The sequence below is a fragment of the Curtobacterium sp. NPDC087082 genome (assembly GCF_044745045.1).
Taxonomy (GTDB): Bacteria; Actinomycetota; Actinomycetes; order Actinomycetales; family Microbacteriaceae; genus Curtobacterium.
The window spans coordinates 380,765-437,297 of sequence record NZ_JBIUZN010000004.1 but is presented as its reverse complement, the minus strand read 5'-3'; the positions used below and the strand labels follow the sequence as shown (position 1 = coordinate 437,297).

The 56,533-nt window shown below is 71.2% G+C and carries 53 protein-coding genes and 1 pseudogene (1 of these 54 only partly in view); 24 read left to right on the top strand and 30 right to left on the bottom strand.

Going from position 1 to position 56,533, the window contains the following annotated elements; all coding sequences use genetic code 11:
• The 4 genes in view from secD to ACIPEP_RS13300 are tightly spaced (at most 57 nt apart) and all read left to right on the top strand, a layout consistent with a single transcriptional unit that may run on beyond the window.
• A protein-coding gene (secD, locus tag ACIPEP_RS13315) for a protein translocase subunit SecD (protein ID WP_071294679.1) crosses the window boundary here: on the top strand, window positions 1–712 show its end. Its footprint begins 1,040 nt before the window's first position; only the last 712 of its 1,752 coding nucleotides appear in the window; its start codon lies off the left edge, out of view; its stop codon occupies window positions 710–712.
• Window positions 712–1,713: a protein translocase subunit SecF gene (secF, locus tag ACIPEP_RS13310; protein ID WP_070418977.1), complete on the top strand. Its 1,002-nt coding sequence runs from the start codon at window positions 712–714 to the stop codon at window positions 1,711–1,713. Before secD ends, secF begins: the two co-directional genes overlap by 1 nt.
• On the top strand, window positions 1,713–2,060 hold the full coding sequence (locus ACIPEP_RS13305) for a rhodanese-like domain-containing protein (RefSeq protein WP_092387135.1): 348 nt from the start codon (window positions 1,713–1,715) through the stop codon (window positions 2,058–2,060). The genes secF and ACIPEP_RS13305 overlap by 1 nt, the downstream gene beginning before the upstream one ends.
• A 57-nt stretch (window positions 2,061–2,117) precedes the next feature.
• Window positions 2,118–4,478, top strand: a complete 2,361-nt coding sequence (locus ACIPEP_RS13300; protein ID WP_229085942.1) for a bifunctional (p)ppGpp synthetase/guanosine-3',5'-bis(diphosphate) 3'-pyrophosphohydrolase — start codon at window positions 2,118–2,120, stop codon at window positions 4,476–4,478.
• Window positions 4,479–4,504: 26 nt separating this feature from the next.
• Here ACIPEP_RS13300 and ACIPEP_RS13295 read toward each other — a convergent pair whose 3' ends face one another.
• From ACIPEP_RS13295 to deoC, 3 genes are all read right to left on the bottom strand, one after another.
• On the bottom strand, window positions 4,505–5,083 hold the full coding sequence (locus ACIPEP_RS13295) for a type IV toxin-antitoxin system AbiEi family antitoxin (protein ID WP_402717509.1): 579 nt from the start codon (window positions 5,081–5,083) through the stop codon (window positions 4,505–4,507).
• Window positions 5,084–5,239: 156 nt separating this feature from the next.
• A complete protein-coding gene (locus ACIPEP_RS13290; RefSeq protein ID WP_070419594.1) occupies window positions 5,240–6,187 on the bottom strand; it encodes an ROK family protein in 948 nt (315 codons plus the stop codon).
• A 129-nt stretch (window positions 6,188–6,316) separates the two neighbouring features.
• Window positions 6,317–7,048 carry a deoxyribose-phosphate aldolase gene (deoC, locus tag ACIPEP_RS13285; protein ID WP_402717508.1) on the bottom strand — a complete coding sequence of 244 codons (732 nt, stop codon included), beginning with the start codon at window positions 7,046–7,048 and terminating at the stop codon, window positions 6,317–6,319.
• 42 nt (window positions 7,049–7,090) lie between these two features.
• Between deoC and ACIPEP_RS13280 the strand changes: the two genes are divergently transcribed.
• The 4 genes from ACIPEP_RS13280 to ACIPEP_RS13265 all read left to right on the top strand — a co-directional run bounded on the left by ACIPEP_RS13280 (window position 7,091) and on the right by ACIPEP_RS13265 (window position 11,306).
• Window positions 7,091–8,623 carry an SDR family oxidoreductase gene (locus ACIPEP_RS13280; RefSeq protein WP_070418981.1) on the top strand — a complete coding sequence of 511 codons (1,533 nt, stop codon included), beginning with the start codon at window positions 7,091–7,093 and terminating at the stop codon, window positions 8,621–8,623.
• A complete protein-coding gene (locus tag ACIPEP_RS13275) occupies window positions 8,620–9,204 on the top strand; it encodes a GDSL-type esterase/lipase family protein (RefSeq protein WP_071294684.1) in 585 nt (194 codons plus the stop codon). Before ACIPEP_RS13280 ends, ACIPEP_RS13275 begins: the two co-directional genes overlap by 4 nt.
• A complete protein-coding gene (locus ACIPEP_RS13270) occupies window positions 9,204–9,659 on the top strand; it encodes a DUF6804 family protein (protein ID WP_402717507.1) in 456 nt (151 codons plus the stop codon). Before ACIPEP_RS13275 ends, ACIPEP_RS13270 begins: the two co-directional genes overlap by 1 nt.
• Before the next feature lie 93 nt (window positions 9,660–9,752).
• Window positions 9,753–11,306 (top strand): stealth conserved region 3 domain-containing protein, encoded by a 1,554-nt coding sequence (locus ACIPEP_RS13265; protein WP_071294685.1) that lies wholly within the window; start codon window positions 9,753–9,755, stop codon window positions 11,304–11,306.
• 113 nt (window positions 11,307–11,419) lie between these two features.
• On the opposite strand, the gene ACIPEP_RS13260 is transcribed toward ACIPEP_RS13265, so the two are convergent.
• The 5 genes from ACIPEP_RS13260 to ACIPEP_RS13240 all read right to left on the bottom strand — a co-directional run bounded on the left by ACIPEP_RS13260 (window position 11,420) and on the right by ACIPEP_RS13240 (window position 16,803).
• Window positions 11,420–12,379 carry a phosphodiesterase gene (locus ACIPEP_RS13260; protein WP_071294686.1) on the bottom strand — a complete coding sequence of 320 codons (960 nt, stop codon included), beginning with the start codon at window positions 12,377–12,379 and terminating at the stop codon, window positions 11,420–11,422.
• A gap of 168 nt (window positions 12,380–12,547) precedes the next feature.
• Window positions 12,548–14,233: a cytochrome bc complex cytochrome b subunit gene (locus ACIPEP_RS13255; RefSeq protein ID WP_070418986.1), complete on the bottom strand. Its 1,686-nt coding sequence runs from the start codon at window positions 14,231–14,233 to the stop codon at window positions 12,548–12,550.
• Window positions 14,233–15,300 carry a ubiquinol-cytochrome c reductase iron-sulfur subunit gene (locus ACIPEP_RS13250; protein WP_070418987.1) on the bottom strand — a complete coding sequence of 356 codons (1,068 nt, stop codon included), beginning with the start codon at window positions 15,298–15,300 and terminating at the stop codon, window positions 14,233–14,235. Before ACIPEP_RS13250 ends, ACIPEP_RS13255 begins: the two co-directional genes overlap by 1 nt.
• A 33-nt stretch (window positions 15,301–15,333) precedes the next feature.
• Complete coding sequence (locus ACIPEP_RS13245) at window positions 15,334–16,143, bottom strand: cytochrome c (RefSeq protein WP_071294687.1); 810 nt, start codon at window positions 16,141–16,143, stop codon at window positions 15,334–15,336.
• A gap of 21 nt (window positions 16,144–16,164) precedes the next feature.
• On the bottom strand, window positions 16,165–16,803 hold the full coding sequence (locus ACIPEP_RS13240; RefSeq protein ID WP_031260857.1) for a heme-copper oxidase subunit III: 639 nt from the start codon (window positions 16,801–16,803) through the stop codon (window positions 16,165–16,167).
• Window positions 16,804–16,873: 70 nt separating this feature from the next.
• On the opposite strand from ACIPEP_RS13240, the gene trpD reads away from it, so the two are divergent.
• A complete protein-coding gene (trpD, locus tag ACIPEP_RS13235; protein ID WP_070418989.1) occupies window positions 16,874–17,929 on the top strand; it encodes an anthranilate phosphoribosyltransferase in 1,056 nt (351 codons plus the stop codon).
• Between the two features lie 81 nt (window positions 17,930–18,010).
• Here the strand turns inward: trpD and glpK are convergent, their stop codons facing one another.
• Window positions 18,011–19,522 carry a glycerol kinase GlpK gene (gene glpK / locus ACIPEP_RS13230; RefSeq protein WP_070418990.1) on the bottom strand — a complete coding sequence of 504 codons (1,512 nt, stop codon included), beginning with the start codon at window positions 19,520–19,522 and terminating at the stop codon, window positions 18,011–18,013.
• Between the two features lie 44 nt (window positions 19,523–19,566).
• Window positions 19,567–20,292 carry an MIP/aquaporin family protein gene (locus tag ACIPEP_RS13225; protein ID WP_336696462.1) on the bottom strand — a complete coding sequence of 242 codons (726 nt, stop codon included), beginning with the start codon at window positions 20,290–20,292 and terminating at the stop codon, window positions 19,567–19,569.
• Between the two features lie 312 nt (window positions 20,293–20,604).
• On the opposite strand from ACIPEP_RS13225, the gene dhaK reads away from it, so the two are divergent.
• From dhaK to dhaM, 3 genes are read left to right on the top strand one after another with little or no spacing between them, the layout of a single operon-like run.
• Entirely contained in the window at window positions 20,605–21,606 is a 1,002-nt protein-coding gene (dhaK, locus tag ACIPEP_RS13220) for a dihydroxyacetone kinase subunit DhaK (RefSeq protein ID WP_092387327.1), read from the top strand.
• A gap of 57 nt (window positions 21,607–21,663) precedes the next feature.
• Window positions 21,664–22,290, top strand: a complete 627-nt coding sequence (dhaL, locus tag ACIPEP_RS13215) for a dihydroxyacetone kinase subunit DhaL (protein WP_070418992.1) — start codon at window positions 21,664–21,666, stop codon at window positions 22,288–22,290.
• Window positions 22,287–23,009, top strand: coding sequence for a dihydroxyacetone kinase phosphoryl donor subunit DhaM (gene dhaM / locus ACIPEP_RS13210; RefSeq protein WP_402717506.1), 723 nt, complete (start codon window positions 22,287–22,289; stop codon window positions 23,007–23,009). Before dhaL ends, dhaM begins: the two co-directional genes overlap by 4 nt.
• A 20-nt stretch (window positions 23,010–23,029) precedes the next feature.
• Here dhaM and ACIPEP_RS13205 read toward each other — a convergent pair whose 3' ends face one another.
• Window positions 23,030–23,623: a TetR/AcrR family transcriptional regulator C-terminal domain-containing protein gene (locus ACIPEP_RS13205; RefSeq protein ID WP_402717505.1), complete on the bottom strand. Its 594-nt coding sequence runs from the start codon at window positions 23,621–23,623 to the stop codon at window positions 23,030–23,032.
• A gap of 56 nt (window positions 23,624–23,679) precedes the next feature.
• Between ACIPEP_RS13205 and ACIPEP_RS13200 the strand changes: the two genes are divergently transcribed.
• Window positions 23,680–24,900 (top strand): beta-ketoacyl-[acyl-carrier-protein] synthase family protein, encoded by a 1,221-nt coding sequence (locus tag ACIPEP_RS13200; RefSeq protein WP_402717504.1) that lies wholly within the window; start codon window positions 23,680–23,682, stop codon window positions 24,898–24,900.
• On the opposite strand, the gene ACIPEP_RS13195 is transcribed toward ACIPEP_RS13200, so the two are convergent.
• The gene (locus tag ACIPEP_RS13195) at window positions 24,887–25,390 is read right to left on the bottom strand and encodes a GNAT family N-acetyltransferase (protein ID WP_402717503.1); all 504 of its coding nucleotides are present in this window, start codon (window positions 25,388–25,390) and stop codon (window positions 24,887–24,889) included. The genes ACIPEP_RS13200 and ACIPEP_RS13195 overlap by 14 nt on opposite strands.
• A 195-nt stretch (window positions 25,391–25,585) precedes the next feature.
• On the opposite strand from ACIPEP_RS13195, the gene ACIPEP_RS13190 reads away from it, so the two are divergent.
• From ACIPEP_RS13190 to helR, 3 genes and pseudogenes are all read left to right on the top strand, one after another.
• The gene (locus ACIPEP_RS13190; protein ID WP_402717502.1) at window positions 25,586–26,092 is read left to right on the top strand and encodes a hypothetical protein; all 507 of its coding nucleotides are present in this window, start codon (window positions 25,586–25,588) and stop codon (window positions 26,090–26,092) included.
• A 37-nt stretch (window positions 26,093–26,129) separates the two neighbouring features.
• Window positions 26,130–26,644 (top strand): annotated as a pseudogene (locus ACIPEP_RS13185) (AAA family ATPase).
• A 103-nt stretch (window positions 26,645–26,747) separates the two neighbouring features.
• Window positions 26,748–28,877 carry an RNA polymerase recycling motor ATPase HelR gene (gene helR / locus ACIPEP_RS13180; RefSeq protein WP_402717501.1) on the top strand — a complete coding sequence of 710 codons (2,130 nt, stop codon included), beginning with the start codon at window positions 26,748–26,750 and terminating at the stop codon, window positions 28,875–28,877.
• On the opposite strand, the gene ACIPEP_RS13175 is transcribed toward helR, so the two are convergent.
• The gene (locus tag ACIPEP_RS13175) at window positions 28,864–29,697 is read right to left on the bottom strand and encodes a helix-turn-helix transcriptional regulator (RefSeq protein ID WP_261646924.1); all 834 of its coding nucleotides are present in this window, start codon (window positions 29,695–29,697) and stop codon (window positions 28,864–28,866) included. The two genes, helR and ACIPEP_RS13175, sit on opposite strands and share 14 nt — an antisense overlap.
• Window positions 29,698–29,799: 102 nt before the next feature.
• On the opposite strand from ACIPEP_RS13175, the gene ACIPEP_RS13170 reads away from it, so the two are divergent.
• Window positions 29,800–30,480 carry an SDR family NAD(P)-dependent oxidoreductase gene (locus ACIPEP_RS13170; RefSeq protein WP_402717500.1) on the top strand — a complete coding sequence of 227 codons (681 nt, stop codon included), beginning with the start codon at window positions 29,800–29,802 and terminating at the stop codon, window positions 30,478–30,480.
• Window positions 30,481–30,682: 202 nt separating this feature from the next.
• On the opposite strand, the gene ACIPEP_RS13165 is transcribed toward ACIPEP_RS13170, so the two are convergent.
• Window positions 30,683–31,123, bottom strand: coding sequence for a GNAT family N-acetyltransferase (locus tag ACIPEP_RS13165; protein WP_402717499.1), 441 nt, complete (start codon window positions 31,121–31,123; stop codon window positions 30,683–30,685).
• Window positions 31,124–31,219: 96 nt separating this feature from the next.
• Between ACIPEP_RS13165 and ACIPEP_RS13160 the strand changes: the two genes are divergently transcribed.
• A complete protein-coding gene (locus ACIPEP_RS13160; protein ID WP_402717498.1) occupies window positions 31,220–32,251 on the top strand; it encodes an alcohol dehydrogenase catalytic domain-containing protein in 1,032 nt (343 codons plus the stop codon).
• Between the two features lie 33 nt (window positions 32,252–32,284).
• Here the strand turns inward: ACIPEP_RS13160 and ACIPEP_RS13155 are convergent, their stop codons facing one another.
• Window positions 32,285–33,001, bottom strand: a complete 717-nt coding sequence (locus ACIPEP_RS13155; protein ID WP_402717497.1) for a hypothetical protein — start codon at window positions 32,999–33,001, stop codon at window positions 32,285–32,287.
• A gap of 10 nt (window positions 33,002–33,011) precedes the next feature.
• Window positions 33,012–33,605, bottom strand: a complete 594-nt coding sequence (locus ACIPEP_RS13150) for a dihydrofolate reductase family protein (RefSeq protein WP_402717496.1) — start codon at window positions 33,603–33,605, stop codon at window positions 33,012–33,014.
• A 355-nt stretch (window positions 33,606–33,960) separates the two neighbouring features.
• Between ACIPEP_RS13150 and alr the strand changes: the two genes are divergently transcribed.
• From alr to ACIPEP_RS13135, 3 genes are read left to right on the top strand one after another with little or no spacing between them, the layout of a single operon-like run.
• A complete protein-coding gene (gene alr / locus ACIPEP_RS13145) occupies window positions 33,961–35,091 on the top strand; it encodes an alanine racemase (protein WP_402717495.1) in 1,131 nt (376 codons plus the stop codon).
• Window positions 35,084–36,085, top strand: coding sequence for an ATP-grasp domain-containing protein (locus ACIPEP_RS13140; RefSeq protein ID WP_402717494.1), 1,002 nt, complete (start codon window positions 35,084–35,086; stop codon window positions 36,083–36,085). Before alr ends, ACIPEP_RS13140 begins: the two co-directional genes overlap by 8 nt.
• Window positions 36,082–38,226: a CapA family protein gene (locus ACIPEP_RS13135; RefSeq protein WP_402717493.1), complete on the top strand. Its 2,145-nt coding sequence runs from the start codon at window positions 36,082–36,084 to the stop codon at window positions 38,224–38,226. The genes ACIPEP_RS13140 and ACIPEP_RS13135 overlap by 4 nt, the downstream gene beginning before the upstream one ends.
• A gap of 41 nt (window positions 38,227–38,267) precedes the next feature.
• On the opposite strand, the gene ACIPEP_RS13130 is transcribed toward ACIPEP_RS13135, so the two are convergent.
• The 5 genes from ACIPEP_RS13130 to ACIPEP_RS13110 form a co-directional block, all read right to left on the bottom strand.
• Window positions 38,268–38,441 (bottom strand): hypothetical protein, encoded by a 174-nt coding sequence (locus ACIPEP_RS13130; protein ID WP_336696479.1) that lies wholly within the window; start codon window positions 38,439–38,441, stop codon window positions 38,268–38,270.
• A gap of 252 nt (window positions 38,442–38,693) precedes the next feature.
• Window positions 38,694–38,999: a hypothetical protein gene (locus ACIPEP_RS13125; RefSeq protein WP_070419002.1), complete on the bottom strand. Its 306-nt coding sequence runs from the start codon at window positions 38,997–38,999 to the stop codon at window positions 38,694–38,696.
• Window positions 39,000–39,137: 138 nt separating this feature from the next.
• A complete protein-coding gene (locus tag ACIPEP_RS13120) occupies window positions 39,138–41,504 on the bottom strand; it encodes an excinuclease ABC subunit UvrA (protein ID WP_070419003.1) in 2,367 nt (788 codons plus the stop codon).
• A 66-nt stretch (window positions 41,505–41,570) separates the two neighbouring features.
• Window positions 41,571–42,026 (bottom strand): NUDIX hydrolase, encoded by a 456-nt coding sequence (locus tag ACIPEP_RS13115; protein WP_402717492.1) that lies wholly within the window; start codon window positions 42,024–42,026, stop codon window positions 41,571–41,573.
• 10 nt (window positions 42,027–42,036) lie between these two features.
• The gene (locus ACIPEP_RS13110) at window positions 42,037–42,798 is read right to left on the bottom strand and encodes an SDR family oxidoreductase (RefSeq protein WP_071294704.1); all 762 of its coding nucleotides are present in this window, start codon (window positions 42,796–42,798) and stop codon (window positions 42,037–42,039) included.
• A gap of 153 nt (window positions 42,799–42,951) precedes the next feature.
• Here ACIPEP_RS13110 and ACIPEP_RS13105 point away from each other — a divergent pair, with 153 nt between their 5' ends.
• Window positions 42,952–43,425, top strand: a complete 474-nt coding sequence (locus ACIPEP_RS13105) for an NfeD family protein (protein ID WP_254789583.1) — start codon at window positions 42,952–42,954, stop codon at window positions 43,423–43,425.
• Window positions 43,422–44,651: an SPFH domain-containing protein gene (locus ACIPEP_RS13100; protein ID WP_402717491.1), complete on the top strand. Its 1,230-nt coding sequence runs from the start codon at window positions 43,422–43,424 to the stop codon at window positions 44,649–44,651. The genes ACIPEP_RS13105 and ACIPEP_RS13100 overlap by 4 nt, the downstream gene beginning before the upstream one ends.
• Before the next feature lie 63 nt (window positions 44,652–44,714).
• Here ACIPEP_RS13100 and ACIPEP_RS13095 read toward each other — a convergent pair whose 3' ends face one another.
• From ACIPEP_RS13095 to ACIPEP_RS13055, 9 genes are all read right to left on the bottom strand, one after another.
• Window positions 44,715–45,065 (bottom strand): RNA polymerase-binding protein RbpA, encoded by a 351-nt coding sequence (locus tag ACIPEP_RS13095; RefSeq protein ID WP_070419007.1) that lies wholly within the window; start codon window positions 45,063–45,065, stop codon window positions 44,715–44,717.
• Window positions 45,066–45,175: 110 nt separating this feature from the next.
• Window positions 45,176–46,735 carry an apolipoprotein N-acyltransferase gene (lnt, locus tag ACIPEP_RS13090; protein WP_402717490.1) on the bottom strand — a complete coding sequence of 520 codons (1,560 nt, stop codon included), beginning with the start codon at window positions 46,733–46,735 and terminating at the stop codon, window positions 45,176–45,178.
• A gap of 128 nt (window positions 46,736–46,863) precedes the next feature.
• The gene (locus ACIPEP_RS13085; RefSeq protein ID WP_402717489.1) at window positions 46,864–49,308 is read right to left on the bottom strand and encodes a DEAD/DEAH box helicase; all 2,445 of its coding nucleotides are present in this window, start codon (window positions 49,306–49,308) and stop codon (window positions 46,864–46,866) included.
• Complete coding sequence (gene tatC, locus ACIPEP_RS13080) at window positions 49,305–50,057, bottom strand: twin-arginine translocase subunit TatC (RefSeq protein WP_070419009.1); 753 nt, start codon at window positions 50,055–50,057, stop codon at window positions 49,305–49,307. The genes ACIPEP_RS13085 and tatC overlap by 4 nt, the downstream gene beginning before the upstream one ends.
• Window positions 50,058–50,415: 358 nt before the next feature.
• Window positions 50,416–51,387, bottom strand: a complete 972-nt coding sequence (locus ACIPEP_RS13075) for a YafY family protein (protein ID WP_071301561.1) — start codon at window positions 51,385–51,387, stop codon at window positions 50,416–50,418.
• A complete protein-coding gene (locus ACIPEP_RS13070) occupies window positions 51,380–52,474 on the bottom strand; it encodes a helix-turn-helix transcriptional regulator (RefSeq protein ID WP_402717488.1) in 1,095 nt (364 codons plus the stop codon). The genes ACIPEP_RS13075 and ACIPEP_RS13070 overlap by 8 nt, the downstream gene beginning before the upstream one ends.
• A 71-nt stretch (window positions 52,475–52,545) precedes the next feature.
• The gene (locus tag ACIPEP_RS13065; protein WP_402717487.1) at window positions 52,546–53,475 is read right to left on the bottom strand and encodes an FKBP-type peptidyl-prolyl cis-trans isomerase; all 930 of its coding nucleotides are present in this window, start codon (window positions 53,473–53,475) and stop codon (window positions 52,546–52,548) included.
• 43 nt (window positions 53,476–53,518) lie between these two features.
• On the bottom strand, window positions 53,519–54,601 hold the full coding sequence (locus tag ACIPEP_RS13060; protein ID WP_402717486.1) for a tRNA (adenine-N1)-methyltransferase: 1,083 nt from the start codon (window positions 54,599–54,601) through the stop codon (window positions 53,519–53,521).
• Entirely contained in the window at window positions 54,598–55,308 is a 711-nt protein-coding gene (locus ACIPEP_RS13055; RefSeq protein WP_402717485.1) for an HAD family hydrolase, read from the bottom strand. The genes ACIPEP_RS13060 and ACIPEP_RS13055 overlap by 4 nt, the downstream gene beginning before the upstream one ends.
• A gap of 158 nt (window positions 55,309–55,466) precedes the next feature.
• Here ACIPEP_RS13055 and ACIPEP_RS13050 point away from each other — a divergent pair, with 158 nt between their 5' ends.
• Window positions 55,467–56,396: a proteasome assembly chaperone family protein gene (locus tag ACIPEP_RS13050; protein WP_070419012.1), complete on the top strand. Its 930-nt coding sequence runs from the start codon at window positions 55,467–55,469 to the stop codon at window positions 56,394–56,396.
• Window positions 56,397–56,533: the final 137 nt, after the last annotated feature.

The window sequence follows — 56,533 nt, the reverse complement described above, 5'->3', positions numbered from 1 at the left end:
GCTCGGTACCGCGCAGCTCGTCGGTGGCCTCGTGGCGGGTCTGATCGGTCTGATCCTGGTCATCATCTACTCGGTCATCCAGTACCGGGCGCTCGCGTTCGTCACGGTCCTCTCGCTCGGTGTGGCCGCGGCGCTGACGTACCTCGTGATCGCGATCATGTCCTGGCGCGTCGACTACCGCCTGTCGTTGGCGGGTGTGGCGGGTCTGATCGTCGCGATCGGCATCACGGCGGACTCGTTCATCGTGTACTTCGAACGCATCAGGGACGAACTCCGCGACGGCCGGGGCCTCGAGAGTGCCGTCGAGTCCGGGTGGAAGCGTGCACTGCGCACGATCCTGGCGTCCGACTCGATCAACTTCCTCGCCGCCGTGGTGCTCTACATCCTCGCGGTGAGCGACGTGAAGGGCTTCGCGTTCACGCTGCTCCTCACCACCCTGATCGACGTCGTCGTGGTCGTGATGTTCACGCACCCGATGATGCAGCTCATCGCCCGCAGCCGCTTCTTCGGCGAGGGACACCGGTTCAGCGGGCTCGATCCCGCGGCCCTCGGTGCCGTCTACCGCGGTCGCGCGCAGTTCCGCGCGCCGGTCGTCGACGGCAGGCGTCAGCGCAGCGCCGGTGAGGCGCAGCGTCGACAGACGATCGCAGAGCGGAAGGCCGCGCAGGCCTCCGGCGAGAACGGCACGACGCCGGACGGGAAGGACGACTGATGGCCAGCTTCAGCCAGTTCGGCAGCGACCTCTACACGGGGAAGCGTTCGTACGACATCGTCGGCCGACGCAAGACCTGGTACGTCATCGCGATCATCGCGATCGTGGTCTCGCTCGCGGTCCCGTGGCTGCGTGGCGGGTACCAGCTCGGCATCGAGTTCACCGGCGGGTCCGAGTTCACGCTCTCCGACGTGAAGACGCTCGACCAGAACCTCGCCACCGAGACCGTCGAGTCGATCGTCCCCGACGGCGTCCCGCGTGTCTCGCAGCTCGGTACGCACGGCATCCGCGTGCAGACCGGCCAGCTCACCGACCGTGAGACCTCCGAGGTCCAGGACGCCCTGGCGAAGGCCTACGACGTCCCGGACAGCCAGGTCGCCGCGACCTTCATCGGTGCGACCTGGGGTGCCGACGTGCTCAACCAGGCGATCCGCGGCCTCGTGATCTTCCTCGCCCTCGCGGCGGTGTTCATGGCGCTGTACTTCCGCACCTGGAAGATGTCGGTGTCCGCGATGGTGGCGCTCCTCCACGACCTCCTCATCACGGCGGGCGTGTACGGCATCGTCGGGCTCGAGGTCACGCCCGCGGCGGTGATCGGCTTCCTGACCATCCTCGGCTACTCGCTGTACGACACCGTCGTGGTGTTCGACAAGGTCCGCGAGAACACGAGCCAGGAGTCCCACCGCACCTTCGTGCAGTCGGTGAACCTCGCGGTCAACCAAACGCTCGTGCGGTCGATCAACACCTCGGTCGTCGCTCTGCTGCCGGTCGGCGCGATCCTCTTCATCGGGTCGTACATCCTGGGCGCCGGAACGCTCCGCGACATCTCGCTCGCGCTGTTCATCGGCATCATCGTCGGCACCTACTCGACGATCTTCATCGCGTCGCCGATGTACGCGCACCTGCGAGAGAACGAGCCGAAGATCAAGCAGGCCGACGCCAAGAAGCAGGCCGCTGCCGCCAAGCGTCAGCGCGAGGTCGACGCGACGGCGGGCGTCTGATGCCGGCGGAGATCGTCGACATCGACGTGGCCGAGGCCCGTCGGCGGATCGACGCCGGCGCGCGCCTGTTCGACGTGCGCGAGCAGGGGGAGTGGGACGAGGTCCACGCTCCCGAGGCGACCCTCGTGCCGATGTCCGAGTTGGTCGCGCGGTGGAAGGAGATCGACGGCGGCGACGAGCCCGCGATCATCGTCTGCCACTCCGGCGGACGCTCCGCGCGGGTCGTGGCGGCACTCGAGCAGTCCGGGGTCCCCGCGGTGAACCTCGTCGGCGGCATGGTCGCGTGGGAGCAGTCGGGCGCCCCCGTGGTGCGCGACGCCCAGGGCGAACCGCGTCACGAGCACTGACCGGACACGCGTAGTCTTGTCGGATCGAGCTCGGACGGGCATCCCGGGAGGCGCAGCATGACGGACACGCGTGAGTCCACGCCGCAGGACGCCTCTGCGCCGCGGGCAGGGCAGGACACCGGCTCCGCGAGCCGCCCCGGCTCCGCACCCCGGCCGACGAGTCCGCTCGGGCCGAACACGACCGGCAACCTCGGTTCGCTCCGGTCGCTGCTGCCGCGGCTGTTCTCGCGCGCCCAGCCCGCCGGTGCCGTCGACACCCTGATCCGTACCGTCCGGTCGCACCACCCCAAGGCCGACGTGACGCTCATCGAGCGCGCCTACTCGGTGGCGGAACGCGCGCACGACGGGCAGAAGCGCAAGTCGGGCGAGCCCTACATCACGCACCCGGTCGCGGTGGCGCAGATCCTCGCCGACCTCGGGATCGGGCCGATCACCATCGCCGCGGCGCTCCTGCACGACACCGTCGAGGACACCGACTACCAGCTCGACCAGCTGCGCGAGGACTTCGGCGACGAGATCGCCATGCTCGTCGACGGCGTCACGAAGCTCGACAAGGTCAAGTACGGCGACAGCGCCCAGGCCGAGACCGTCCGCAAGATGGTCATCGCGATGTCGAAGGACATCCGCGTCCTGGTCATCAAGCTCGCCGACCGGCTGCACAACGCCCGCACGTGGGGCTTCGTCGAGTCGACCTCCGCCACGCGCAAGGCGAAGGAGACCCTCGAGATCTACGCGCCGCTCGCGCACCGGCTCGGCATCCAGATGATCAAGCTGGAGCTCGAGGACCTCTCGTTCGCGGTGCTCCACCCCAAGCTGTACGTCGAGATCGACAGCCTGGTGAAGGAACGCCAGCCGAAGCGCGAGCAGTTCGTCCAGAACGTCATCGGCACGCTCAAGAAGGACCTCAAGGCCGCCAAGGTCCGCGGCGAGGTCATGGGCCGCCCGAAGCAGTACTACTCGATCTACCAGAAGATGATCGTCCGCGGGCGCGAGTTCGACGAGATCTACGACCTGGTCGGCATCCGCGTCCTCGTCCCGACCGTGCGCGACTGCTACGCGATGCTCGGTTCCGTGCACGCGCGGTGGACGCCGCTGCCGGGTCGGTTCAAGGACTACATCGCGACGCCGAAGTTCAACCTGTACCAGTCGCTGCACACCACCGTCCTGGGGCCGCAGGGCCGTGCGGTCGAGATCCAGATCCGCACCCACGAGATGCACCAGCGGGCCGAGTTCGGTGTCGCCGCCCACTGGAAGTACAAGCAGCGCGCGGCCGGCCGTGACGTCGACTCCTCGTCGGCGACCGACCAGGACATGGCGTGGCTGGCGCACATCACCGACTGGCAGGCCGAGACGAGCGACCCGGGGGAGTTCCTCGACTCGCTCCGGTACGAGATCGGTGCGAAGGAGACCTACGTCTTCACGCCCCAGGGCAAGGTCATCGGGCTGCCGTCCGGTGCGACCCCCGTCGACTTCGCGTACGCCGTGCACACCGAGATCGGCCACCGCACGATGGGCGCCAAGGTCAACGGGCGTCTCGTGCCCCTCGAGAGCGCCCTGTCGAGTGGCGACGTCGTCGAGATCTTCACCTCGAAGAACCCCGACTCCGGCCCCAGCCAGGACTGGCTGACCTTCGTCCGGAGCCCCCGCGCCCGGAACAAGATCAAGCAGTGGTTCACCAAGGAACGCCGTGAAGAGGCGATCGAGCAGGGCCGCGACGCGATCGCGCGGGCCATGCGGAAGCAGAACCTGCCGCTCCAGCGCATCATGAGCCAGGACTCGATCTCCGAGGTCGCGTCGTCGATGCGCTACGACGACATCTCCGCGCTGTACGCGGCCGTCGGCGAGGGGCACGTCTCCACGCAGTCGGTGATCGAGAAGGTCCTCGGGAACGTCCAGACCGAGACCGAGACGGAAGAGCCGGAGCTCAGCTTCCCCCGCCAGGTCACGAGCCGGCAGCTGCGCAACAGCGACAGCGGCGTCCTCGTGCGTGGCGCGCCGGACATCCTCGTCAAGCTCGCGAAGTGCTGCACGCCGGTCCCGGGCGACCAGATCGTCGGGTTCATCACCCGCGGCCAGGGCGTCTCGGTGCACCAGGCCTCGTGCACGAACGTCAAGTCGCTCATGAACGAGCCCGACCGGATGATCGAGGTGGAGTGGGCGCCGTCCTCGAAGTCGGTGTTCCTCGTGCAGATCCAGATCGAGGCGCTCGATCGGTCGGGGCTCCTCAGCGACGTGACCCGGGTGCTGACGGACCACCACGTGAACATCCTGTCCGCGACGGTCTCGACGTCGTCCGACCGGCTCGCGCTGAGCCGCTTCGTGTTCGAGATGGGCGACACGACCCACCTCGACCGTGTGCTCAACGCCGTGCGACGGATCGACGCGGTCTACGACGTCTACCGGGTCAGCGCGGGCTGACCCGAGACCCGGTCGACCAGACCGGGTCAGCGCGGGCCGACCGAGTCCCCGGCCGCGTCGAGCACGGCCCGCAACCGCCGCTCCGCCTGCCGGGCCATCGGGATCGTCCCGAGCGTCGCGAGGGACCCGGTGACCGCGTCGACCGACACCGCACCGATCGCCAAGAGCCCGGCAACGGCCGCGGCGTCCGACGGGTCGAACCCACCGGGCCGGTCCCCGGGGCTGCGCAGCAGGTCGACGACCGTGCGCAGCGGCGTGGTGACGCGGAGGCCACCGAGCACGACGACGTCCTCGTCCGTGATCACGACCTCGCGGACGCGCAGCGCGCCGTCGACGTGCACGCGGACCCGGAGCGGGACACAGGCCTCGAGCGGGGTCGGTGCACGCGAGACGGCACCCCAGACCCACGCGGCAGTCCGGGTGCTCGCGATGAGGCGGGCGTCACGGAGTGCCCACGCCGCGGCTGCCGCCCGGAGCGCCGGGGTCTGCGGTTCGGCGGGGGAGGCCCAGCACGCCCCGACGGCCACGAGCTCGCCGGCGAGGACCGCTGCGCGCAGCTCGGCCTCGGGCCAGTCGTCACTCGTCAGCAGCCGGGTTCGGGACACCCGGACATCCTGCCCGACGCGCACGGCGCGTCGACGCGCCCTGTGGAGAGCGACGGACGTGCGGCCGCGACGCGACCACCTGTGGGCCAGGAGGTACGGGTCGGCCCCGCACCGCGCCTCCTGTCCGTCAGCACGTGCCGTCGAGCGCCGACGTCGTCAGCGCAGCACGTCGGCCCGGTGCACGAGCGCCGCGGCGCCGATCAGGGGACCGTCCTGCGACAGCCCCGTCGGGACGATCCGCACCTTGGTCACGAAGCCGAACTCGACGCGCTCCGCCACCGCCTCGCGCGCGTACTCGAAGAGGTCGGGCGTGACGTGCGAGAACCCGCCGCCGATGGCCACGACCTCGAGGTCGACGAGGCTCGTGGCCGCCGCGATGGCCTGTCCGAGGGCGCGACCGCTGCGCTTGACGGCCGCGACGGCGATCTCGTCGCCCGCCGCGTAGGCCGCCGAGAGTTCCTCGCCGGTGCTGCCCGTGAACCCCTGCCGCTGCGCCCACGCGACGGTCTTCGGGCCGCTGGCGATCGCCTCGAGGCAGCCGGTGCCGCCGCACGCGCAGTGGTCGTCGAAGCCGCCGCACTCGACGTGGCCGATGTGCCCGGCGTTGCCCGTCGGGCCGCTGACGGTCCGGCCGTGCAGGATCAGGCCGCCGCCGACGCCGGTGGACACGATCATGCCCATCACGTGGTCGGAGCCCTGGGCCGCACCGACCCAGTGCTCGGCGAGCGTGATCGCCAGGCCGTCCATGCGGAGCGTCACCGGGACGCCGGCGGGGACGTGCGCGGCGACGCGGTCCCGGAGCGGGTACCCGCGCCAGACCGGCATGTTGAGCGGGGACACGAGTCCGTGCTCCTCGTCGACCGGACCGGCCGAGCCGATGCCGACACCGACGAGCGTGGCGTCCGTCGGCAGCGCGGCGAGGGCGGCCGTCACGACCTCGTCGACCGCGGCCTGCAGCTCGTCGGACGTCCGGCCGGGCCCGGTCGGGCTGCGGAACCGCGTGGCGGGGAGGACGACGCCGGCGTCGGTGACGAGGGCCGCCTCGACCTTCGTACCGCCGAGGTCGACGGCGAGGGCGAGGGGGGTGGACTGGGTCGTGGACATGCGCGCTCCGATGCGGCGGTCTGGAGGCGCGGTGCCGGTCCCGCACGCGTCGTCGCGTCCGGTGGGGCGCCGGCCCCTGGTGGTGGGTCGGGTGGTGCTGGAGGTCGCGGGGGCTCGCGCCCCGGACCGTCAGTAGGACGTGGTGTCGTCGCCGACGGCCGACGCGGTGCCGGTCTCGGCGCGGTGCGCGACCTCGTCGAGGATGCGTGCCGAGGCGCTCGTGCCGATGCGGTCCGCGCCGGCCTCGACCATCTCGAGCAGCGTGTCGAGCCCGCGGACGCCGCCGGAGGCCTTCACGCCGGTGTCGGGGCCGACCGTGGCGCGCATGAGGGCGATGTGCTCCGCGGTGGCGCCGCCGCCGGCGAACCCGGTGGAGGTCTTCACGAAGGCGGCACCGGCGGACCGTGCGGCACGCGACGCGGCGACGATCTCGTCGTCGGTGAGGAAGGCGGTCTCGAGGATGACCTTGACGACGGTGGTGCCCGCGGCGTCGACCACGGCGCGGACGTCGGCCTCGACGCGCTCCCAGTCGCCGGACTTCGCGGCGCCGATGTTCTGCACCATGTCGAGCTCGAACGCACCGTCGGCGAGGGCCTGCAGCGACTCGGCGACCTTGGCCGCGGTGGACGTGGTGCCGTGCGGGAACCCGATGACCGTGCCGACGCCGACCCCGGTGCCGGTCAGGCGCTCGACGGCGTGCGCGACGTCGCTCGGGCGGACGCACACGCTGAACACGCGGTACGCGGCGGCCTCGTCGAGCTGGGCGTCGACGTCCGAACGCGTGAGTTCGGGCTTGAGGATCGCGTGGTCGATGAGACCACGGACGGCATCGGCGGTGACGGAGAACGCTGCTTTGTCCACCCGGCAAGCCTACCCGGAGCCGAGCCGCGTACCGTGCCCCGCATGCGCGTCCTCGTCACCGGGGCCACCGGCTACATCGGCGGTCGTCTCGTCCCACGTCTCCTCGAAGCCGGTCACACCGTCCGCGTCTTCGTCCGCACGCCCCGGAAGCTGCAGGACGTCCCCTGGCACGACGACGTCGAGATCACCGCCGGCGACCTGCAGGACGCCGACGCGGTGCGCCGGGCCGTCGCCGACATCGAGGCCGTCTACTACCTCGCCCACGCGATGGGGGCGGACGGCGACTTCGAGCGGGCCGAGCGGGACGCCGCCGAGACCATGGCGCGCGAGGCATCGGCCGCCGGCGTGCGGCGGTTCGTGTACCTCGGCGGCCTGCACCCCGACGGCGAGCTCTCGAAGCACCTCCGCAGCCGCAAGGAGGTCGGGGACGTCCTGCTCCACTCCGGCGTCCCGACGATCGCGTACCAGGCCGGCGTGGTGATCGGGTCCGGGAGCACCTCGTTCGAGATGATCCGCCACGTCACCGACGTCCTGCCGTGGATGCCGGCGCCGCGGTGGGTCCGGAACCGCATCCAGCCGATCGCCGTCCGTGACGTCCTCTACTACCTCGTCAAGGCGCTCGACATCCCCGCCGACGTCAACCGCACGTTCGACATCGGCGGCCCGGACGTCCTCCGCTACGGGCAGATGCTCAACGGGTACGCCGTGGAGGCGAAGCTCCCGCAGCGCCCGATCTCGCCCCTGCCCGTCCTCACCCCGGGGCTCGCGGCGCACTGGTTCAACATCGTGACGCCGATCCCGCGGAAGCTCGCGAAGCCGATCATCGAGTCGCTCCAGTTCGAGTGCGTCCAGCGCGAGCACGACATCGACGACGTGGTGCCGCGGCCGGAGGGCGGGCTGACCGGGTACCGCCGCGCGGTCCGTCTCGCCCTGAGCCGCATGCGCACCGGCGAGGTCGAGACCAGTTGGCGGAACGCGACGCTCGCGGCCACCCCCGCGGACCCGCTGCCGAGCGACCCGGACTGGGCCGGCCACACCGTCTACGTCGACGACCGCAAGCGCCACTCGGCCGCATCTGCGGACGACGTCTGGCGGGTCGTCGAGTCGATCGGCGGCGAGAACGGGTGGTACTCGTTCCCGCTCGCCTGGGTGGCCCGCGGGTGGATGGACAAGCTCGCCGGGGGAGTCGGCCTGAACCGCGGTCGCCGCGACCAGAAGCGCCTCGAACAGGGCGACGCCCTCGACTGGTGGCGCGTGGAGCGACTCGAGCGCGGGCGCTACCTGCGACTGCGCGCCGAGTTCAAGTCCCCGGGCCGCGCCTGGCTCGAGATGACCGTGACCCCCGCGGACGACGGCGGCAGCGACTACCGGCAGCGGGCGATCTACTTCCCCCAGGGGCTCGCCGGCCGCCTGTACTGGTACTCGATCCTGCCGTTCCACGGCGTGATCTTCCCCGGGATGGTCGAGCGCATCACGGCGGCCGCCGAGCGGGAGTCCGAGCACACCGAGTCGACGGGGCGGAACTGGACCCAGCAGAATGGGAACCCGGAACCCGCACACGAGGAGGCAGCATGACCGAGGAACGCACGAGCGTCCTGTTCCTGGGCGACAGCATCACCGAGCAGGGGTCGTGGGACGCCTGGCTGCCCGACGAGCGGACCGTCAACCAGGGCATCGGCGGTGACACGACCGACGGGGTCCTCGCACGCCTGGACGCCGTCGTGGCCGAGCAGCCCGAGGTCATCGTCCTGCTCATCGGCACGAACGACTTCGGCAACCACCGCAAGAGCGTCGAGCACGTCGTCCGCGGGGTCGAGTCCGTGCTCGTGACCCTCCGCCGCGAGCTCCCGGGCGTCCGCCTGCTCCTCGTCTCCATCCTGCCGCGGCAGGCGGAGTACACGGCGAAGATCGAGGAGGCGAACCGGCACCTCCGCCAGTTCGTCGCCACCTGCCACGCCCAGTACCTCGACGCGTGGCCGGCCCTCGCCGACGGCGACCACCTCGACGACCGGTTCACCGACGACGGCCTGCACCTCACCGAGGACGGCTACCGGGCCTACGTCGCCGAGCTCGTGCCCGCGCTCGAACGGGTGCGCGAGCTCCCGCCGATGTCCCGGTCCATCCAGGCGATCGACCTCGACGGGGCCACCGCCTGATGGCAGGACGGAAGGGCCGACCACCGGCCGGATCGTCGCTGCACGGCGTGCCGGTGGGCGGGGCGGAGCCGACGCGGTCTGGCTCGGCGTCTGGCCGAGGGGCAGGGCGCGAGCTGCCGCCGTTCACCCGGCCCGCCCTCGCCCCGTCGCTGATCGCGGCGATCGTGCTCCTCGCCTGCGTCGCGATCGTCGACTCGTCCGGCTTCGTGTTCGCCCGCTGGGGTGTCACCGTGCTCAGCCTCATCGTCCTCGTCTTCGCCGTGCGGGGGCGGACGTGGTGGGCGGCGCTCCTGCTGGCCGCGATCGCCGTCTGCTGGAACCCGCTCGCGGTCGTGCCGATCCCCGGCGAGGTGTGGGCGGCACTGCAGCTCGTCGCGGCCGCCCTGTTCATCGTCGTCGGCATCGTCGTGAAGGTGCCGCGCGAGGCGGAGGCGAGCAGCGCCTCCAGGCCCTAGCCCGGGCGACCGACGAGCGGACCGAGCGTCCGCGCGGACGGTAGGATGAGTCGCCGGGCAAACGGGTCCGGCGCACTGATCCGAAGGGTGTGGATGAGCAACGAGACCGAGCCGGTGACCGAGAGTCCTCTGCTGAACCCTCGACCGTCCTCCGGCGGTCTCGAACGTCCCGACGTCGTCGTGCGGAAGGGACGCCTGACGCTCGTCAACGGGCACCTGACGCCGCAGCAGTCGATGATCGAGGACCTCCTGTTCCTCGACGACGCCCTTACCGCCGGTGACGTCGACCACCTGCTCATCCGCGGCAACGACCAGCGGCCGGTGATCGCCCTCGACGAGCGCGACCGGCAGCGGGCGGAGAGCGCCGTGATGGCCGCCGCCGCGAACGAGCCCTTCTACGCGAAGCCCCCGGGGAAGCCCGCGGTGCTCGTCATCGACGACGGCCTCGGGTCCGTCGACGAGCCCGTCCTGCGCGTGTTCCGGCCGCGCCTCGAGCCGCTCGGACGCCTGCGCTACGGCGCCGAGACGAGCGTGCAGCTCGAGTTCTGGCGGGTCACCGACACCGAGGTCCTCGCGCCGGTCGAGAACGCCCTGATGCGCCGCAGCCTGCCCGTCGACGAGTTCGTGCTCGTCGACATCGAGCGGTACGGCCGCACCTGGCGCACGGTCGAGCACATGTTCGACGACCACGTGTCCGACATCCGGTTCCCGATCGACATCGTGTTCTCGTGGGTCGACGGCAACGCCATCGAGTACCAGCGGGCACGACAGGCAGCGCAGTCCGGCGCCGTCCTCGGCGAGGGCGACGACGCCCCCGCCCGCTTCCGCCAGATCGACGAGCTGAAGTACGCGCTCCGGTCGGTGCACACGTTCGCGCCGTGGATCCGGCAGATCTACATCGCCACGGACTCCCCGGCGCCCGCCTGGCTCGCCGACCACCCCAAGGTGCGCATCGTCCGCTCCGAGGAGTTCTTCGCCGACCCCTCCGTCCTGCCGACGCACAACTCGCAGGCCGTCGAGTCGCAGCTGCACCACATCCCGGGCATCAGCGAGCACTTCATCTACTCGAACGACGACATGTTCTTCGGCCGCCTGGTCGACCCCTCGGTGTTCTTCAGCCCGGGCTCGGTGACGAAGTTCATCCTCGCGACGACGCGGATCGGCCTCGGGTCGAACAACCCGGCACGCAGCGGGTTCGAGAACTCCGCCCGGGTCAACCGCCGACTCCTGCAGCAGCGGTTCGGTGCGGTGACGACCCGGCACCTCGAGCACGCGCCGACCCCGCTGCGTGCCTCGATCATGACCGAGATGGAGCACGAGTTCGCCGACGAGTTCGCGGCCACCGCGGCCTCACGGTTCCGTGCTGCCGAGAACATCTCGGTGACGAACTCGCTGTACCACTACTACTCGCTGCTGACCGGCCGGGCGATCGTGCAGGAGAACGCCGAGGTGCGGTACATCGACACGACGATGCAGTCCGGTCTGCGAGCGCTCGGCGACCTGCTCAAGAAGCGGAACGCGGACTTCTTCTGCCTGAACGACGGGAGCTTCCCCGAGGTCAGCGACGAGGAGCGGACGCAGCGGGTGACGGACTTCCTCGAGAAGTACTTCCCGTTCCCGGCGCCGTGGGAGCGCCCCGCGGGCTGAGGCCGGGCGCGCGCGGGCCCCGCGCCCGGAGGCCCCGCGCCCGCACATGGTGAGCAGAAATGGTCGGGTCCACAGCGCGGACCCGACCATTCCTGCTCACGAAGTGCGGCGGCCTACCGGTGGACGGGGGAGACCGGCACGGAGTCGAGCGTGAACACCGGGATGCTCGACGTCACCGGCGCGGGCTCCGCAGCCGCCGGGATCGTCACGCCGGCCGCAGCGAGCCGAGCCTCGGTCTGGGCGGACGACACCGGCTCACCAACCGTGGCGTAGTGCCCGATCGGCACGACCGAGTGCACCACGTTGTGGCCGTAGACGTGCACGAGGTTGAACGACTGCGCGCCGTCCTGCCCTCGGGTACCGCCCTGGTACTCGGTGAGGTCCTGCGTGTAGCACGTGGCGCTCGCGACCGACACCGGGATGCCCGCGAAGACGGCGCTCGTCGAGTAGTGCAGGTGGCCGGCGATGATGGCGATGACGTCACTGCCTTCGACGACCTCGGCCAGGGCGTCCTGGTCGCGGAGCTCGACGAGGACGGCGAGGTCCTGCACGCTCGGCACCGGCGGGTGGTGCATCGCCAGGATGGTGCCGTGCGGCGCCTGCTCCGACAGGACCTCGGCCAGCCAGTCGAGCTGCTCGGGGGAGACCTCGCCGTGGTGAGCGCCGGGCACGCTCGTGTCGAGGGTGATCACCCGGAGGCCGTTCACGTCGTAGACGAAGTCGACCGGACGATCGGTCGGCTGGAGCCCGAACAGCTCCTGCCGGAAGGCGCCGCGCTCGTCGTGGTTGCCCATCGCCCAGATGACCTGTGCGCCGATCCGCCGCGCGGCCGGCTCGACGATGTCGCGGATGCGGGCGTACGCGCCGGGTTCGCCCTTGTCGGCGACGTCGCCCGTGACGACGATGGCCTCGGGACGCGTCCCCGACGACTCGATGTCGGCGATGATCTGGCCGAGCCGCGCAGCTGAGTCGACGTCACCGTAGAGGTCGCCGTCACCCGCCACGAGATGGGTGTCGCTGAGGTGGAGCAGGAAGTGGTTCGGCCTGGGGTGTTCGGCCGTCCGGCTGTCCATCGGGGTCTCATTCCGTTGGTCGGGTGCGTGGTGCAACACAGTGCCACACCGTCCTGGACGAGTCCAGCACGTGTCGGTGAATCGAACGTGAACGCGGCACGGCGTGTTCCCGCACGCACGACGAAACCCCCGCCACCGAGGTGACGGGGGTTCCGATGCGCGGGGTGCCTAGTGCTTCGACTCGACCGCGGGCGCTTCGTGTCCGGCTTCGAGGTCCGGGCCGTGGTGCGCAGCATGCGCAGCCTCGAGCTCGGCCTTGGACACCGGGGTGATCCGGTCCTCGAAGAAGAAGCGCGACATGCTGGCGCGGGCCTTCTGCAGGCTCGAGATCTTGCCTCGGGCGTTCGGACGGATCATGAGCGGCTTGTACTCGTTGAACTGCAGGAGCTTCCAACGCTCGTACTCGTCGAGCTGCTCGTGCACCTCGATGTACTCGCCGTGGGGGAGTCGCACGATGCGTCCGGACTCGTACCCGTGCAGGACGATCTCGCGGTCCTTCTTCTGCAGGGCGAGGCACACGCGCTTCGTGATCCAGAAGGCGACGAACGGGCCGAGGACCGTCGTGGCCTGGATCACGTGGATGACGTGGTCGATCGACACGTAGAAGTGGGTCGCGATGATGTCCGACGACGCGGCGGCCCAGAGGCTCGCGTAGAGCGTGATGCCGGCGGCACCGAACGCCGTGCGGGTCGGGGCGTTGCGCGGGCGGTCGAGGATGTGGTGCTCACGCTTGTCGCCGGTGACCCAACCCTCGATGAAGGGGTAGATGAAGATGGCGAGGATGAGGAACACCAGCACCGCGATCGGCACGAGGATGTTGAACGACACCGTGTAGCCGAACCACACGACCTCCCAGTGCGGCGGCACCAGACGGAGCGCGCCGTCGGCGAAGCCGATGTACCAGTCGGGCTGGGTACCGGCGGACACCGGGGAGGGGTCGTACGGGCCGTAGTTCCAGATCGGGTTGATCGTGAACAGCGACGCGATGAGGGCGAGGATGCCCGCGACGATGAAGAAGAACCCACCGGCCTTCGCCGCGAACGCCGGGAGGATCGGCACGCCGACGACGTTCTCGTTCGTCTTGCCGGGGCCGGCGAACTGCGTGTGCTTGTTGATGACGACCAGCACGAGGTGGACGCCGAGCACCGCGACGAGGATCGCCGGGAGCAGCAGGATGTGCAGCGTGTAGAGGCGGCCGACGATGTCGGTACCCGGGAACTCGCCACCGAAGAGCAGGTAGGCGATCCAGACGCCGATGACCGGCACACCCTCGATCATGCCGACGATGATCCGCAGACCGTTGCCGGAGAGCAGGTCGTCGGGGAGCGAGTAGCCCGTGAAGCCCTCGGCCATGGCCAGGACCCACAGGATGAAGCCGAACACCCAGTTGAGCTCACGCGGCTTGCGGAAGGCACCGGTGAAGAACACGCGGGCCATGTGCAGCATGATCGAGGCCACGAACAGCAGGGCCGCCCAGTGGTGGATCTGCCGGACGAAGAGCCCGCCGCGGATGTCGAACGAGATGTTGAGCGTCGACTGCAGTGCGGTCGACATCTCGATGCCCTTCAGCGGGACGTACGAGCCGTGGTAGACCACCTCGGCCATGGACGCCTGGAAGAAGAACGTGAGGAAGGTACCGGACAGCAGGACGACGACGAAGCTGTACAGCGCCACCTCGCCGAGCATGAAGCTCCAGTGGTCGGGGAAGATCTTGCGCCCGACCTCCTTCACGAGGCCCGAGATGCTCGTGCGCTCGTCGATGTAGTTGGCGACCCCGCCGATGATGCGGGATCCGCGCTCCGGTGCCGGCTTGGTGGTCGACGACGCGGGTGCGTTGGTGGTCGTGCTGCTCATCAGCGTTCACGCTCCCAGAAGGACGGGCCGACGGGCTCGTGGAAGTCGCTCTGCGCAACCAGGTAGCCGTCGTCGTCGATCGCGATCGGAAGTTGGGGGAGGGGGCGTGCCGCCGGCCCGAAGATGACCTCGCAGTTGTTCGAGACATCGAAGGTCGACTGGTGGCACGGGCAGAGCAGGTGGTGCGTCTGCTGTTCGTACAGGGCGACCGGGCATCCGACGTGGGTGCAGATCTTCGAGTACGCGACGATGCCGTCGTAGCCCCAGTTCTCGTGGCCCTTGGAGGGGTTGAGGTCCTTGGGGTCGAGGCGCATGAGGAGGACGGAGGCCTTGGCCTTCTCCTCGAGCATGTCCTCCTTGTCGAGCATGCCGTCCGGGATGACGTGGAACACCGAACCGATGGTCACGTCGGACGCCTTGATCGGCAGACCCGTCGGGTCCTTCGTCAGGCGCGTGCCCTTCGCCCACATGGTGTGGCGGAGGAGTTCGTTCGGGTCGGCCGCGGGCGCGAGGTCGCGCACGAGGACGATGCCCGGGAGCGGGAAGGCCGCCAGGGCGCCGATCATCGAGTTGCGGATCAGCTTGCGACGGCTGAAACCGGACTCCTTGTCGGCGAGCTGGAACGCCTCGACCGCCTTGGCGCGGGTCGCGTCGGTGCCGCGGGTGCCGTGGCGGAGCTCGGTGATCTCGCGGTCCACCACGAGCGACTTCGACCAGTACACGGCGCCGAGGCCCAGCGCGAGCAGGGCGAGGGCGATCGAGAGGCCGAGCCAGAGGTTGGCCGTCCGGACGGTCCCGAAGTCGTCGGAGTCGATCGGGAAGGCGACGTAGGCCGCGATCGCGAGGACACTGCCCACGATCGACAGGTAGAAGAACGTGGCGACCTGACGCTCGGCCAGGCGCTGCTTCTTCGGGTCGACGTCGGTGCGGCGTGCGCGGTGCGGCGGCTCGCCCGGGTTCTCGAACGGGTCCGTCGGCAGGACCGCGATCCCGGCCGAGGTGGTGGTCGTGCCGTGCTTCTCGACAGCCGAGGACGAGTTCAGTGCCTCGTCGTCGTGCTCTGCCATGGTGTTCCCTTCAGTGTCGTTCGACACGGACGATCAGTTGGACTTCGCGGTCAGCCAGACGGTCATCGCGACGACCGCGCCGAGTCCGAAGATCCAGATGAACAGACCCTCTGCCACCGGGCCGAGGGAGCCGAGTGCGAACCCGCCGGGCGACTTGTTGTCCTGCACGTACTTGAGGTACGTGATGATGTCGGCCTTCTGCTCGGGGGTGAGGTTCAGGTCGTTGAACACCGGCATGTTCTGCGGGCCAGTGACCATGGCCTCGTAGATGTGCTTGCCGGACACCGACTGCAGGTTCGGCGCGTACTTGCCCTCGGTCAGGGCACCGCCGGCGCCGGCCACGTTGTGGCACATGGCGCAGTTGATGCGGAAGAGCTCCGCACCTTCGGCGGCGTCGCCGTCCTCGCCGTTGGTCAGGCTCTCGGAGGGGACCGCGGGGCCGGGGCCGAGCGACGCGACGTACTCGGCGAGTGCGTCGATCTGCTCGTCCGTGAACTGCGCGGGCTTCTCTTCGGCCTGGGGGCCCTGGGCGGCCATCGGCATGCGGCCGGTGCCGACCTGGAAGTCGACCGACGCGGCACCGACACCGATGAGGGACGGACCCTCGCTGGTGCCCTGCGCGGAGAGGCCGTGGCAGGTGGCGCAGTTCGAGGCGAAGAGCTTCTGGCCCTCGTTCACCTTCGACTGGCTCGAGGCCGCCACGGTGCTCGTGCTGTCGTCGGCGTTCGCCGTGGAGCTGAACAGCGCGTACGCACCGCCGGTGGTCATGAGACCGACGACGATGAGCGACACGGTCGCCATCGGGGAACGGCGGCCCTTCTTGGACTTGGTTCTGTTGAACATGCGGTGGGGGCTATCCAGTTCCTACTTGAGAAGGTAGATGACGGCGAAGAGGCCGATCCAGACGACGTCGACGAAGTGCCAGTAGTACGACACGACGATCGCGGTGGTCGCTTCCTTGTGACCGAAGTTCTTGGCGGCGAACCCGCGGCCGAGCGTCAGCAGGAAGGCGATGAGGCCACCCGTGACGTGCAGACCGTGGAACCCGGTGGTCATGTAGAAGGCCGAACCGTAGGCGCTGGAGGAGAGCGTCACGCCCTCGTGCCAGAGGTTCGCGTACTCGAAGATCTGGCCGCAGACGAAGATCGCGCCCATGCAGTACGTGACGAAGAACCACTCCGTCATGCCCCAGTCCTTGGGGTTCCAGCTCGTCCGGTGCACCTGGAAGCGCTCGGCCGCGAAGACCGCGAACTGGCAGGCGAAGCTGGACAGCACCAGGATGATCGTGTTCACCGAGGCGAAGGGCACCTCGAGCTTGGCGGTCTCGGTCGCCCAGAGTTCGGGCGAGGTGCTGCGCAACGTGAAGTAGATCGCGAACAGGCCGGCGAAGAACATGACCTCGCTGCCCAGCCACACGATCGTCCCCACGGCAACGGCGTTCGGCCTGTTCAGGACCGGACCGCTGGCGGATCTGGAGAGAGGGGTGCTAGTCACAGACTCCATTATGGCCGAAACCACGGACAGTGTTTTCGCAGCCAACTGGCGGGTCTCTCGAATTCACTACGATCAGAGCATGCTCGACGCTCTCACCTGGCCTGCCGTGATCAGCGCGCTCATGGCGCGCGAAGACCTGACGATCAGCCAGTCCACATGGGCCATGCAGGAGATCGTGGCAGGTCGGGCCACCCCGGCGCAGATCGCCGCCTTCGTCGTGGCCCTCCGCGCGAAGGGCGAGACCGTCGACGAGGTCGTCGGTTTCCGCGACGCGATCCTCGACGCGGCCGTCCCGCTCGACGTCGACCCGATGGCACTGGACATCGTGGGCACCGGCGGCGACGTCGTCGGCACGGTGAACGTCTCGACGATGAGCGCGATCGTGATCGCCGCCGCGGGTGTCCCCGTCGTGAAGCACGGCAACAAGGCGAGCTCCTCGAAGTCCGGGTCGAGCGACGTCCTCGCCGCACTCGGACTCGACCTGACGATGGACGCCGCGCGTGTCGCGGACACGTTCCGGCGTGTCGGACTGACCTTCGCGTTCGCGAGCGCCTTCCACCCCGGGTTCGCGCACGCCGGACCCGTCCGCCGCGAGATCGGCGTCCCGACGGTGTTCAACTTCCTCGGTCCGCTCGTCAACCCCGCACGGTGCGAGGCGAACGCCGTGGGCGTGGCGCAGCTCGAGCTCGTCCCGATCATCACGGGCGTGTTCCAGACCCGCGGGGCGACCGCGCTCGTGTTCCGCGGCGACGACGGCCTCGACGAGCTGACGACGACCGGGCACAGCCACATCTGGGAGGTCACCGGCGGCCGCGTCACCGAGCACGACCTCGACCCGCGCGACCTCGGGATCGCCCGGGCCCGGATCGAGGACCTGCTCGGCGGCGACCCGGAGCACAACGCCGCCGTGGTGCACCGCGTCCTCGCGGGGGAGACCGGTCCGGTGCGCGACATCGTCCTGCTCAACGCCGCCGCCGGCCTGGTGTCCTTCCGCCTGGCGGAGGACCCGGCCGAGGTCGACCGCCCGATCCTGCAGCGCTTCCGCGAGCAGCTGGTCGTCGCGGCCGACGCGATCGACTCGGGCGCCGCCGCGCGCAAGCTGGCCGACTGGGTGGGCGCGACGCCCGTCGCGTGAGCGCAGACGCAACACAGCGGAGGCGCGGTGCCGGTCTGTGGGACCGGCACCGCGCCTCCAGGCGGTCACCTCAGGACAGGACTACTGGACGTCCTCGTCGACCCAGTCGAACGTCTTCGTGACGGCCTTCTTCCAGAGGCGCAGGGTGCGCTCGCGCTCGGCTTCGTCGAGCTGCGGCTCCCAGCGCTTGTCCTCCTGCCAGTTGGCACGGAGCTCGTCGAGGTTCGCCCAGAACCCGACCGCGAGCCCGGCCGCGTAGGCCGCGCCGAGCGCCGTCGTCTCCGCGACGACCGGACGGACCACCGGCACGTTCAGGATGTCCGCCTGGAACTGCATGAGCGCGTCGTTGGCGGTCATGCCGCCGTCGACCTTGAGCTCGGTGAGGTCCACACCGGAGTCCGCGTTGACGGCGTCGAGGACCTCGCGGGTCTGCAGCGCCGTCGCCTCGAGGGCGGCACGGGCGATGTGGCCCTTGTTCACGTAGCGGGTGAGGCCGACGATCGCACCGCGGGCATCCGGACGCCAGTACGGCGCGAAGAGCCCCGAGAACGCCGGGACGAAGTAGACGCCGCCGTTGTCCTCGACGGTCTTGGCGAGGGCCTCGACCTCCGGGGCGCTGCCGATCAGGCCGAGGTTGTCGCGGAGCCACTGGATGAGCGAGCCCGTGACGGCGATCGAACCCTCGAGCGCGTAGTGCGTCTCCTGGTCGCCGAGCTTGTAGCCGACGGTCGTGAGCAGCCCGTTCTCCGAGCGGACGATCTCCGTGCCCGTGTTGAAGATGAGGAAGTTGCCCGTGCCGTAGGTGTTCTTCGACTCGCCCTGGTCGAACGCCGCCTGGCCGAACGTCGCGGCCTGCTGGTCGCCGAGGATGCCGGCGATCGGGACCTCGCGCAGGAGGTTCGAGGACTCGACGTGGCCGTAGACCTCGGAGGAGCTGACGATCTCGGGGAGCATCGACTTCGGCACACCGAAGTCGGCGAGGATGTCGTCGCGCCACTCGAGCGTCTCGAGGTCCATGAACAGCGTGCGGGACGCGTTCGTGACGTCGGTCTTGTGGACGCCGCCGTCGACGCCACCGGTCAGGTTCCAGAGGACCCAGGTGTCGGTGGTGCCGAAGAGCAGGTCGCCCGCCTCGGCCTTCTCGCGCGCACCCTCGACGTTCTCGAGGATCCAGACGATCTTGGTGCCGGCGAAGTACGTCGCCAGCGGCAGACCGACGACCGACTTGTAGCGGTCGGTGTCGCCGTCGGCGAGCTTGTCGACGATCGACTGCGTGCGGGTGTCCTGCCAGACGATCGCGTTGTAGACCGGCTTGCCGGTGTTCTTGTCCCAGACCACCGCGGTCTCGCGCTGGTTGGTGATGCCGACCGCCGCGACGTCGTGGCGGGTGATGTCGGCGCGGGACAGGGCCTGGCCGATGACCTCACGGGTGTTGTCCCAGATCTCCGACGGGTCGTGCTCGACCCACCCGGCACGCGGGAAGATCTGCTCGTGCTCCTTCTGTCCGACGGACACGATCGAGCCGGAGTGGTCGAAGACGATCGCTCGGGTGGAGGTCGTGCCCTGGTCGATGGCGACGATGTAGTCGGCCATTGGTGCTCCTTACGCTGGTGCTCGGGTGGGTGTGGTGCAGACGATCAAGAAACGATCGGCAGCAGGAAGGTGGAGAGGCCGGCCGCGAGGGCGCCACCGACGAGGGGGCCGACGACGGGCACCCAGGCGTAGGCCCAGTCGCTCGAGCCCTTGCCCTTGATCGGCAGGAAGGCGTGCGCGATGCGCGGACCGAGGTCACGTGCCGGGTTGATGGCGTAGCCCGTCGGGCCACCGAGGCTGACGCCGATCGCGATCACGAGGAAGGCGACCGGGACGGCGCCGAGCTCCGCCGGGGTCTTGCCGTTGGTGAAGGCGAGCACGACGAAGACGAGCACGAAGGTGCCGATGATCTCGGTGACGACGTTCCAGCCGTACGAGCGGATCGCCGGACCGGTGGAGAAGACGCCGAGCTTCGCAGCCGCGTCGGGTTCCTCGTCGAAGTGCTGCTTGTAGGCCAGCCAGACGATGACCGCACCGATGATCGCACCGATCAGCTGGGCGAGCCAGTAGAGGAACATCTCACCGACGGTGATCTTGCCGAGGATGGCGAGCGCGAGGCTCACCGCCGGGTTGAGCTGGCCTCCGGAGCTGTACGACACGGTGACACCGGCGAAGACCGCGAAGCCCCAGCCGATCGTCACCATGAGGAAGCCGGCTCCGAAGCCCTTGGACTTCGTCAGCGAGACAGCGGCGACGACGCCGCCACCCAGGATGATGAGCATCGCCGTGCCGACGAGCTCGGAGAGGAAATTGACGCCGATGCCGTCCATCGGTGACCTCCAGTGCGTGAGGGTGGGGGTCCGGTGGTACAGCGCCGGCACTCCCCGTTGAGTGATTGGGGCCGAGCATACTGACGGGCATCGGCGGATGGCGATGCATTCGTGAGGGAAGTGCGCGATTGTGCACGAACGTGCATGCACGGTGTGCGCCCGCGCATCCGAGGCCGGTGGGCCGCCCCCGGGTCGGTGCACGAACGTGCACACGGGGGGAACGCTCGCCCGGGGCGGCGATGTAGATTGAGGGCACTCCGGTCGACGACGGCGGTGCTGCCTCGCGATCGCCCGCACTCCGTGGAGGTCAGCATGAAGAAGCTCATCAACGATCCGCAGGCCGTGGTCGACGAGACCGTGCGCGGGTTCGCCCGTGCCCACGCCGGCCACGTCGTGCTGGTCGAGGACCCGATCCACATCCACCGCGCGGACGCCCCGGTGTCCGGCAAGGTCGGGATCGTCAGCGGCGGTGGCAGCGGACACGAGCCGCTGCACGCCGGGTTCGTCGGGTACGGCATGCTCGACGCCGCGGTGCCGGGGCCGGTGTTCACGAGTCCCACACCGGACCCGATCGTCGCCGCGACGAAGGCCGTCGACGGGGGAGCGGGTGTGCTCCACATCGTGAAGAACTACACCGGCGACGTCCTCAACTTCGAGACCGCCGCCGAACTCGCCAGCATGGACGACGTCCGGGTCGAGTCCGTCGTGGTGGACGACGACGTCGCCGTGCAGGACTCGCTCTACACGGCCGGCCGACGCGGGGTCGCCGGCACCGTCGTCGTCGAGAAGTGCGCGGGCGCCGCAGCCGAGCGGGGGGACGACCTCGACGCCGTCGCCGCCGTCGCCCGGCACGTGAACGACGTCACGCGCTCGATGGGGCTCGCGCTCGCCTCCGGCACCGTCCCGCACGCCGGCGAGCCGTCGTTCACCCTCGCCGACGACGAGGTCGAGCTCGGCATCGGCATCCACGGCGAGCCCGGCCGCGAACGCATCCCGATGGCCCCGGCCGACGAGCTCGTGGACCGCGTGCTCGAACCGATCCTCACCGACCTCGCCGCTCCCGCCGGGTCGAAGCTCCTGCTCCTCGTGAACGGCATGGGCGGCACGCCCCTCTCCGAGCTCTACATCGCCTACCGACGCGCCGCCGAGGTCCTCACCGACCGCGGGTTCGACGTCACGCGTAGCCTGGTCGGCGACTATGTGACATCCCTCGAGATGCAGGGGTTCTCGCTCACCGTCACGGTGCTCGACGACGAACTCACCGCCCTCTGGGACGCACCGGTGGAGACCCCGGCACTGCGCTGGGGACGCTGAACCCACCGCACCACGACCCGGCCCGTGAACGGAGCCGGACGCAGGAAGGAACACGAATTGGCGCTCGACACCGCATGGGCCATCGACTGGGTCCGACGCACCGCCGCGACGATCGACGAGCACCGGGCCGAGCTCGTCACGCTCGACCGTGAGATCGGCGACGGCGACCACGGTGAGAATCTCGACCGCGGCTTCCGTGCCGTGCTCGAGGCCGTGGACGCCGGTTCGTTCGACACCCCCGGAGCCGTGCTGAAGGTCGTCGCGACGAAGCTCATCTCGACGGTCGGCGGTGCCGCGGGTCCGCTGTTCGGGACCGCGTACCTCAAGGCCGCACAGGCCGCCGGGGACGCAGCGGAGCTCGACGCCGACACGCTCGTCCAGGTGCTGACCGCTGCCCGTGACGGCATCGTGTCCCGGGGCAAGGCTGCCGTCGGCGACAAGACCATGGTCGACGCCTGGTCGCCCGCGGTCGACGCCGCCGGTGCCGCGGCCGCCGCCGGGGACAGCCCCGAGCAGGTGCTCGCCGCAGCCGCCGACGCGGCCGTGACCGGCGCGGAGTCGACCGACCCGCTGGTCGCCCACAAGGGCCGCGCGAGCTACCTCGGCGAACGTGCCGTCGGGCACCGCGACCCGGGCGCGCAGTCCACCGTGTACATCCTCCGCGCAGCCGTGGACGCCGCGTGACCGTCGGGATCCTGATCGTCTCGCACAGCGCGGCGATCGCGACCGGCACCGTCGAGCTCGCCCGGCAGATGGCGGCGGACGTCCCGCTCGTGGCCGCCGGCGGCACCGACGACGGCGGCATCGGCACCTCGTTCGAGGCCATCACGGCCGGCATCGAGGAACTCGCCGACGCCGAGGCAGTGGTCGTCCTGTGCGACCTCGGCTCCGCCTACCTGACCACCGACACGGCGCTCGACTTCCTCGACGACGACGTCCGCGCGCGCGTGCACGTCTCGCAGGCCCCGCTGGTCGAGGGTGCGGTCGCCGCGGCCGTCGCCGCACAGACCGGTGGCGACGTCGATGCGGTCCTGGCCGCTGCCGCGTCTGCCGCAGGCTCCGAGGCGGACGCGAGTCGTGCCTCCAGTCCGTCCGGCGACGGTCCAGGAGGCGCGGCGCCGGTCTCCGGGACCGGCTCCGTCGACGACGTGGCCGCGTCCGAGACGGTGGAACTCGTGAACGAGAGCGGCCTGCACGCCCGGCCGGCCGCGGAGTTCGTGAAGACGGCCGCCAAGTTCGACGCCGAGGTCCGGGTCAACGGGGTGGACGCGAAGAGCCTGCTCGCGATCATGGCGCTCGCACTGCCCAGGGGGGCGTCGGTGACCATCGAGGGGACCGGAGCCGACGCGCAGGACGCGGTCGACGCGCTCGTGGCCCTCGTGCGGTCCGGCTTCGGCGAGTAGGGCGCTGCGCCTCCCGCGGGTCAGGCGATCGAGACGGTGCCGGCGAGGTCGAGGTCGGACGGTCCGCCGGTGACCCCGGCGTCGGCGAGCAGCGTGGCGCCGAACACCGCGCTCCAGAACGTCCGTGCGTCGCGTCCGACGCCGCTCCGGCTCGTCCAGCCGTGTTCGGTAACGACCCGTTCGAGGTAGCGCTCCGACTGCCGGAACAGCACCTGCAGGAGCAGTCGCACACGGTCGCGTTGCGCGGAGTCGTCGCCCGCGCTCGCGAGGGCCCGCACGACGAGCGGCGTCGACGGCATCGCGAGGGCCGTGCGGGCGAGGACCTGCCGGAACGTCTCCGCGCTCGTGGCGCGGCGCCCGGCTGCTTGCAACCGGGTCGTGTCGCGCAGGAACAGCGCGAACGCGGCGTCGAGCACCAGTCGGTCCTTGGATCCGTAGTGGTGCGTGATCTGGTTCGGGTACACGCCCGCGGCCCGGGCGATCTCGCTCACGGTCACCGTCCGGTGCTCGGTCGGGCCGCCGGTCCCGCTGAGCAAGCCGGCGGTCGCGGCGAGGATCCGCGCCCGGGTGGCTGCCCCGCGCGGGGTGCCCGGAGCGTCGCTCGTGGTTGCCATGCCGGAATTGTACGTGGTACAACTCAACTTGTTCAACGTACAAGAAGGAGTCTCCCGTGCACATCTCCATCACCGGCTACGGAGCGGTGTCGCCGTTCGGCCACGGCGTCGACACGCTCTGGGACGCCCTGGTCGCCGGCCGCTCCGGCGTGCACGACCTCGAGCGGACCGGCACGCACTGGGACCAGGTCCCGATCCGGGTCGGCGCAGCCGCCGCACTCGACGCGGACGGAGCACTCGGGCGGGTCCGGGCGAACCGGCTCGACCGCAGCCAGCAGCTCGCGCTCGTCGCGGCGGAGGAGGCCTGGGCGGACGCCGGTGCCCCGACGATCGAGGGGGACCGGCTCGCCGTCGTCGTCGGCACCGGGATCGGGGGAGTGGAGACGCTCCTCGACGCCCACGACGTGCTCGGCACCGCTGGAGCGCGTCGCGTGTCACCCCGCACCGTCCCGATGCTCATGGCGAACGCCGCCGCGGCGCAGATCAGCATCGCGTTCGGTGCACGGGCCGGGGCGTACACGACCGTGTCCGCCTGCGCCTCAGGGGCCGAGGCGATCGCGACGGCCGCGCGGTTGATCGTCACGGGGGAGGCCGACGTCGTCATCGCCGGTGGGACCGAGGCGGCCGTGACGCCGGTGACCATGGCGTCCTTCGCGCAGTCGCAGGCCCTCGCGAAGCCCGGCGACGACGACCCGACGACGCTCTCCCGCCCGTTCGACGCGTCCCGCCGCGGGTTCGTGCTCGGCGAGGGTGCCGGGTTCGTCGTGCTCGAGCGGGCCGACCACGCCGCTGCCCGCACCCAGCGTTCGCACGGGACCCTCGCCGGCTGGGGCATCACCTCGGACGCGTTCCACATCACCGCGCCCCTGGCGGACGGGTCCGAGCAGGAGCGGGCGATGACCGCGGCGATCCGGATGGCCGGGTTGGCTGGCGACGACATCGACCACGTCAACGCGCACGCGACCAGCACGCCCGTCGGGGACGTCGGCGAAGCCGCTGCGATCGCTCGCGCGGTCGGCACCGGGGCGGTCGTGACCGCGCCGAAGGGGGCCATCGGGCACATGTTCGGGGCAGCCGGGGCCGTCGAGTCGATCCTGGCCGTGCGGGCGATCGAGACCGGGCTCGTGCCGGCGACGCTGAACCTGGAGCACCTCGACCCGGCGGTCGAGCTCGACGTGGTCGCCGGGGCCGCGCGGGAGGTGCCGATCCGGACGGCGCTGAACAACTCGTTCGGCTTCGGTGGGCAGAACGCGTCGCTGGTGTTCACCGCGGCGTGACCGGGCGCCCGGTCGGCAGGGTGCGGGCGTAGTCGACCGTGGGGTACGGCGTGAAGCCGAGTGACTCGTAGAGCGCTCGCGCCGCGGCGTGGAAGGCGTCCCCGCCCGTGCCGATGTGCACCACCTCGACCCCGCGTTCGCCGAGTTCGCGGAGGACGGTCGTGCACAGTGCCCGTGCGACTCCTCGTCGTCTGGCACGCGGGTGGACGGCGACCATCTCCAGCCGGCCGGACGCGCCGTTCGTGACGTGCCACCCGACGTACCCGAGGGGCCCGTCGTCGTCCTCCGCCAGCGTGATGAACCGGTCTTCGGCAGGGTCGAGCAGCGCGGGCACCTCGTGCCGGTAGTCGTCCTCCCAGTGCGCGTGGTCGTGTGCCGTGACCTCCGGGCGCAGTCGGACCAGGTCGCCGGCGAGGAGCGGGCGGAACGTCTCGATCGTCAGTTCGGTGAGCGTGGGCAGATCGTCGGGCGTGCAGGCGCGGATGTGCATGGTGTGCCTCTTCTCTGAGCAGTCTGAAGGCGCCACACCGTGCTCGGTGTGGCGGTACGTGACGGCGAGGCCGTCTCCTTCAGTGGCGGGTGCGCCAGCTCGCGAAGCAGTCCATGGCCACCACGCTACCCACCGTTCCCGCCGCAGCGCCGCACGGGCCTGGGTAGCGTCGACCAGGACGGAAGGACGGACACGATGCGACCACTGATCCTCTCGGGTGGCCCGGCGGTCGGGAAGACGACCTGCGGTCGTGCCCTCGCTGCCGCGGAACCGCGCGGCGCGTACATCGACGGTGACGACGTCCGCCAGCTCGTCATCGCCGGGGATGCGACGCTCTGGTCCGGATCGGAGGGCCGTGCTCAGCACGCACTCGCCGCGCGCAACGTGAGTGCCCTGGCCCGGAACCTGCTCGCTGCGGGCTTTGCCGTCACCGCGTCGGACGTCCTCACCGCGGAGACGCTCGCCGTGTACCGCGCCGAACTCCCGGAGTGCTTCGTCGTGCACCTGGCGATCACCCTCGAGGGGGCCCGAGCGCGAGCCGCCACACGACCGGTGTCCATCACCGACGACGAGTTCGAACTGCTCCACCGGATGACCGCGGTCCCGCCGGCGGTGGACCTCGTCCTCGACGTCACCGACATGGCCGAAGCCGACCAGGTCGCTGCGCTCCACCGTGCATGGTCGACTGCGAGCGTGCGGTGAGGTGGAGTGCTCCGCCCGGGCTCGGTAGGGTCCACGCATGGCACTGGTGCTGATGTGCGGTCTCTCGTTCTCGGGCAAGAGCACGCTGGCGGCTCGGTTGTCCGACGCGCTGGACGGAGCGCTGCTGGGCCTCGACCGGATCAACGAGGAGCGCGGCCTCGACGGCGGCCAGGGCATCCCCCGGAGGAGTGGGCCACGACGAACGCCATCGCGCACGAGCGGGCGGGCGAATCGCTCGCGTCCGGCCGCGACGTGATCGTGGACGACACGGGCTCTCCGCGCTTCGTCCGAGATGCCTGGCGTGCCACCGCGGCCGCCGCCGGGGCACCGTTCGCCCTCGTCTGGGTGCGGATCGCCCCGGAGCTGCAACGGCGACGCGTCCTCGCGAACCGGACCGAGCCGGCACGACCCGACGTCACCGACGCCGTGCTCGCAGAGCACGCCGCGAGCTTCGAACCGCCCGAGACGGAAGAGCCGGTGATCGTCGACGGTGCTCGTACGGCAGACGCGTCGACGGTCGCTGCCGTCGTCGACGCGATCAGGTCGCGGTAGCGGAAGGCGGCCGCGAGACGGCGGACCCCTCCCGCCATGACCAGGATACGGCCGGACCGGGGGCTTGCCGCAAGACCCCCGTCGTGCCCCACAATCGACCCTCGTGTCAACGCCGTACCCCGTCTTCGACCTCCCCGAACGCCTCGCCGACAAAGCCGATCCGGCCCTGATCGCCGACGACGAGCGGCACTTCGCCGCGATCGCCGCGACCCTCGACGCCTCGACCACGACGCTCACCCGACGCCTCGACGAGCTCCGCCGGACCCGAGCGGGCGGCGGGGAGTACACGGTGGAGCGCGATGCCGAGGTGCGCCGGGTCACCCGCGAGCTCACGGCACTCCGGCGGTACGGGCTCGACCTGTGCATCGGGAGGATGGTGTTCGCCGACCGCCCGCACCCGGTCTACGTCGGCCGCTCGGGGCTCACCGACGACGACCTCGAGCGGCTGCTCGTCGACTGGCGCTCGGCGACCGCGGAACCGTTCTTCGCGGCGTCGCACGGCGATCCTCGTGGCCTGGTGAGCCGGCGACGCTACCGCTGGCAGCGCGGTCGGATCGTGGACTACTGGGACGAGGCCTTCACCGACGAGGGCCTGCTGCACACCGCGGCCCTGGACGACCAGTCGGCGTTCGTCGCGAGTCTCGGCACCAGCCGCAGCCCGCGGATGCGGGACGTGCTCGGGACGATCCAGTCCGACCAGGACGCCGTGATCCGCGCGGACTCCGCCGGAGCACTCGTGGTGGACGGCGGTCCGGGGACCGGCAAGACCGTCGTCGCGCTGCACCGGGCGGCGTACCTGCTGTACGCCGACCCACGCGTGTCGCCGCGGCACGGGGGTGTGCTGTTCGTCGGGCCGACGCACGGGCACCTCGACTACGTCGGGGACGTGCTGCCGGCGCTGGGCGAGGACGGTGTGCACCTCGCGACCGTGACGGACCTGGTGCCCGAGGGCGCCGACGTCCCCGACGAGGCCGATCCGGACGTCGCGGCGATCAAGGCGGGTGCGGCGCTGACCCGGGCGGTCGAGCGTGCGGTCCGCGGGTACGAGCAGCCGCCGGAGCGCACGGTCGTCGTCGAGACGGACTGGGCGGACGTGCCGATCACGCCCGACGACTGGGCCGACGCGTTCGACGCGGCGGACCCGGGCGACCCGCACAACGCCGCACGCTCCGACGTCTGGGAGGCGCTGCTCGAGATCGTGACCAACCGCCTGGCGGGAGCGGCCCCACCCAGGGCGATCCGCGCCTCCGTGGACGACAGCGACGTCCTGCGTGACGCGTTCCGCCGGGCGTGGCCCGTGCTCGACCCGGACGGTGTGGTCGCGGACCTGCTCGCGGTGCCCGACCACCTGGCGCGGTGCGCGCCCGACCTCACCGCAGCCGACCGCGCACGCCTGCACCGCCCGGACGCCCGCGCGTGGACCCGGTCAGACCTCCCCGTGCTCGACGCCGCCCGTCGGCGGATCGGGGACCCGGCAGCTCCGGCCCGGGAGCGGCGTGCTGCGGCCGCCAGGGCCGCCGAACGCGAGCGGATGGACCGGGTGATCGAGGACCTCGTCGCGAACGACGACTCCGAGCTGCAGCTCATGAGCATGCTGCGCGGAGCGGACGCGCGGAACAGCCTCGACGACGACGCGGTGACGGCGGCACCGGACGCCGATGCCCTGGCGGGACCGTTCGCGCACGTCGTCGTCGACGAGGCTCAGGAGCTCACGGACGCGGAGTGGCTGATGCTGCTGCGGCGCTGCCCGAGCCGGAGTCTCACGGTCGTGGGGGACCGGACCCAGGCACGGGAGCCGTTCGCCGAGTCGTGGGAGGACCGGCTCGCCCGGATCGGGCTCCGGGAAGTCCGGACCGCGCGCCTACGGATCAACTACCGCACGCCGTCCGAGGTGATGGCGGTCGCCGAACCCGTCATCCGCGCAGCCGTGCCGGACGCGAACGTGCCGACCTCGATCCGCGACTCCGGCGTGCCGGTGCAGTACGGGTCCGCCGACGAGCGGGACGTGGTCCTGGACACGTGGGCCGCGGCGAGCGCCGACGGGATCGCGTGCGTGGTCGGCGACGCCGGGTACGCGGGGACGGACCGGATCCGTTCCCTGTCCCCGGAGGCGACGAAGGGTCTCGAGTTCGACCTCGTCGTCCTGGTGGACCCGGAGCGGTGGCGCCCGGTCGACCGGTACGTGGCGATGACCCGGGCGACCCAACGACTGGTCGTGCTCAGCTCGGCGTGAGTTCCTGCAGGCCGGTGACGCGCAGGAGGTCGAGCTTCGCCGCGTCCTCGGTGCCGGGGACGGCCGTGTAGACGACGATGCGGAGGTCCCCGCCCGGCACGCTCAGGACGTCGCAGTCGATCTCGATCGGGCCGACGGGGGAGTGCACGCGCTTGCGGCTCGCCCGGTGCTCGGCGACGCGTCCGGTGTCCCAGCGGCGCTCGAACTCGGGGGACTCGCGACGGAGGCGTGCCACCAGCTCGGCGAGGTCCCGGTCGGCGGGGTACCGACCCACGGCGGCGCGGAGGTCGGCGGCGAGGTCGCTGGAGAACTCCTCCTGGTGCTCGTCGTCCCATTCGACCTCGTCGTGGCCGTGCATGAAGTGTCGCCACACGAGGTTCCGGTCGATGCCCGTGTACCGGGAGGGGTCACCGGTGAGCGCTGCCCAGAGGTCGTTCCACAGGACGATGTCGTGCGCGGCGGTGAACACGGCGAGGGGGACGTCGCCGAGGCGGTCGACGATGCGCTGCACGCCCGGGGTGACGTGCCGGGGGACGACCCGGCGCGACGGCGGCGCGGACCCTGCGACGCGGCAGAGGTGGTCGCGTTCCTCCTCGGAGAGACGGAGCGCGGTGGCGAGTGCGCCGAGCAACTGCGGCGACGGGTTCGTCGCGCGTCCCTGTTCGAGGCGGACGACGTAGTCGACGCTCACGCCGGCGAGCGCAGCGAGCTCCTCGCGACGGAGACCCGGCGTCCGTCGACCGGGCCCGGCCGGCAGGCCGACCGCTTCGGGACGGACCCGGTCGCGCCAGGAACGCAGCACACTCGCGAACTCGCTCATGCCCACCATCCTCGACCCGCGCCTCCCGGCCTGCCTGGTACTGGTGGTCCCACTGTCGAGCGGTGCCTGGGGGACCCGGCCACGCAGGCGGAGGCTGGGCGCATGACAACGACACTCATCACCGGAGCCAACCGCAGTCTCGGGCTCGAGACCGTCCGTCGCCTCGTCGAGGCCGGGCACACCGTGTACGCCGGCATGCGCGATCCGGCCACGGGGGACGCGGCGCGTGCCCTCGGCGCGCACGTCGTCCAGCTGGACGTCACCGACCAGTCCTCGGTCGAGCGCGCGGTCGCCGGACTGCCCGGACTCGACGTACTCGTGAACAACGCGGGCATCCTCGGGACGTCGTTCGGGGTCGACGACCTCGACGCCGCTGCGATCGGAGCCGTGCTCGACACGAACGTGACCGGCGTCGTGCGCGTGACGCAGGCGGCGCTGCCGCTGCTGCGGGAGTCGGCGAACCCGGTCATCGTGAACGTTGCCTCGGGTGTGGGCTTCCCGCGGTGGCTGACGACTCCGGGGCGGGATGAGTACCCGGTGCCGGCGGTGCCGTACGCGGCGTCGAAGGCGGCGCTCATCGCCCTGACCGTGCAGTACGCGAAGATCCTGCCCGGGTTCCGGGTGAACGCGAGCGACCCCGGGTACACGGCGACGGAGTTCAACGGGTTCGGCGGGCACCAGACCGTGACCGAGGGGACGGACGCCACGGTGGCGCTGGCGACGCTCGGCGCGGACGGCCCCACGGGGGAGTTCCACGACCGCGACGGGCGCGTCGCGTACTGAGCGGGGCGGGCGGGGCGGGGCGGGGCGCCGCGGGGCGGCCCGCGGCCGCTTCGTGAGCAGAAGATGTCGGGTCGGCCGGATGGACCCGACACCTTCTGCTCACGAAGTGCGTCCGCACCGCGGGCGAGACGGCCTGGAGGCACGGCTCGCGTCCGACGGGCGAGCTCGCTCCGTCCCGTGGCCGGGTCGCAGAGCGCCCGGTTCAGTCGTGCACGTCGGCACCGAACCCCGGCCCTGGACGCATCATCCAGCCCGCTGCATCGGGGAGCGGGCGGAAGCCGAACCGCTCGTACAACCCGTGGGCGTCGGCGGTGAAGAGTGCGAACCGCTTCAGTCCGAGTGGCTCGATGGCCTCGGTGACTCCCTGCACGAGGGCGACCCCGACACCGCTGCCTCGCGCCTCCGGGTCGACGAAGACGTCGGCGAGCCAGCCGAACGTCACACCGTCGGTGATCACACGGGCGTACCCGAGCTGCTGACCGCTGGTGTCGTCGTAGACGCCGAAGTTCCGGGAGCCGGCGATGATCGTGTCCTGCGTGGCACGGTCACGGCCCCGGGCCCAGTAGGACTCCTCGCTCAGCCAGCGGTGGACACGGGGGACGTCGAGGTCGGCGGGGTCGGCTGAGAAGCGCAGTCCGTTCATGCAGCCAGTGAAGCGGCGGCGGCGTCCGGGCCGCAACGGCCGATCCACGATCTGTGGACGGCGCTCACGCGGGGCACCGTCTGTCAGGATGGCCGGATGCGCGCAGTCCAGTACGACGAGTTCGGTTCCGTCCCCGCGGTCGTGGATGTCCCGGACCCGGTCGCCCCGATCGACGGGGTGGTCGTCCGGGTCGCCGCGACCGGGGTCTGCCGGAGCGACTGGCACGCGTGGAAGGGGCACGACGACTCGGTGCGCCTGCCGCACGTCCCCGGGCACGAGTTCGCCGGCGTGGTGTCGTCCGTCGGGCCCGACGTCCGCGGGTTCGCCGTGGGGGACCGGGTGACCGCGCCGTTCGTCTTCGCGTGCGGCGAGTGCGAGCAGTGCCTGGACGGTGCGACGCAGGTGTGCACCCGGCAGCAGCAGCCCGGCTTCACGCTGCCCGGTTCGTACGCCGAGGCCGTGGTGGTCCCGCACGCGGACGTCAACCTCGTCGCGCTGCCGGACGCCGTCGGGTTCGCCGAGGCCGCCGGACTCGGATGCCGCTTCGGGACCGCGTACCACGCACTGCACGCCCGGGGACGGGTGGCCGCCGGCGAGTGGGTGGCCGTCTTCGGCTGCGGGGGAGTCGGACTGTCGACCGTCATCGTCGCGGTCGCCGCCGGAGCGGAGGTCGTCGCGGTGGACGTCTCGCCCGCGGCGCTCGCACGTGCGGAAGCCCTCGGTGCGCTTCCGGTGCCGATGGACGACGCGGTCGGGGAGGCCGTCCGAGCCGTCACGGGCGGCGGAGCCCACGTGTCCGTGGACGCCTTCGGCAGCCGCGCCACGTCGGTCGCCGCGGTCGCCGCGCTCCGGCCTCGGGGTCGGCACGTCCAGGTCGGACTGCTGCTCGACGACGAGGCCGTGCCGGCGATCCCGATGGGCCGCGTCATCGGCGACGAACTCGAGCTGCTCGGCAGTCACGGGATCTCGGTGGGGGAGTACGCCGCGATGCTCGACGACGTCGTCGCCGGTCGCCTCCGCCCGTCCGAGTCGATCGGTCGGACGATCGGGCTCGACGAGCTTCCCGAGGCGATCCTCGCGATGAACCGGCCGGCGACCTCCGCGGGCATGACGGTCGCGGTGTTCTGAGCGCTGGCGACCGCGTTCAGCCGGCGATCGCGCTCAGCCGGCGATCCGGAGCGATCGGACGTCCTCGACGATCTGCTCGGGCGACCCCGGGGTGTCGTCCGGCCAGTGGGGCGCATGTGCTGCCGCGGCACGCAGCCACTCGACCACGGCGACCCGCACGGCGTCGGACGCCTCGCGGAGGTCGTGTCCGTACTGCATGCGGAGCTGCTCGTCGGTCCACGGCACGCCGACGCCGATCGTGTCGAGCGGGTGCGGGGGCCGCTCGGGCAGGTCCTCCCACTCAGCCAAGGTCGTCGACGCCGCGCCGCCCTCCGCCGCGGGAGCGGGCGTCCCGAGGACGGCGTCCGGATCCGCGAACGCTTCCCGCGCCTCGACCACCACCCGTTCGATGGTCGTCGGGATCGCGAGCCCGTTCGCGTCGAACCTGGCCGCCGTCTCGAACCAGTGGTCGGCCGCCTCCCGCAGGCCAGTAGCGGCGACCACGAGTCGCTGATCCGCGATCTCGGCCACCGACTCCGCGTCGGTCCGCATCGTGATGAACGCCGTCGAGTAGCCCAGCGCGCTCATGAGGTCCGACGCCTCGGCGCGGAGGATCGGTCGTGCGCCGTCCTCGACGGCCGCGACGACGTCCTCGTCCCACGACCAACCTCGGAGGCGCATCCGGAACGCCACCGCCGACCGGTCCAGGTGCACGAGGTCCCGGCGCACCCGTCGGAGGTTCCGGCCGATCTGCTCGTCGTACGCACCCATGCCGGGAACGCTAGCGCTTCGGTCGGTACACGTCCGCCTTCGCGCCGCCGTCGAACACCGTCGAACTGATCAGCGACAGGTCGAGTTCGTCCTGCAGCCCCGAGAAGATCCCGCCACCCGCCCCGAGGACCACCGGCAGGACCACCAGGCGGTACTCGTCGACGAGGCCAGCGGCCACGAGGCTCCGGCAGAAGTCCGTCCCGCCCTGTGCGAGGACCTCAGCGCCGTCCTCGGCCCGCAGCCGGTCGACCTCGGCCACGAGGTCGCCGTTCGCCACCCGGGCACCGGTCCAGGTCGCCGCCGCGGGGGAGTCGGCCCCACCCGTGTCGACCGTGGCGGGATCGAACCCGGCCTGGCGGGTGAAGACGACCTTCGGGACGGTGTTCATCGCACCGGCGACGGGTGTCGTCGCGTTCGCCCAGAAGCCGGCGATGGACTCGAACGTCCGACGACCGAACGCGTGCACACCGGCGCCGGACACGGTGTCGAGCACCCATGCGGCCGAGTCCGGACTGCCGGCGCGGAACATCCAGTCGGACTCCGTACGTGCACCTGCGACGAAACCGTCGAGGGACATCGACATCTTGAGGACGAGCTTCCGCATCGGACACCGCCGCTTCCGAGCACCGCTCGGTACTCATGACCGCGATGCTAGAGGGGAGTGGCGTCAACCACCAGAGTGCGGCCGCAGCGCGGCCGGATGGTTCTGAGTTGACATAATATAAATTATCGGCGCACAGTGAGTGGGGCCAGGAGGCGCGGATCACCGCAGCTCGTCGGCTCACGCCAGCCGCGCCTCCCGTCCCTCCTGCAGCAGCGACGACCGTCATCCGCACGGCATCGACCGCTTCGGTCGCGCGGCGCGAGGCGTCATCCCCAGGACCGATGACTTCCTCCGTGGTGTCGGTGACCATCGATATCATGCATATCAGTTCGGTAGCGATCTCCAGGAGGCAGGCATGACACCGTCGCGCCCACAGCTCGTCGTCCACGACGACGCCGTCCGCGCGAACACCGCCGTGTTCGCCGACCGGACGGACGGCGGCGTCATGGCCGTCCTCAAGGCCGACGGGTTCGGCCACGGGGCGATCGCCCGGTCGGTCCTCGCCGCCGGGGCGACGTCGATCGGCGTGACCACCATCGACGAAGCGATCGCCGTCCGGGCAACCGTGACGGACGCGCCGGTGCTCAGCTGGCTCAACCCGGTCGACGCGGACTTCGACGGTGCACTGCTCGCCGACGTCGACATCGCCGTCCCGAGCGCCGAGCTGCTCAGTGCCGTCAGCCGTGCAGCAGTCCGGACCGGACGCCGTGCCCGGGTCCACCTGCACGTCGACGTCGGGATGGCCCGCGACGGTGCCGAGCCCGGATCGTGGCCGTCACTGTGCACCGCCGCACGCGAGCTCGAGCGGCTCGGCACGGTCCGGGTCGTCGGGGTGATGGGCCACATGTCCTGCGCCGACCAGCCCGACGACCCGCAGAACACGCGCGAACGGCTGCTGTTCGACAACGCGGTCCGCACCGCCCGGCGCCGCGGACTGTCCGGCTTCGTCACGCACCTCGCCGCCACGGCAGCGACCGTCACCGGGGTCGGCGGCCGCCACGGTCTGCACCGCATCGGCGCGGGGCTCTTCGGGATCGACCCCTCCCGGACCTCGACGGACCTGCAGCCGACGCTCTCCCTGACGGCTCCGGTCGTCGGTTCCCGGGTGATCGGCCCCGGAGCCGGCGTCGGCTACGGCCTCGACCACGTCGTCGACCGTCGGACCACCCTGGCGCTGCTCCCCCTGGGCTACGGCGACGGACTCCCCCGTGCGGCGTCCGAGCGGGCCGAGGTCCAGGTGCGCGGACGCCGCCGACCGCTCGTCGGCCGGTTCTCGATGGACATGGTCGTCGTGGACACCGGCGACGACCGGCTGGAGCTCGGCGAGACCGTCACGTTCTTCGGGCGCGGCCTCGACGGCGAGCCGACCGTCCACGACTGGGCGGGCTGGGCCGACACCATCGAGCACGAGATCGTCACCCGGATCGGCACGCGCGCCGCCCGGGTCCACCGCACCGTCACCACCCCGGAGGCCACCGTTGCCTGATCGCCACGACTCCCACACCCCCACGGCCCGGACCCGGATCGCGGTCGTCGGTGGCGGCGCGAACGACGAGCACGAGGTCTCGCTCGCATCCGCGGCTGCGGTCACGCGAGCCGTCCGGGCCCTCGGCTTCGACGCGGTCCCCCTGACGATCGACCGGACGGGCGGCTGGCGGCACACGGACGGTGCCGCGCTGTCCCCCGCGGACGCCGTCGCCGTGCTGACGTCGTGCCGCGCGGCGTTTCCGGTGCTCCACGGTGTCCACGGCGAGGACGGCGCGGTCGCCGGCTTCCTCACGATGATCGGCGTGCCGGTGGTCGGCTCCCCCGTCCGCGCCGGCGCACTCGGCATGGACAAGTGGGTCACGAAGACCGTGGCCGAGGCCGTCGGCGTCCGCACGGCGCCGGGCGTGCTGATCCGCGCTGGAGACGAGATCGGCCCAGTGTCCCTGCGGCCACCCTTCGTCGTGAAGCCGACGACCGGTGGGTCGAGCAACGGCGTGACGGTGGTCCGGACGCCCGACGCGTACGGGGCCGCTGTGGCACATGCCCGGGCTGCAGGCACCGACGTGCTCGCCGAGGCGTTCGTCACCGGGCGCGAGATCGACATCGCCGTGTTCCGCGACGACACCGGGGCGCTCCGCACCGGCGCGACGCTGGAGATCAGCGTCGCCGACGGAGACGTGTTCGGGCGCACCGAGAAGTACGACGGGACCGCACGGTTCACGGTGCCGGCGGCACTGTCAGCCACCGACGAGGCAGCGATCGACCACGCAGCCCGGATCCTCTACGACACGCTCGGGTGCGCGGGTGTCGCGCGGTTCGACTTCTTCCTCACCGACGACGGCGTCGTGCTGAACGAGGTGAACACCGCGCCGGGGTTCACCGAGCAGTCGCAGGTGCCCCGGATGTTCGCGGCGGTCGGCTTGGACTACGTCGAACTCGTGCGTGCCCTGCTGCGGGCGACGGACTCGCACGGCCACAGGGTCGGCCCGTGAACCGCGACACCTGGGGCGACGCGGTCAAGGGCTTGCTGATCGTCCTCGTCGTCTTCTGGCACGTCGTGATGAAGAGCACGCTGCAGGTCGACTGGCACATCGGCCTCCCGATCCCCGGCGCCTGGGGCATGCTCGGCAACGGCATCTGGCCGTTCCTCATGCCGGCGTTCCTCCTGGTGTCGGGCATCTACGCCGCGAACGCGCTGCACCGACCGTGGACCACGGTCGTCGGTCCGCGAGTCGTCCGGTTCCTGTACCTGTACCTGCTCTGGACACTCATCCACGCGGCCGCGATGTGGGCGTTCCCGGACTTCCCCACGCTCGTGCCACGCAGTCTCGGGCAACTCGTCGAGGCGCTCACGATCAGCCCGCCGAACACCTGGTACCTGTACGCCCTCGCGCTGTACTTCCTCGTCGCGAAGGCTCTCCTGCGGGTGCCTGCGTGGATGGTCATCGCGGCCGCGGCGACCCTCTCCGTCGTGGTGGCGGCAGGGTACGTCGAGATCGTGAGCAACCGCGGCTCGCTGCTCTACAACGCGACGTTCTTCCTCCTCGGAGCGCACCTCGGGCCGCGTCTCCGTGGCGCGATCGAACGGGTGACACCACCGGTCCTGATCGGGCTGACGGCCGCCTACGCCGTGGCGTTCGCCCTGATGCTCCTCACGGGATCACGGGAGACGCCCGGCGTGTGGCCGGTCGTCTCGGTGCTCGGGGTGGCGATGGTGCTCGCCGCCGGCCCGTTCCTGGCCAGGGTGCCCCACCTCGGACCGGGCTTGGCCGCCCTGGGCCGACGAACCCTGCCGATCTACCTCCTGCACATGCCCCTGTTGGCCGTCGTCGACGCCGTCGTGACGGGCTGGCTGTCCTCGGCGCGTGTCGGCGTGCAACTCGTCGCGGCCGTCCTCGAGCCGGTCGTCCTCACCAGCGGACTCGTCGCCGGGTGCCTCCTGCTGGCGCGCCTGGTGGACCGAGACGGCGCTCGATGGCTCTTCGAGCTCCCTCGACGACCGGGCGATCGTCCGGTCGCGGCCGTCCGTGGCAGCAGCCTCGGAATCGCCGTGCCGTGGCGCATCACCGCCGCGGTCGCACTCCTCGTCGCGTGCAGCACCGGAGCCACCCGGGCGACCGCGATCGCAGGGTGCGCACCAGACCTCGAGCGAACGGACGTCGCTCGCGCGGGCGAGGTGTCGATCGGTGCCGTCGGCGACGTTCTGCTGCACGACGTCGGACACACGGTCCCGGACGACGGCGGTGCGAGCCACTTCGACGCCGTCCGCCCCTGGTTCACGCAGGACATCGTGACGGGGAACCTCGAGCAACCCATCACCGAGGACACCGGGTACGACAAGTGCGGCGACCGGGGTGACTGCCTCGCCTTCCGGAGCGGCCCGGAGACGGCCGAATACTTCGACGGGTTCGATCTGTTGAACCTCGCGAACAACCACACGAGCGACTTCGGAGCCGAGGGCTACGCGAACACCGCGTCGGCGCTCGCGGCGGTCGGCATCGACACCGTCGGCGCGAGGAACCAGGTCACGTGCGGCGACTTCGGCGGGACGACCGTCGCAGCGATCGGTTTTTCGCCCTACGCCGGCACCAACCGGGTCACGGACCTCCGCCACGTCCGCAAGGTCGTGACGGCTGCGGCGGCGACCGCCGACATCGTCGTCGCCCACGCACACATCGGCGCCGAAGGACCGGAAGCGAACCGCGTCACCGACGGTCCGGAGACGATGTTCGGCGAGGACCGTGGGGACCCACGCGCCTTCGCCCGAGCGGCGATCGACGCTGGAGCAGACCTCGTGATCGGACACGGGCCCCACAGCCTCCGGGGAATCGAGGTCTACCAGGGCCGACTGATCGCCTACAGCTTGGGCAACTTCGGCGGCGGCGGCGTGTTCGGTGCCGAGCAGGCGACTCGGTACGGCGCCTACCTGGACCTGTCACTCCGGCGCGACGGTTCGTTCGCTCGCGGGGCCGTCCGATCGGTGGTGTTCGACCGGTCCGACGGCAGACCCCGCCCCGACCCGGACGGTACGGCGTCGAGGCTCGTGGACGACTTCGGCCAGCGGGACTTCCCCGGGACCGCGCCGACAATCGACGCGGACGGAACCGTGCACGTGCATCGGGCCTCGCGCTGACGTCTCCTCCGCGGGCTGGCTCGCGCTGCCCAGCGGTCGGGTCAGGCCGGGGAGTCTCCGTCGGGAGCACCACTCGTCGGGACGTCGTCCGCGTCGATCTCGAGCGAGGCGTGTTCGCCGCCCTGCTCCTCGAGGTTCTCCTGGTCCGTGTCCGGCTGCTCCGGCTCCTCGCTGTGGGTGGTCTCCTCGGCAGGGTCAGGCTGGCTGTAGCTCATGTGGCGGAAGCTACGCGGGCCGACCTGGGCACGCGTCCGGCGGTCCGGAACACGCGTTGCGTGTTCCCGGAGGAACGGTGCGGGCCCGACCCGCGCCTCCCGTCCGCCGTGGCGTCGCGGCGTGGGGCGCGAGCGCGGACATCGAACGCCAGCGAGGCGGACCGGCATCGCTGCCGACCCGCCTCGCTGGCGCACCGATGCGCGCCGGCTCGGGACGGTGATCCCCGGTCAGACGCCAGCGGCGATGTGGACTCAGGCCTGGGACAGCACGACCGCGGTGAGGATGTAGCCGACGATGCCGATGACGATCGCGATGGCCGACAGGATGATGCCGCCGAGGACGATCCCCCGACCGGACGCGCGTCGGCGAGCCAGGATGCCGAGGACGAGCCCGATGATGCCGGCGATCACACCGATGATCGCCAGGAAGATGCCACCGACGACACCGATGATGCCGAGGACGAGGCTCGCGATGGCGAGTCCGCCACCCGTGCCGGCCGGTGCTGCACCGGGCGTGTTCGCTGCGGGGTAGTTCGGTCCACCGGTCTGGTCGGCCATGAGGTCTCCTTCGTCGTGAACGCTCGTCATGCGACCGGGTAGCCGCGGGCGGGGTGGCCCAAGCATGAGCGTCAGTCAGGACGGTAGACCGTTCGGCCAGCTGGTGTTCAGGTACGCCGCCCGGACCTGTCCCCCGCCTCAGGCTCCGACGTAGGCCGCCAGGTGCTCCCCCGTGATCGTCGACCGAGCCGCGACGAGCTCGGCCGGCGTGCCCTCGAAGACGACGCGGCCGCCGTCGTGGCCGGCGCCGGGCCCGAGGTCGATGAGCCAGTCGGCATGTGCCATCACGGCCTGGTGGTGCTCGATCACGACGACCGTCCGTCCGGCCTCGACCATGCCGTCCAGCAGCCCGAGCAGCTGTTGGACGTCCGCCAGGTGCAGCCCGGTCGTCGGCTCGTCGAGCACGATCACCCCGCCGGGGTCGCCGAGGTGCGTCGCGAGCTTGAGGCGTTGCCGCTCGCCGCCGGACAGGGTCGTCAGCGGCTGGCCGATCGTCAGGTACCCGAGTCCGACGTCGACGAGCCGGGCGAGGATCGCGTGCGCCGCGGGGATCCTCGACTCACCCGTCGCGAAGAACGCCGCGGCGTCGGCCACGGGCATCGCGAGGACCTCGCTGATGTCCTTTCCCCCGAGCCGGTACTCGAGCACCGACTGGTCGAATCGCTTCCCGCCGCACTCGGCGCACGGCGTCGCGATGCCGGCCATCATGCCGAGGTCCGTGTAGATGACCCCAGCGCCGTTGCACGCCGGGCACGCACCCTCGGAGTTGGCGCTGAACAGGGCGGGCTTCACACCGTTGGCCTTCGCGAAGGCCTTGCGGATCGGCTCCAGCAGCCCCGTGTACGTCGCCGGGTTGCTCCGCCGGGAGCCGCGGATCGCGCCCTGGTCGATCGCGACGACACCGTCGCGCGGTGACAGCGACCCGTGGATGAGCGTGCTCTTGCCGGAGCCGGCGACACCCGTCACGACCGTGAGCACCCCGGTCGGCACGTCGACGTCCACACCCTGCAGGTTGTGCGCGTCGGCACCCCGGATCTCGAGGACGCCGGTGCGTTCGCGCACGACGTCCTTCACCGACACCCGGTCGTCGAGGTGGCGACCGGTGACCGTGTCGCTCGTGCGGAGCCCGTCGACCGGCCCCTCGTAGCAGAGCGCCCCACCGTTCGTCCCCGCCCCCGGCCCGAGGTCGACGACGTGGTCCGCGATCGCGATGACCTCGGGCTTGTGCTCGACGACGAGCACTGTGTTGCCCTTGTCGCGGAGTCGGAGCAGGAGCCCGTTCATCCGCTCGATGTCGTGGGGGTGCAACCCGGTGCTCGGTTCGTCGAAGACGTAGGTGACGTCGCTCAAGGACGACCCGAGGTGCTTCACCATCTTGACGCGCTGCCCCTCTCCCCCGGACAGGGTCCCCGTGGGGCGGTCGAGCGAGAGGTACCCGAGGCCGATCTCGACGAAGGAGTCGACCGCGTCCCGCAGGCCGTCGAGCAACGGCCCGACGGTCGGTTCGTCGATCCCCCGCAGCCAGGCGGCGAGGTCGGTGATCTGCATCGCGCAGACGTCCGCGATGCTCTTGCCGGCGATCGTCGACGACCGTGCGACGTCGTTCAGCCGGGTGCCACCGCAGGCCGGACAGGTGGTGAAGGTGACCGCGCGGTCGACGAAGGCCCGGATGTGGGGCTGCATCGCTTCGCGGTCCTTCTGCAGGAACGAACGCCGCACGCGCGGGACGAGCCCCTCGTACGTCATGTTGATGCCGGCGATCTTCTGCTTCGTCGGTTCGCGGTACAGGAAGTCCTGGCGTTCGGCGTCCGTGAAGTCACGGATCGGCGTGTCCTTGTCGAAGTACCCGGACTCGGCGAACATCCGGACGTTCCAGCCGTCCGTGCCGTACCCGGGGATCGTGATCGCCCCGTCCGACAGGGACTTCGTGTCGTCGAACAGCTGCGTGAGGTCGATGTCGGTGACAGTGCCGCGGCCTTCGCAGTCGGCGCACATGCCGCCGAGCCGTGAGAACGAGACCTTCTCCGCCTTGGCGTCCTTGCCCTTCTGCACGGTGATGGCACCCCCGGCCGTGACCGTCGCGAGGTTGAAGGAGAACGCGTTCGGGCCACCGATGTGGGGCGTCCCGAGGCGGCTGAACAGCACGCGGAGCATGGCGTTGGCGTCCGTCACGGTGCCCACCGTCGAGCGGGGATCGGCGCCGATGCGTTCCTGGTCGACGACGATCGCCGTGGTGAGGCCGTCGAGCACGTCGACGTCGGGGCGTGCGAGCGAGGGCATGAAGCCCTGCAGGAACGCGCTGTACGTCTCGTTGATCATGCGCTGCGACTCCGCCGCGATGGTCGCGAAGACCAGTGAGCTCTTGCCCGACCCGGACACGCCGGTGAAGACGGTCAGGCGACGCTTCGGGAGCTCGACGTCGACGTCGCGCAGGTTGTTCTCACGTGCACCACGCACCCGGATGCGGTCGTGGGTGTCAGCGGCGTGCTCGGCACTCGGTTCCATGCCCACAGGGTAGCGGTGACGTGTGACGTTCCACAGGACGGTTCCGCCCCGGAACGAGCCAGCGCGTCAGGACGGCGCGTGCATGCGGACGAGGCCCGGGAGCTCGGCGGGCTCGAACGGCTCGTCGGTGGCGTCGAGCTCGTCGGCCGTCCACCAGCGCGACTGCAGGATGTCCACGCGCTCGTCGTCGGTCCACTCGGCGTCCGACAGCGTGAAGCCGGGCGTCCGGACGACGTAGAACTCCGCGTGGCCGCGGTCGTGGTCGGCCAGGTCCCACTCGACGCTGAAGTCCCACGACCACACCGGCTCCCCCGGGTCGTCGATGACGATGCCGGTCTCCTCGCGCAGCTCGCGGATCGCGGCGTCGCGGTGGTCCTCGCCGGGGTCGACACCGCCGCCGGGCGTGATCCAGCGGTGCGCTCCGTCCGACGACGGGGAGTTGGTGTCCATCAGGAACACCCGACCGTCGGGGTCGAGCAGGATGATCCGGGAGGTGCGGCGCAGGCCGGGCTTCGCAGTCACCCGTCCGACGTTAGCCGACGAAGCCGCTGACGTCGCCGACGAGCTTGGTGTGGTCGGCGGGGATCGGCTCGATCGCGGCCGCGGCGATCTCGGCGGCGAACTCGGAGACGCTGTAGAGCTTGCCGACCTCGGCACGGCGGCCCTCGATCGCGCCCGGGTTGAGGCGGTTGAGGAGCGTGGCGGTGATCGTGCCCTCGATCATGTCGCCGGAGACGACCACGAACTCGATGCCCGCCGCGTCGAGCTGCGGCACGAGTTCGCGGAGGGCGAGCTCGCCGGCCCGCTTGCTCTTGGCGACGGGGACGTACTCGTCCATCGTCTCGGCGGTCTCGACGAAGTGGGCCTGGTGGCTCGTGACGAACACGACGCGCGATCCGGCGGGCATGTGCGGCACGGCGGTCTGCAGCATGTCCACCTGCGCGTCGCGGTTCAGGCGCAGCGCGTAGTCCTCGCCCAGGCCGGACTCCATGCCACCGGAAGCGTTGAGCACGAGCAGGTCGATGCCGCCCCACTCCTGCACGACGGTGTCGACCATCGCCTGGACGGAGTCGTGGTCGGTCAGGTCCGCACCGACGGCGAGTGCCGAGCCGCCCGCGGCGACGATCTTCTCGGCGATCTGCTCGGCACGCTTGGCCTTGTTGCGGTAGTTCACGACGACCTTGGCGCCGGCCTCGGCCAGGTACCCGACGGTGTCGGCGCCGATGCCGCGGGACGACCCCGTGACGAGGGCGCGCTTGTCGGCGAGGGATCCGGGGGCGAGGGGGTTGCTCACAGTCGTGTTCTCCAGGTCTGGTTCGGCGGGTCGGCCGCCGACGAGCCTACCAACCACCGCGCGGGCTCAGCACGGACTTGATATGTTGAACGGAGTTGGACCGGCCGTCGCGACGCAGCGAGCAGCCGCGCGCGACCGAGGGAGGGAGATCGCGTGAACGGGATCGATTGGATCCAGACCGTCATCTGGATCGGACTGGTGCTCCTGCTGGGCGTGGTCGAGATATTCACGCTCGACTTCATCTTCATCATGCTCGCGGCCGGTGCTGCCGGCGGGCTGGTCGCGGCACTGCTCGGCGCACCGTGGTGGCTGTCGGCCATCATCGCCGCGGGCGTCGCCCTGCTGTTGCTGTCGGTCGTCCGGCCGCGGCTCCTGACGGCACTGGGTCGGAACGCCGACCCGCACCGCACCAACGTCGAGGGACTCATCGGGCTGCCGGGCACGGTCGCCGTCGCCTTCACCGCGTCCGCCCCCGGCCAGGTCCGCCTGGCCAACGGCGAGACCTGGAGCGCCCGCATCTCCGCCGACGCCACAGACCGAACACCGCCGCTCGGGACCCCCGTGGTCGTCGAGTCCATCGAGGGGTCGACGGCTGTCGTCCGCCTCGGAGAAAGGGCCACCTCGTGACCATCTCAGCCGGGACGATCGCACTGCTCGTCCTCATCCTCGTCGTCGTCATCTTCGTGATCGTCGTCCTGTCCCGCGCGATCCGCATCGTGCCGCAGGCGACCGCGGGGATCGTCGAACGCCTCGGGAAGTACCACAAGACCCTCAACCCCGGGTTGAACCTGCTGGTGCCGTTCATCGACCGACTCCGGCCGCTGCTCGACATGCGCGAGCAGGTCGTGTCCTTCCCGCCGCAGCCCGTCATCACCGAGGACAACCTGGTGGTCTCGATCGACACGGTCGTCTACTTCCAGGTCACCGACGCCCGCGCCGCCACCTACGAGATCGCCAACTACCTCGGCGCGGTCGAGCAGCTCACGACCACCACGCTCCGCAACGTCGTCGGTGGCCTCAACCTCGAAGAGGCCCTGACCAGCCGCGACAACATCAACGGCCAACTCCGCGTCGTGCTCGACGAGGCGACCGGCAAGTGGGGCATCCGCGTCGGTCGCGTCGAGCTCAAGGCGATCGAGCCGCCCGTGTCGATCCAGGACGCCATGGAGCAGCAGCTGCGTGCCGAGCGCAGCCGTCGTGCCGCCATCCTGCAGGCCGAGGGGACGAAGCAGTCCCAGATCCTCGAGGCCGAGGGGCAGCGGCAGGCCGCCATCCTCGCGGCCGAGGGTGACGCGAAGGCCCAGGTCCTCCGCGCCGAGGGTGAAGCGCAGGCGATCGCCACGGTGTTCGACGCCATCCACACCGGCGACCCGGACGACAAGCTCCTGTCGTACCAGTACCTGCAGACCCTGCCGAAGATCGCCGAGGGCACCGCGAACAAGCTCTGGATGATCCCGAGCGAGTTCACCGAGGCACTGTCCGGCATCGCGAAGGGCTTCACCGCCGGGCGCACCGGCAGCGGACCGATCGCCGGCGGCGGTGCCGGGGGCGACTTCCTGTCGCGGATCTCCAAGCTCGCGAACGAGAGCCTGGCGAACAGCGCGGCCGCCGATGCCGCGGCCGGTTCGGTCCCCCGCCCGGACGCCACGGCGGCGGACATCGTCCCCGAGTCCGAGCTCGACCAGCGTCTCGCCGAGTCGAACAAGAGCGTCGACGCGCACCTCGCGGCGTCGGACGAGGCCGCGGCCGACGAGCTCCGCGACGCAGCGAAGGACGAGCACCACGGGAGCGCGACCGACACAGGACCCGACGCCTCCGGGCACCGCACGAGCGACGGCTCCGGCCGCCGCTGACCGCCACCACGACGACGACGCCCGCCCCGGGAGACCGGGGCGGGCGTCGTCGTCGTGTGCGGGTCAGGCGCCGCGTCGTGCGCGCAGGAACTGCAGTCGCTCCTGCAGGAGCTCCTCGAGCTCTTCACGCGAGCGTCGCTCGAGCAGCATGTCCCAGTGGGTCCTGGGGGCCTTGACGTCCTCTTCGGCGACCTCGACGGGGATGCCGTCGTCACCGAGGAGTCGTCCTTCGCGACCGGAGCGGGGCTCCGACCACGTCTGGGGGACGTCTGCATCCGCCGAGAAGACGATGTCGAACGTCTCCCCCGATTCCGTCTGGTAGACCGCACGCTTGCGGTCCGAGAGCTCGACGCCCTCTTCGCTCTGGAGACTCTGACTCCCGAGCCGCATGCCGCGGAGACTCCGATCAGCCATGTGTGTGCTCCTCTCGCTCGTCTGCCCTCCACAACACTGTCCCACGCGCCTGCACTCCCGGACCGGCGCATTCACAGTCCTCTCCCAGTGCGGGGCCGCGGCCGGGGCGGTCAGGCGCGGCGAGCAGTCCCGCGGCGGCCCCAGGGCGCGCAGGCGAGCAGCGTGAGGAGACCGCCGAGCGAGAGCAGGAGCGCGATCGATCCGGATGCGAGGGTCGCCGGGGTGGTGGTCGTCCCGAGCGGAACGTCCGTGATCATCGACGTCGCGGTATACGCCGGCACCCGGTCGATCGTCCGTCCGGTCGGGGCGATGACCTGCGACGCCCCGACGGTGGAGATGTTCACGAGCGACCGACCCGTCTCGATCGCCCGCATCCGAGCGATCTCGAGCTGCTGCAGGTTCTCGTCGGTGCCGTCGAAGTCCGCGTTGTTCGTCTGCGCCAGGATGACCTGCGCTCCCCCGCGCGCCATGTCGGTGGCGAGTCCGTCGTCGACGATGTCGAAGCAGATCGCGATGCCCGCCCGGACGCCGGCGACCGACAGCACGTTCGGCTTCGTCCCCGGGGTGTAGTCGCGCTGCAGCAGCCCGATGAGCGACGGCGCGAGCTTCGAGAAGAACCAGCGGTCCGGGACGTACTCGCCGAAGGGCACCGGGCGCTTCTTGTCGTAGGACGACTGCCAGCCGTCCTCCGTCCACACGAACGAGGTGTTGTGCAGGACCCCCGAGGACGTCTGCGTGATGGCGCCGGCGACGATCGGCGCGCCGACGGAGTCGACGACCTGGTCGAGGGCCGACGCGATCACCGGCTGCTGGCGCGGATCGAACTCGGCGGAGCCCTCGGGCCAGACCACGAGGTCGACTCCCTTCGCCTCGACGTCGGTCGCCGCGACCTGCGCGCTCAGCACCGCGCCCGGCGCCGCCCGGTCGAAGTACCCGGCGGGGCCGTCGCCCTGCACCGACTCGATCCGGATCGTACCGTCGGTGGCGGTCGGCCACGCGGGCACGGCGAGCACGGCGGCGACGAGCAGTCCCGCCGTCGCCACGCGAACGGGCACCCGGACGGCCCGGCCGGGACCGCGGGGCACGACCAGGGCGAGCGACACGACGACCGCGACGCAGTACACGACGACGAACGTCACCCCGAGCACGCCCACGTAGGCAGCCAGGTGCGTGAACGGGCCTTGCGACTGCGAGAGACCGACCCGCCCCCACGCGAAGCCGCCGTAGGGCCAGCTCCCCGAGAACCACTCGCGTCCGGTCCAGAGCGCGGCGACGACGGCCGGGAGGCCCCACACGCGTCCGGCGGTGGACGGCACGACACGCGCCACCCAGCGGTACGCGAGGGCGATCGCGACGCTGCCGAGGGCGAAGAACGCGGCTTCGAACAGCGCGAGCGCGAACCACGGGACCGGGCCGAGGTAGCGGCCGGCCCACGAGATCGCGGGGATCCAGAAGGCCGCGCCGGAGACGTACCCGAGCCAGGCGGCGCGCCGGGCACGCTGGCCCATCGCGGCGAGCAGCATGCACGCGAGTGCGGGGTAGGCGAGGAACCACCAGCCCGGCGACGGGAAGGCGAGTGCGAACAGCACGCCCCCGATGACGGCGAGCGGGAACGCCTGCGCGAGCGGCAGGGCGGCGAAGTCGGACCGGCGGCCTGCCGGCGGGCGCACGGCGGAACCGCGACCCCCCGCCGCGGACCCACGCCCAGCGGTCGCGTCCTGACCAGAGGCGACGGAGGCAGTGGAGGCGGCGCCCTGCGGGCGCACGTCGGACTCGGGAACCGGCACCGTGCCTCCTGTCAGACCGCCGCGTAGGCGACGATGCCGCGGCGCACCGCGTCCGTCGCCCGCCGTGCGGTCTGGGCGAGGTCGTCGTCGCCGGCGTTCCGGATCTGGTCGAGCAGGTCGATGACCTGCTTCGACCAGCGCACGAAGTCACCGGCCGGCAGGTCGAGCGTGCGCAGCACGTCGTCGAGCGCGGAGCCGGACGCCCAGCGGAACATGCCGACCGCGGCGGCCGGGGTCGGCGGCTGCGACCCGGCGAGGCGGGCGTCGCGCTCGATGTCGTCGAGTCGGGACCAGATCGTGAGGGTCTCGTCGAGTGCCGGACGGAACGCCCCGCGGGGCAGGGCGTGCTCGGTGCCGGGCGCGTCTTCTCGGCGGGGCTGGTAGACGATCGTGGCGGCCATCGCGGCGAGCTGCGCCGGGGTGAGGTCCTTCCAGACGCCCGCCTCGAGGCACTCGGCGACGAGCAGGTCGCGCTCACCGTAGATCCGCTGCAGCCGACGCCCGCCGGCGGCGACCGTGGCCTCGCCGTTGCCGGTGTCGACCAGGTAGCCGAGCTGCAGGAGCACGTTCGTGACCCGGTCGAACGTGGTCGCGACCGCACCCGTGCGGGATCGGATCTGCTGCAGGAGCTTGTCGTTGGCGCGCTTGAGCTTGTACCAGCGCTCGGACCAGCGCGCATGGGCCTCTCGGTCGGGGCAGGCGTGGCAGGGGTGCCGCTGCATGCGCCGTCGGACGTCCGTGATGGCGGCCTGCCGTTCGGCCCGGGCGCCGTGCGAGGCCTCGCGCCCGCCGGGGACGTTCGTCCGCTCGAGGTCGGAGAGTTCACGGCGCAGGGCCGCGTACTCGGTGAAGTCGCCGAGGTGGCACTGCATCGCCTGCTGGTAGCCGTCGAGGGACTCCTGCTGCGACCGGACCTTCCGCGCGAGGTCGACGACCGAACGGTCGGCCTGGAACTGCGCGAACGACGTCTCGAGGACCTCGCGCGTGCGCTGCCGACCGAACTGGTCGATGAGGTTCACGGCCATGTTGTAGGTCGGCTTGAACGACGAGTTCAGCGGGTAGGTGCGGCGGCTCGCGAGCGACGCGACGCCCTGGGGATCGAGGCCGTCCGACCACTGGATGACCGAGTGCCCCTCGACGTCGATGCCACGACGCCCGGCGCGACCGGTGAGCTGCGTGTACTCCCCCGGCGTGATCGGGACGCGGGCCTCGCCGTTGAACTTCTCGAGCTTCTCGAGGACGACCGTGCGGGCCGGCATGTTCACGCCGAGCGCCAGGGTCTCCGTCGCGAACACGACCTTGAGGAGCTTGCGCTGGAAGAGGTCCTCCACCACCTCCTTGAAGGCCGGCAGGAGCCCGGCGTGGTGCGCCGCGACGCCGCGCTCGAGGCCCTCGAGCCACTCCCAGTAGCCGAGCACGGCGAGGTCCTCGTCGAGGAGGGTGCGGCAGTGGTACTCCGCCGTCTCGCGGATCTCGTTGCGTTCCTGCGCCGTCGTCAACGACAGCCCCGACCGGAGGACGTTCCGGACGCCCTGGTCGCACCCGTTCCGGCTGAACACGAAGAAGATCGCGGGCAGGAGCATCCGCTCGTCGAGCATGTGGGCGATGCGCTCGCGGTGCAGCTTCTCGGTGCGCGGACCACGGCGATCGTGGTAGCCCCCGCGCCCCCGGCCGCCGCGGTGTCCGCCGCCGTGCCGTTCGCTGCGCGAGGCACCGCCGACGAGCCGGAGCAGCTCCGGGTTGACGCGGTTCGTCGCCGCGGCACCGCTGGAGTCGAACAGGTCGACCATCTTCGAGCCGACGAGCACGTGCTGTTCGAGCGGCACGGGGCGGTCCTCGGAGACGATGACGTCGGTGTCGCCGCGGACGGTCTGCAGCCAGTCGCCGAACTCTTCCGCGTTGGAGACCGTGGCGCTGAGGGAGACGAGCCGGACCTCGGTCGGGAGGTGCAGGATCACCTCTTCCCAGACGGCACCGCGGAACCGGTCGGCGAGGTAGTGGACCTCGTCGAGGACAACCCACGCGAGGTCGTCGAGCAGATCCGACTCCGCGTAGATCATGTTCCGCAGGACCTCGGTCGTCATCACGACGACGCGTGCCCGCGGGTTCACGTTCGTGTCGCCGGTCAGCAGTCCGACCTCGGACTCGCCGTAGACGTCGACGAGCTCGGCGTACTTCTGGTTGCTCAGCGCCTTCATCGGTGTCGTGTAGAACACCTTCGCCGTCGGCTGCCGCATCGCCAACCAGATCGCGAACTCGGCCACGATCGTCTTGCCGGCACCGGTCGGCGCGGCCACGAGGACGCTGCGCCCCTGGTCGAGCGCGTCGCACGCGGCGAACTGGAACGGGTCGAGGTCGAACCGCAGGTCGGCGCGGAAGAGTTCGAGGTTGCGGGACCGGTTCCGGACCTTCGCCGCCCGGAACCGTTCGGCAGCGCTCGGCTCCGTCGTGCTCACAGGCCGTACTCTTCGTCGAGCTTCGCCTGGCGCTTCGCCACCCGGCGGTCGTGGAGCCAGGCCACCGCGCACGCGGCGACGTACAGCACGATCATCGGCACGGCGAGCAGGAACATCGAGATGACGTCGGCGCTGGGCGTCACGATGGCGCAGAAGACCAGGATGCAGAGGATCGCCACGCGCCAGGACTTGATGATCGAGGACGCGGACAGCACGCCGACGAAGTTGAGCAGCACGAGGAACACCGGCAGGACGAACGCGATGCCGACGGCGACGATGAGCTTGATGACGAAGTCGTAGTAGGCCTTGGCGTCGACGATCGAGGTGTCCTGGCTCGACACGAAGCTGCCGAGGATGCCGACCACGTGCGGCAGGATGTACCACCCGAACCAGCAGCCCGCGAAGAACAGCGGGATCGCGGTGCCGAGGAAGCCCCACACGTACTGCTTCTCACGCCGCACCAGCGCCGGGACGATGAACGCCCAGATCTGGTAGAGCCACACCGGGCTCGCGATGACGATGCCGATCGTGATGGCGATCTGCAGCTTCAGGTCGAACGCGCCCGTGATCATCGGGAAGTTCAGTTCGGCCGTGTGCCCGCCGACCTTGGCGAGCTGGGAGACCGGCGACCGGAGCGCGTCCAGCACGAACGGGGTGAGGAACCACCCACCGACCGCGGCGACGACGATCGCGATCACTGCGCGGAACAGGCGGTTGCGCAGCTCGATGAGGTGCTGCCCGAGCGACATGCGGCCTTCGGCGTCCTTCGTCGGACGCCCGGTCCGCCTCGCTCGCCCGCGCGCGGTCGTCGAAGCCATGGGTCGATCCTACGGGGTCGGGACCGACAGTCGGCCGCGACGTGCGTTCGCACAGGAGGGTCACGGGCCTGGAGGCGCGGGGCGGGCCCGCACCGCGCCTCCCGTCCGTCTGTCGGCACGTCGGCGGCGGGGCCGACGCGTGTCCGGTCCGGCGGTCGCGCGCCGCCGGCGAGCGCGCTCGGTTCGAACCACGGAACCGACGTCGAACCACGTCGCGGTGCCGGTTCCACGTCAGTTTCGTGGTTCGACGTCCGCGACACGCAGCGCCGGTCCGGCGGCCGCGCGCAGCTCAGTCGGCGGCGAGGGCCGCCGCGGCGAAGTCGCGCACCGCGGCCCGTGCAGCCGGCGGGTCGAGCACGACCGCACGACCGGGCAGCCCCGCGACGAGCCGCACCACACCGTCGAAGCCGTTCGACGCCGCCAGCCGGATGCGCACCCGGCCGTCGGTGTCGGGCGCGTCGGCCGTGTCGGCGAGGAAGTCGGCCACGAGCGGCAACGACGAGGAGTCGAGCTCGACGGTGACGATCACGTCCTCGGCCGCCTGCTGGAACAGCGTGTCCGGGATCACCACGTCGTCGATCGACTTCTCCGCCGGGCGGTCGTCGACCCGCACGCCGGACATCCGGTCGAGACGGAACGTGCGGAGGGCCTGTCGGTCGAGGTCCCAGGCCCGCAGGTACCAGTCGGTGTCGATCGACTCCACGCGCAGCGCGTCGACGCGGCGGGTGCTCCCCTGCGTGCGCGGACCGGCGTACTCGAACGCGAGCCCGCGACCGTCGGCCATCGCCTTGCGGATGACCGCGAGGGCGACGTCGTGCAGGTCCTGCCCGACGGCGACGTTCGCGGCCGCGCCACCGGCACCGCGGGACAGCTTCGCCATGAGCGCGCGGATCGCGTCTCGGTCGGCGGCCTCGGGCAGGGCGGACAGGTACTGCAGTCCGGCGATGAGCGCGGACGCCTCGCGCGCCGAGAGCCGCGGGGAGTCGTCGATCGCGACGAGGTTCGTCAGCACGATCATGTCGTTCTGGTCGAAGTCGTCCCACGCGATGTCGAACAGGTCGCCGTGCTGGTACTGCATCGTCTCGCCGGGGACGCCGGACACCGCGATGAGCTCGACGGCACGGCGGATCCGGGTCTCGGGGACGCCGAAGTGCCGAGCGGCCTCGGCGACCGAGACGCGTTCGCGGTCGATCAGGTACGGCACGAGGGCGAGCAGGAACGCGAGCTTGTCCTGCGCTTGGAGTGGTTGCTGCTCAGCCACGGGTGCTCCCGTCCTGGTCGGGGGCGGGCTCGGCGTGGTCGGCGGGTGCCGGTGCGTCGGCGTGGTCGGCGGGTGCCGGTGCGTCGGCGTGGTCGGCGACGAGGGCCCGCAGGCGCTCGGTCACCCGGTCGCGCAGGTCGTCCGGCTCGAGCACGCGAACCTCGGGCCCGAAGGCGGCGAGCTCCTCGGCGAGGATCTGGGGGTCGACGTGGTGCAGCACCAGGACGCCGTCGTCGTCGGTCTCGGTGTCCCGCCGGCGGGCGAGCCGACGTTCGGCGTCCGACCCCGGTGCGACCCGGATCCGGGCGGTGCGCGCCGCCCAGATGCGCTCGAGCTCCGCCAGTGCGCGTTCGCCCGCACCGGCCGGGGCCGGGTGCTGCCCGACCTCGTACTGGGCGACGGGCCCGACGATCCGGGAGAGCAGGTAGTTCTTCTCGCTGTCCGTCGCGAACTCGTGCGCGGCGAGCATCCAGCGGCCGCCGTGCTGGACGAGTGCGACCGGGGCCACCTGACGCCGACGCGGCTCGTGCTGCCCCGGCGTGATGTAGTCGAAGCGGACCGCGGCGGACCGGTCGAGCGCCGAGCGCAGCGGCTCGAAGGCGACGTCACGGGCGCGGAGCCGCGGGGCGTACGCGTCGACGCCGAGGGCTCCGGCGCCGTCGTCCTCGGATCCGGCGGACCGCACCTTGAGCAGGCCGCGACGGGAGTCGGCGGAGAGCGCCCCCTCGCGCCAGGCCATCGCGGCGAGGGACAGGAGCGCGGACTCGTCCGGCGTGAAGCGGACGTCGACGGGCAGGTCGTACTCGCCCTTCGGGATCCGGTAGCGGAGCGTCTGGTTGTTGCCGGCGGCACCCGGGGTCTCGATGGTCTCGAGCGGGATGCCCAGCTCGCGGACGTCGTCCTTGTCGCGCTCGAACTGGCGCTCCAGCGAGGCGTTGTCGCCGCCCGTCGTGAACCGCTGCCGGTAGCCCTGCACGTTGGCCAGGATCTCGGACTTCGTCAGCCCGGACTCCGTCGAGAGCAGCGCGAGCACCAGGCTGAACAGCCGTTCCTCGGCAGGCACACGGGGCACACGGGTCGCTGGCACGAGCCGATCCTACGGCAGCGCGGGTGCACCGGAGTGCACCCGCGCCGCGGTCCGTGGACGGTCCGGGAGGGTCAGGCGGAGATCTTCCCGAGGACGTCGATCACGTACGCGTACGCCGCGCCCTGCTGGTGCACGATCGTGAGCACCTGGTCGCCGACACGGTGCCCGACGATGGCATTCCGGACGCCTTCCTGCACCTGGCCCTTGGTGAGCGGCACGGTCTGGGCGCCCGAGCCGTCGGTCCAGCTGGAGCCGGCCACCGAGGCGTCGGTGCCGTCAGCGGGCCACGACACGGCGGTGTACTTGATGACGGCGGTGTCCGTGTCGGTGAGCTCGGCGCCGTGCCCCTTGCGGAGCAGGTGCGTCTCGTCTGACTTCGGCGCCGACCACGAGGGGATCGTGATGCCGGGCGCACCCGACGGCGCGAGGACGACGGCGGGCATCCCGTCCCCGGCGAGCTGCGGCGTGCCGGTCGCGCGGGCGTCGAAGGCCTTCTTGACGTCGATGACGGCGATGACGGCGTCCTCGGTCTTGGTCGACGAGGTCCCCGTGTCGCCGGTGGTCGAGGAGCTCAGGGCGCTCTTCGGCAGTGCGACGGCGAGGCGGTCACCGACGTGCGCGCACTCGAGGGAGGCACCGAGCGCCCCGTAGTTGTCGGCACCCGCGGTGATCGGGGCGGTCTGGCCGGAGTACCCGCTCGTCTGTGCGACCTCGCCGGTCGCACCGTCGACGAGGGTGTACTCGATCACGACGGGCGTGCCGTCCTCGATCTCGCGGCCCTCGCCCTGGCGGAGGACCGAGACCTGGGTGCCCTTCGTGGTGAGGCCGCTCGGGATGTTGACCTTCGGCTCCTTGCCGAACGCACCCGTGGCGGTGACCGCCTCGGACGCGGCACCGGGAGCGGCGCAGCTCGACGGCGTGGAACCGGCCCCGCTCGCCGCGCACCCGGTGAGTGCTGCGGCGAGGCCGATGGTGACCAGGAGTGCGGGGATGGTGCGCACGGACCCTCTTTCCGTTCGATGCAGGACGGGCACGTCGCGTAGCCTACCGGTCGTCCTCAGCAGCGCCGTCCGCGTCGGACGCGGCGGGTCCGGCCTCGGCTGCGGCGACCTTGCGGGCCTGCGCTGCCGCCTGTCGCGCGACCTTGCGGAGCTTCTTGTCGCTGGCCGACCGCTCGCCGACGGCACCGGGCGTCCAGGCCTCGACGTCCTCGTCGGAGAACTCCGCCTTACCTGCGCGACGCTTCAGGTTCGGCAGCACGACACCGTCGGCCAGCCGGCGTGCCGTGACGAGGAACCCGGTGTGCCCGACCATGCGGTGGTCCGGGCGGACGGCCAGGCCCTCGACGTGCCAGGTGCGGACGAGGGTCTCGCTGGACTGCGGGTCCGTGAAGCGCCCGGTGTCGCGGAGCGCCTCGGCCGTGCGGGACAGCTGCGTGACGGTCGCGACGTAGCAGACGATGAGACCACCGGGGACGAGGGCGTCCGCTGCGGCGTCGACGCACTCCCACGGCGCGAGCATGTCGAGGACGACCCGGTCGACGCTCTGCGGTTCGGCGGCGCCGGGCAGCTCATCGACGAGGTCGCCGACCGTGACCGACCAGTTGTCCGGGACGGCGCCGAGGAAGGTGCCGACGTTGCCACGGGCGATCGCGGCGAACTCCTCGCGGCGCTCGAACGACTGCAGCTGTCCGGTCGGTCCGATCGCCCGCAGGAGGAACAGCGAGAGCGCGCCGGAACCGACACCGGCCTCGACCACGCGGGCGCCCGGGAAGACGTCGGCGAAGGCCACGATCTGGGCGGCGTCCTTCGGGTACACGATGGCGGCACCGCGGGGCATCGACATCACGTAGTCGTTGAGGAGCGGACGCAGCGCGAGGTACTCGTCACCGGTGCTCGCCCGGATCACCGACCCGTCCGGCTGCCCGATGACGTCGTCGTGCCGCAGGACGCCGCGGTGGGTGTGGTACTCCCCCGCGACCTCGAGCGACAGGGTCGTCAGCTTGCCCTTCGGACCGGTCAGCTGCACGCGGTCACCGGCGCGGAAGGGGCCGCGCGGCGGGGTGTGCGGTGCGCCGCCCGCGGTGTGCGGCAGCGACTCGGTGGGGTTCGGGAGCGCGTCCGTCATCGTGCGACCTCCTGGGTGCGGGCGGCGAGGGCCGGGCCGGTCAGCTCGACGAGCCGGTCGACGTCGACGTCCGCGAGGGTGGTGAGGTGGACGTCGCCGCCCGTGATGTCCGACAGCGGGACGATGTGCTCGACGGCCACCGTGACCGCGCCGGAGGCCACGGCCGAGGCCACGCCGGTCGCCGAGTCCTCGATCGCGACGCACGCGGTCGGGTCGACGCCGAGCTGTGCGGCGGCGGACAGGTAGGCGTCGGGGAAGGGCTTCGGCCGCTCGACGTCGTCACCCGCGACGACGACCCGGAACCCGCGGGCACCGAGCGCATCGGCGGCGACGAGCGCCATCTTCCGACGGGACATCGTGACGAGGGCGGTCGGGATGCCGCGGTCGTGCAGGCCCTCGATGAGCTCGCGAGCACCGGGACGCCACGGCAGTTCACCGTCGCGCAGGCGCACCATCACGTACTCGGTCATCCACTGGATGATCTCCTCGACCTCCATCTCGACGCCCTTGTCGCGGAGGATCTCCCCCGAGCGCTCGAGGCCGCTGCCCACCAGGGCGAGACCGTCCTCGTGGGTCCAGACGACGCCGTAGCGGTCGGTGAGCTCGACCTGGGACTGCTGCCAGATCGGCTCGGTGTCGATGATCGTGCCGTCCATGTCCCACAGCACGGCTGCGGGCGGGACGAGGGCGAAGGGTTGCGCGGTCACGGGCGACGAGTCTACCGGGGCGGTCCGCCCGCGTTCCGCTCACCGCGGACGCGTGGACGCACTCCGGTCGAGCGGCCCTATCCTTGTTGCTCGAATGTCCGGTCGCGCGCGACCTGCGAGCCGCCCGCGCCCCGCGCCACCACCAGGAGGTCCCGTCCGTGCCACAGCACTCCCCCTTCAGCGACGGTCGACTGCTCGTCGTCGCCTTCGAGGGCTGGAACGACGCCGGAGAAGCGGCGAGCGGTCTCGCCAGGCGCATCGTCGAGTCGCTCGAGCTCGACGAGCTGCGCGAACTCGACGGTGAGCGGTACGTCGACTACCAGTTCAACCGCCCGAACGTCGGCACGGACGAGAACGGCGGCCGGGGCATCCAGTGGCCGCGGATCGTCCTGCACGGTCCCGGTGCCGAGGGTCGACCCGTGATCGGTGCCACCGGCTCCCCGTCCGAACGCGACGTCTACGTGCTCGTCGGCCCGGAGCCCTCGCGGACCTGGCGCGGCTTCTGCGCGGAGATCATCGACCTCGCGGACGTCTACTCGATCGACGCCGTCGTCTTCGTCGGAGCAATGCTCGCCGACGTCCCGCACACCCGACCCATCTCGGTGTTCGTGTCGAGCGAGAACGCGGGCGTGCGTGCCGCCTTCGACGTCGACCGCTCCTCGTACGAGGGCCCGACCGGGATCCTCGGGGTGCTCGCCGACGCGATGGACAGCGCCGGCCTCACCACGCTGTCGCTCTGGGCCTCGGTGCCGCACTACGTGCACAACTCGCCGTCCCCCAAGGCGACGCTCTCGCTGCTCGACAAGATCGAGGAGCTCACCGACGTCACGGTCCCGCGGGGATCGCTGCTCGACGACGCCACCGAGTGGGAGGAGGGCATCGACGCCCTCGCCGCCGACGACGAGGACATGGCGTCCTACATCGGCCAGCTCGAGCAGGCGCGGGACACGGTCGACTCCCCCGAGGCGTCGGGCGACGCCATCGCGCAGGAGTTCGAGCAGTACCTCCGCCGCCGCGAGCGCAAGGACGGCAAGGACGGCGGGACCGCCGGGGGCGAGGGGTTCCGCCCGCCGCCACCGTCGCAGTAGACGCGACCACACGGACGGACGGGAGGCGGGGGGGCCGGGGGGGCCCCCCCCCCCCCCCCCCGGCGGGGGGGGGGCCCGCCCCCCCCCGCCCCGCCCCCCCCCGGGGGGGCCCCCGGGGCACCACGAGGAGGGCCCCG

Coding starts and splice junctions, on each gene's coding strand:
- alr (WP_402717495.1), top strand. CDS start 33,961: ATGACACCGTCGCGCCCACAGCTCGTCGTCCACGACGACGCCGTCCGC.
- tatC (WP_070419009.1), bottom strand. CDS start 50,057: ATGTCGCTCGGGCAGCACCTCATCGAGCTGCGCAACCGCCTGTTCCGC.
- ACIPEP_RS13150 (WP_402717496.1), bottom strand. CDS start 33,605: ATGCGGAAGCTCGTCCTCAAGATGTCGATGTCCCTCGACGGTTTCGTC.
- ACIPEP_RS13305 (WP_092387135.1), top strand. CDS start 1,713: ATGCCGGCGGAGATCGTCGACATCGACGTGGCCGAGGCCCGTCGGCGG.
- ACIPEP_RS13270 (WP_402717507.1), top strand. CDS start 9,204: ATGGCAGGACGGAAGGGCCGACCACCGGCCGGATCGTCGCTGCACGGC.
- ACIPEP_RS13130 (WP_336696479.1), bottom strand. CDS start 38,441: ATGAGCTACAGCCAGCCTGACCCTGCCGAGGAGACCACCCACAGCGAG.
- ACIPEP_RS13205 (WP_402717505.1), bottom strand. CDS start 23,623: ATGGCAACCACGAGCGACGCTCCGGGCACCCCGCGCGGGGCAGCCACC.
- ACIPEP_RS13155 (WP_402717497.1), bottom strand. CDS start 33,001: ATGGGTGCGTACGACGAGCAGATCGGCCGGAACCTCCGACGGGTGCGC.
- ACIPEP_RS13275 (WP_071294684.1), top strand. CDS start 8,620: ATGACCGAGGAACGCACGAGCGTCCTGTTCCTGGGCGACAGCATCACC.
- ACIPEP_RS13255 (WP_070418986.1), bottom strand. CDS start 14,233: ATGAGCAGCACGACCACCAACGCACCCGCGTCGTCGACCACCAAGCCG.
- ACIPEP_RS13265 (WP_071294685.1), top strand. CDS start 9,753: ATGAGCAACGAGACCGAGCCGGTGACCGAGAGTCCTCTGCTGAACCCT.
- ACIPEP_RS13225 (WP_336696462.1), bottom strand. CDS start 20,292: ATGGACGGCATCGGCGTCAATTTCCTCTCCGAGCTCGTCGGCACGGCG.
- ACIPEP_RS13260 (WP_071294686.1), bottom strand. CDS start 12,379: ATGGACAGCCGGACGGCCGAACACCCCAGGCCGAACCACTTCCTGCTC.
- dhaK (WP_092387327.1), top strand. CDS start 20,605: ATGAAGAAGCTCATCAACGATCCGCAGGCCGTGGTCGACGAGACCGTG.
- ACIPEP_RS13095 (WP_070419007.1), bottom strand. CDS start 45,065: ATGGCTGATCGGAGTCTCCGCGGCATGCGGCTCGGGAGTCAGAGTCTC.
- ACIPEP_RS13250 (WP_070418987.1), bottom strand. CDS start 15,300: ATGGCAGAGCACGACGACGAGGCACTGAACTCGTCCTCGGCTGTCGAG.
- trpD (WP_070418989.1), top strand. CDS start 16,874: ATGCTCGACGCTCTCACCTGGCCTGCCGTGATCAGCGCGCTCATGGCG.
- ACIPEP_RS13245 (WP_071294687.1), bottom strand. CDS start 16,143: ATGTTCAACAGAACCAAGTCCAAGAAGGGCCGCCGTTCCCCGATGGCG.
- ACIPEP_RS13120 (WP_070419003.1), bottom strand. CDS start 41,504: ATGGAACCGAGTGCCGAGCACGCCGCTGACACCCACGACCGCATCCGG.
- ACIPEP_RS13240 (WP_031260857.1), bottom strand. CDS start 16,803: ATGGAGTCTGTGACTAGCACCCCTCTCTCCAGATCCGCCAGCGGTCCG.
- ACIPEP_RS13280 (WP_070418981.1), top strand. CDS start 7,091: ATGCGCGTCCTCGTCACCGGGGCCACCGGCTACATCGGCGGTCGTCTC.
- ACIPEP_RS13300 (WP_229085942.1), top strand. CDS start 2,118: ATGACGGACACGCGTGAGTCCACGCCGCAGGACGCCTCTGCGCCGCGG.
- glpK (WP_070418990.1), bottom strand. CDS start 19,522: ATGGCCGACTACATCGTCGCCATCGACCAGGGCACGACCTCCACCCGA.
- ACIPEP_RS13195 (WP_402717503.1), bottom strand. CDS start 25,390: ATGCACATCCGCGCCTGCACGCCCGACGATCTGCCCACGCTCACCGAA.
- ACIPEP_RS13060 (WP_402717486.1), bottom strand. CDS start 54,601: ATGACGGACGCGCTCCCGAACCCCACCGAGTCGCTGCCGCACACCGCG.
- secF (WP_070418977.1), top strand. CDS start 712: ATGGCCAGCTTCAGCCAGTTCGGCAGCGACCTCTACACGGGGAAGCGT.
- ACIPEP_RS13160 (WP_402717498.1), top strand. CDS start 31,220: ATGCGCGCAGTCCAGTACGACGAGTTCGGTTCCGTCCCCGCGGTCGTG.
- ACIPEP_RS13190 (WP_402717502.1), top strand. CDS start 25,586: ATGCGACCACTGATCCTCTCGGGTGGCCCGGCGGTCGGGAAGACGACC.
- ACIPEP_RS13170 (WP_402717500.1), top strand. CDS start 29,800: ATGACAACGACACTCATCACCGGAGCCAACCGCAGTCTCGGGCTCGAG.
- ACIPEP_RS13165 (WP_402717499.1), bottom strand. CDS start 31,123: ATGAACGGACTGCGCTTCTCAGCCGACCCCGCCGACCTCGACGTCCCC.
- ACIPEP_RS13290 (WP_070419594.1), bottom strand. CDS start 6,187: ATGTCCACGACCCAGTCCACCCCCCTCGCCCTCGCCGTCGACCTCGGC.
- ACIPEP_RS13175 (WP_261646924.1), bottom strand. CDS start 29,697: ATGAGCGAGTTCGCGAGTGTGCTGCGTTCCTGGCGCGACCGGGTCCGT.
- ACIPEP_RS13125 (WP_070419002.1), bottom strand. CDS start 38,999: ATGGCCGACCAGACCGGTGGACCGAACTACCCCGCAGCGAACACGCCC.